This is a genomic window from Bacillus inaquosorum KCTC 13429 (assembly GCF_000332645.1).
Taxonomy (GTDB): domain Bacteria; phylum Bacillota; class Bacilli; order Bacillales; family Bacillaceae; genus Bacillus; species Bacillus inaquosorum.
On record NZ_AMXN01000001.1, the window covers coordinates 692,056 to 749,726 of the forward strand.

The following is a 57,671-nucleotide window of genomic DNA, read 5'->3' on the forward strand; positions in this document are numbered from 1 at the left end:
CATCCTCGGCCCGTGGAACTATCCGTTTATGCTGACGATGGCGCCGCTTGCCGCTTCTCTCGCAGCCGGAAACAGCGCGATTGTGAAGCTGTCCGATTTTACGATGAATACGAGCAACATTGCCGCAAAAGTCATTCGAGATGCTTTTGATGAAAAAGAAGTCGCGATTTTTGAAGGAGAGGTTGAGGTGGCAACCGAGCTTCTAGATCAGCCGTTCGACCACATTTTCTTCACTGGAAGCACAAATGTCGGAAAAATCGTTATGACAGCCGCTGCCAAACACTTGGCATCTGTCACACTTGAGCTAGGCGGCAAGAGCCCAACGATCATCGACAGTGAATACGATCTCATGGATGCAGCGAAAAAGATCGCCGTCGGCAAATTCGTAAACGCCGGCCAAACCTGCATCGCCCCTGATTATCTGTTCATTAATAAAGACGTGCAAGACAGGTTCGCGGGCATTTTACAAACAATCGTCAACGCAGGATTTATGGAGGATGATCACAACCCAGACCGCAGCAAATTTACGCAGATCGTCAATGACCGCAACTTTAACCGCGTCAAAGACCTGTTCGACGACGCCATCGAAAAAGGGGCGGAAGTCGTATTCGGAGGCGTTTTTGATGCCAGCGACCGCACGATCTCGCCAACCGTTTTGAAAAACGTCACGCCCGACATGAAAATCATGCAGGAGGAAATCTTCGCACCGATCCTGCCGATGATGAACTATGAAGACATCGATGAGGTCATCGATTACGTCAATGACCGCGATAAACCGCTTGCGCTTTATGTATTCAGCCACAACCAAGAACTGATCGACAACGTCCTTCAGCATACGACATCAGGCAACGCAGCCATCAACGATGTTGTCGTTCACTTCAGTGACGTCAATCTGCCATTCGGCGGCGTCAACACAAGCGGAATCGGCTCCTATCATGGAGTATATGGATTTAAAGAGTTTTCTCATGAGAAAGGTGTATTTATTCAAGCCTCTAAATAATCATAGTGAAGAGAATCTGCATCATCTTGCAGGTTCTCTTTTGCTTTTCACCCAACCTTTCTATCATTCTATAAACCTGAAAACTAAAAGGGAAAATAAAGAAATGACTAGTTATAAAATATGTTTCAAGACAATACTCCTCTAGTAAATGAAACCGTACAGCCTCTAACGTATAATATTCCAGAAAAATTTATACATAGAAAAGCAAAAAAGGCTGCCGAGATCTTCTCGCCAGCCTTTTCTCACATTCAATCATTTCCCAAAATCCACTAGTTTCTGATAGATGCTGATATAAATCGTTACGTCCTCAGCAAATCAAAGCTTTCATATGAAATGATTTGACCATAAATGAGATCGCAATAAGTACAGCATATTATCCATTTTATAATTGTATGAGCAGTAAAATTACAAGTCTAGGAAACTATGTAATACTTCTTGTAACGGGCTTTTTTGATGCAGAACGAAAAGCGGCAAAAAACCAAATGACGTTTACAGCTGCTGAAGCGAGACAGAGTCCGATCACAAAGATCACCTCAGAAAGCAGATGGTCACTGAACAAACTAAACATCAAGATAAACCCGGCAGAAGACAAGTTAATCAGCAGCCCAAAGCCGCAAAGCACGGCCATTACATACCTCATCGCACCTACTCCAAGCATGTAAATGAGAAAAGGAATGAAATACAACACTAGGATCATACCGATAGCTGACCACATGCCGACTGAGTTAAATTGATTGGCCGCCCCTCCCGTTCCGGCCAGTGGCGAAAGTGAAGCAGCGGCAATCATGGCACAAAAAAGGAACGCAGAAATGATTGTTACGATCGCCACGCTGTTTTTTCTAGACATAAATAGACACCTCTCAAAATAGAAAATTTATCCTTTATATCATAAAACAAAAACAGCGGAAAAAGCGATCCAAACTAAAAGATATACCCTTTCTTCAATCTGGGGTATATCTTTGCGAAATGTTATGAGCCAAACATCTGATCCATTTGTTTCAGGTCATCTTCTGATAAATGAATATCTGCTGTTTTTAGATTAGCCCTCAGCTGCTCAGGCAGAGTGGCTCCCGGAATAATCATATCAATCCCCGGCTGGTGTAACAGCCACGCCAATGCAATTTGCGCCGGTTCCGCTTGTTTTTGTTCAGCAAACTGCTTTAATTTCTCCACTTTCTCAAGGTTCTCCAGAAATGCCTGACGCTGAAAAAGCGGGTGATTCGATCTTGATACATCAGTGAAAACATCATCGTGTTTGTACCGCCCGGCAAGCAATCCGGAAGCGAGAGGATAAAACGGGATAACAGAGATGCTTTTTTCTCTGCAGTATGGCAGAATGTCCTCCTCAGCATGCCGTACAAGTAAAGAGTACTCAGTTTGAAACACGTCCAAATGGCCTTCAGCATTAAACTCCTGCAGCTGATGAAAGTCCAGATTAGATGCGCCAACAGCTCTAATTTTGCCTTCCTTTTTTAACTGAGCCAGCGCGTCCGCCGCTTCCCCTAATGGTGTTCGGCTGTAAGGAAAATGCAAAAAAAGGATATCAATATAATCGGTTTGCAATCGAATAAGCGCTTCATCAGCAGCCTTGCGCAGCGCTGACGGTCGAATGTCTGTCTTCACAGCTCCATTCACAAACTCGGGAGAAGGGGAAACCTTTGTTGAAATCACGATCTTTTCCCGATTGCCGCGCTGCTTAACGGCCTCTCCAATCAGCTCCTCAGACCTGCCCAAGCCATATAAATATGCTGTATCAATAAAATCAATGCCTTCATCGAATGCAGCATGAATCAGATCTTTTCCCATCTCTTCCGTCACATTGGGATACATCATCGCATTACCGACAACACCTGCACCTAAACCAATGTTGAAGGCGTTCAGCCCGGTCTTTCCAATATTTACGTTTTTCATGTATAAAACACTTCCCTATTCGCGTGATTCCCTGCTGCCAGGGTTGTGTTTTATGCTAAAACCTGGTGTAAACACCAGGTCAATACCTATTTTTTTGCTGCGGGGGCCCAAATCCTTCTCCGCTCTCCAGCTTTTCTTCAATCAGCTCCCAAATTGTTTGTAATTCTTTCTGTTTCTGTTTCAACTTATCCTGATAGTTTTTCAGCAGCGCGCGCTGATGATCATCTAACCTGTCAGTCTGCTCTTGCAGGCTGAGGAAGGGCTTCATTTCCTCCAAAGACATACCCGTTTTCTTCAGACATCTGATAAATAGGAGCCGTTTTTTATCGTCCTCACTGAACGCTCGATGCCCATTTGCCTTTCGTTTGACTGGCGGAAGCAGTCCGATCTTCTCATAATAACGGATGGCATCTTCGGTCATTTGGCAATGTTCCATCATTTCTTTTAATGTATAAGACATTTTTTATCACCTGCTAGTAGATTTATATAGTAAAAACAGAAGGATAAAAGACTCATTTTTCAGGCATATCAGGATTTTATCACCATATCATATTGCATGTGCTTTTTTTTCAAAGTATACTATTCCAGATTAATTCAAAGGAGAGAGAAAAATACATGGAAAAACCGGCAGGATTTTGGATTCGTTTTTTAGCTTATTTTATCGATGGCATTATTGTATCTGTTCCTAGTTATATTATTCTATTTATTATCAATGGTGTTTTTGTAGCTGGATCTGTGGCAGCAGACCCTTACATGACGGAAGAAGAGTATTTAGTGAAATACATGACGCTTGCATTTTTGCCTACCATGCTGATCACGATCGTCATCAGTGTATTATATTACGGTCTGCTCACATCTTCTAAAATGCAGGGCACACTCGGCAAAAAAATTCTTGGCCTGAAAGTGGTCAATGAACAAGGCGAACGGGTTTCTGTCGGACAAGGAATTGGCCGTTACTTTGCATATATCTTATCAGGAATCATCTTTTATATCGGTTTTATCATGATCGCCTTTGGAGAGAAAAAAGGCCTGCATGACATCATTTGCAAAACACGTGTCGTGTATAAATAATAGAAAAAAGTCTAGACGCCAATGGGCATCTAGACTTTTGTTTTCTTTACAATAGGCTGCCACGCCATATACGTAGCGCTTCTCCACAGCCACTCAAACGGCCCCATCCGAAAGACACGAAGCCAAAGGTGGCTGAAGACCATTTGAATGGCGCAAACTGCAATCGTGATGAGCACACCAGCAGCAGGGTACACTTTCCCATACAGCCCCAAGCCGTAATGATAGAAAATCCACGTACACACGATAGACTGCATCAGATAATTGGTAAATGCCATCCGTCCAACAGCGGAGAAGGATTGGAGCACTGTTCTCACTCTTGTTTTATGATAAAGATAGACAACCGTTGTGACATAGAAAAACATCAAGAAAGGCGCGCCAATCAGCAAGAATATTTCCTTATCTGTTACAGTGTACAGCACTTGGGCGCTCATGCCGATGACAAGCCCGGCCATCCACACTCGTTTCAATCCTTTGCGATACTTTCCCGGATCGTGCAAGTACCGTGATTTCGCCGCCGCAGCTCCTAGCAAAAACATGCTGAAATAAGGAATCGATGCAAAGAAGAAGTTGAGCGGGTTATACGTAAGCATGCCATTCGAAGACATGTAAACAAGACGATCGTGGATCCGCTGTTCCGCAATGTCCTTCAAGCTGCCGCTTCCGTAAACATGAAGTGCTTGCTTTGCTTGCTGAGTTGCCGCTTGTGCCCATTCCTGTCCGTTTGATTGATAAAAGCTGGTCAAAATAAACGGAATGGAAAACAAAAGATACAAAGAGACAGCCCATATCAGCAGTGTTTTCGGCTTTGCTTTTCGGAATAAGAGCAGGACAAAGCCGAGCAGGGCGTATTCCGTTAAAATATCCCCGTCCCAAATCAAAAAGGCATGAACCGTTCCAAACAAGAGAAGCGCCGCTAACCTTCTCGCATACAGCGGGACAAACCGCTTCCCTTTGCTTACGGCTCTCTCCATCATGACAACCATGCCAAATCCAAATAAAAAGGAAAATAACAAAATACATTTTGTTTGGATGAAGAATGTCAGTATGTCTGCTGCTGCAAAGTCTGCTGCAGACCACTTTTCTGTAAAAAAGTTCTCTTTTCCAAGCATAGACAAGTACATATCCGGATAACTGAAATGTGCCAGATTGACAAATAAGATGCCGAAAATCGCCAATCCTCTTAGCACATCAAGCACGCCGATCCGCTCATTTGCCAAAGTCGGCTGTAATGAAACCACATCCATCACGCTCCTTTTTTCTGTACCTTAAGGGTATGAAAAAAAGGAGCGAGCAAACATCGATTTAGGTGTCAGGCAGGCATGGGAACCTTACAATCTTGTCATTTTTATGGTTTCATTACCTTTAAATCTAATGCTTCGATATTCTGCAGGACGCGATCAAAGCGCAGAGCCTGAGGCTCACTTGGGAAGATGTGGCCTTCATACGGCTCACCTAACGTCCGGAAAAACGGTTCAAATAAGCCTGGAACCAGTACGCCCACCATCTTTGTATAATGAGAATCCAGACGATAGGAGTGAACGGTGTGTGCAGGGACATGCAGAAAATCTCCCGGGTTCAGCTGAATTTCCTGGCCATCCGCCCACATCGTCATCTGCCCTTCAAGGCAATAAAATGTTTCTGTATGGTGTTCATGGTAGTGATCAACGATCCGATCACCTTTAGGGCCTTCCGATGATACGACGATAAATTGGCCGTCTGTATTTTTTTGTGCAGCCACAATGCGGTGAAGCTGATCCCCCGTCAACAGACGGTCGCCTTCCCCAGACTCAAGCACGTATGGAACGGCTCTATCCGGAAGCTCTGTAAGTTCCGCTAATGTTGCCGCACCTGCTGGCTTTTCATCATCCAGAAAGGCAATGTCCGCCACAGCGGCCGCTTCTGCAAATCGCTCGTTTGACACTTCTTCGATTGCGTGCGGCGGATGTTCAGCGTGATCATATGGATTCCCAATAACGGAATACATGTGCGCCACATTTCCCTTCATCGTATACGACACCAGTCGTGTTCTGTGGCTCTGCATCCGGTAGCTGTGCGGTGTTCCGGCCGGAATGTTCGCATAATCGCCTGATACTAATAAATAATGTTCTCCATCAAGTGTCAGCTCAAGCTTACCGTCCAAAACGAGAATCCCTTCATGTGTGTCCTTGTGGACGTGAAACGGAAAGGCATCTCCTTTTCCCCCGGAAAGCAGCACGATCTCAAACAGATCGCCTGTGCTCTTCGCATTCGCCATTACCGTGGCGACCTGTCTGCCGAACAAATAGCGCTCACCTTCTCCGCTGCGGAGCAAATAAGGCATTTTTTCTTTAGGTAATGAGTTTTCACATAATGTTTTCATATATCGTTTCCTCCAATTTAGACCAGTCTATATAATATAGTTTATCTGACTAGACCGTTCTATATAATTGTAGGAGAAAGGATAACAAAATGCTACCCTTTTTTTCTCACCAGCACTGGAATTTGCTCGGCAATGAGAAGAAGGGGCGTTTTGTCTTTATTCGTTAACGAAAGCATGATACCGCCCTCAATCATCGAATTGATCAGCATTCCAAGCTGATTTGCTTCTTCTTCTGCAAATCCGTTTTCCATTAATTTTTTCGCAAAAACCGCTTCCCAGCTTTTAAACACCTTCATGCAAACCGTCCGCAGCGGTTCACTGATTAACGCTGTCTCACTCGCCAGCAAACCGACTGGAATGCCTTGAATGCTTTCTGTATTGTCAAACTGGCTGGCTGTTTTTTTGATAAAATGCTGAATCGCTTCTGTTGGATCAGAGGATTCATCCATGCTTTGCTGTATCAGATGTTCAATCAATTTTCCGGTATATGTAACCGCTTCAATTGCTAATTCTTCTTTGCCATTCGGAAAAAAGTGATAAAGCGATCCCTTAGGAGCACCGCTTTCTTTCACAATCTGGTTCAAACCTGTCGCGTGATATCCTTGCAGCTGGAACAGACGTGACGCCGTGTGAAGGATTTTTTCACGTGAATCTCCTCTGCTAGTCATTAAAACATTCCCTCCTAGGTATGGTAGAGCGACTTATATAATATAAAAAAGAACCCTGTGATTGTCAAAAGGGCTAAGAACCTCCTGGATGGGGTAAAGGTACAAAAACGCGTTCAGGAGGGATTCTTAATGGCAAACGATGATGCAGTCACAAATACAGAACAGCTTGAACAACAGAACCCCGGCATGAAAACGAAGCTCAAACTGAAACAACTTAAGGATCAAGTGATTGTCATTACCGGCGCTTCAAGCGGAATCGGGCTTGTCACTGCGAGAATGGCAGCTAAAAAAGGGGCAAAGGTCGTGGCAGCAGCCCGAAATGAAGACGCGCTGAAGGAGCTCGCTGATGAACTAAAGGAAAAAGGGCACGACGCCATATGGGTGAAAGCGGATACCGGAAAAGAAGAAGACGTCAACCGCATCGCAGAAACCGCGATCAGCACATTCGGCCGCTTTGACACATGGGTCAACAATGCCGCCGTCTCGATTTTCGGACACGCCATGGACGTCACCGTCGACGACATGAAGCGAATGTTCGACACAAACTTCTGGGGACCTGTCTACGGAACAAGAGCAGCCGTCAAACACTACACCAGCAGAGGTGTGCCAGGTGCCCTCATCAATGTAGGAAGCCTGTTCGGCGACAGGGGCACGGTCATTCAATCCGCATATGCGTCAGCCAAATTTGCGCTTCACGGATGGACGGAAAGCATCCGAATGGAGCTCGAAAAAGAACAGGCACCCGTCTCGGTTACGCTCATTCATCCGGGCAGAATTGACACGCCTTACAACGAACACGCGCGCAGCTACCTCGACAAACAGCCGGCTCATTACCGCTCTATGATCTACCCGACGGAAGCGGCCGCCGAAGCCATCCTGTTTGCCGCCGAACACCCGAAGCGTGACATGTACATCGGCTCACAGGCAAAAGCCATCGCCATGCTGGGTGCTCTTTTCCCCCGGCTGACCGACAGACTGATGGAAAAAATTATGTACTGCAGCCAGCATGCCGAAAGACCGTCGAACCCCCGAGAAAAAAGTGCGCTTTATGAAGCGGGCTACGGCCTGCATGACAGAGGCACAAATAAAGGATGGATGCGGTCAAGAAGCTACTACACGAAAGCCACGAAGCGCCCGATTGTATCGGCGGCTGTTCTTGCCGGGCTTGCTTGTGCATGGGCTGCCGTCAAACGAAGCAGATAAACCTGAATGGCATAAAAAACCCATGCGAACACATGGGTTTTTTGGCTATTAATCGATAAAGGCCTTGTTCATACGCTGCAGAAGTTCGCCAAACATTTCTTTTTCATTTGTTGACCACTCTTTCAGCATCTGTTCATAACGTTCAAGGCGCTTTTGCTTATCGGCTTTTAATGCTTGTTTGCCAAGCTTTGTAATGGTAAACAGACTGACTCTGCCATCGGAAGGGTCTGAGAAACGATAGATAAGCTCCTTCGCCTCTAATGCAGCTGCTTGTCTTGAAAGAGTAGAGATATCTAATTTAAACGAATCGGCCAGCTCCTTTACGCGGGCAGGCCCAAATTCATCCAATTGTCTTAACAATAAGTAGGATGATCTCTCCAAATTCCCTGTTCTTTTCTCTGATTGATCCAGATAAACAGCTCTCCTGATAAAAGTCGTCAGCTCATATTCAATTAATTCAACTGGATTTTGTTTTTGCAATCGCTCTCGCTCCCTATTCCAATCTCCGACATTGACAACACCGCATATACTTGTATAATACAAATGTATATCAACTCCATTAATACAAGTTATATGACTAAATCATTTTTTATACTTGTATAGTACAATCATACAAAAAGAAAGTAAAGTGATTCCTCAGAACATTCGTCAAAGCAAGTCACCAGAAAGGAGGAGGCTGTTCTAATTGGAGAGCAGCACTTGATGTGAAAGTCATACGAATTATTTTGCAAGTGTTGATTTTATATGTATTTTTTATGATTGGGGAAGCCCTTCAGCATCTGTTTCATTTACCAGTGTCAGGAAGCATAGTCGGACTGGTATTGCTGCTGATCTGTTTAGGTCTCCGTATTGTTCCGGTCTCCATTATTGAAGACGGAGCAGGTTTTTTATTGTCCTTTCTTCCATTGTTGTTCATCCCGGCTATGACAGGAGTGATGAAATACCCGTCTCTCATTTCATTAAATGGTTTGATGCTGCTGATTACAGTCGTTCTGAGCACCATCGTCACGATCATTGCGGCTGGATTCGTCAGCCAGCTATTAGAGAAAAAAGCAAAAAAGCGTGAGGAGAAAGAGAAATGCAGCAAGCATGTATCGCAATCATTATAATTCTTTTAACAGTTGCCGCTTATTTAGCGATGGTCAAACTCTATAAGCGATTCCCGTTACCATTTCTTATCCCTGTTCTGACAACGACAATATTGATTGTCGCAGTTTTGGTGTTGTTCCATGTTTCGTATGAAGGCTATATGATCGGGGGAAAATGGATCAATTCTTTGCTTGGGCCGGCTGTTGTGGCACTGGCCTATCCGCTTTATAAACAATGGCATATCATTGTAAAACATTGTGTTCCCATTATAGGCGGCGTGCTGGTCGGATTATGCATGGGAATGATCAGCGGGCTGATCTTCGCAGAAGCATTCGGGATTCATCATGATCTCTTATTATCCATTCTGCCAAAGTCGATCACAACCCCTGTCGCTATTCAGATCGCCGCCGGTCTTGGCGGTGTTCCTTCCATGACAGTCGTCTTTGTGATGATTGCGGGCTTTTCAGGCGTCATCCTCGGGCCGATGGTCTTAAAATGGCTCCGCATACGCAGCTCACTTGGCCAGGGCATCGCATTAGGCAGCGCCTCCCATGCACTGGGCACCTCAAAAGCATTCGAATACGGGGAACTGGCCGTATCCATGAGTTCCGTCTCTATGACGCTTTGTGCGGTGCTTGGCTCATTCTTTGGGCCGCTCGTCGTCTGGCTGTTCCATATTTAACAAAGAAAGACTGCCTACAGGAGGGCAGTCTTTCTTTATCTTCACGATGCAAAAAAATCAACCAACGGCTGAAAATCCTTAGACAAATCAACTTCATTCGGCTCTACTTGAAGCAGGCGGTCGATCATGCGCTCCAGTTCCTCAACATCATTCTTATCCGTATATTCAATGAAGTTTAAGCTTTCAAGCCAATCCCGGTACGAATGTTTGGCTTTGCCGTAGCTGTTTCCAAAGACGAGGCAAGGTGTTTTGGTGATAATCGAGAAAATCATCGCGTGAAGGCGGTCGGTAATCACCAATTTACTGGAACCGATGCGGTCCAGCATCTCCATAAAATGCTTTTCACGCTCGGCGTAATCAATGGTGTCGACCGTATCCAGCACCGTATCGGTACGCTCCGCATAGGTTGTTTTTTCTGCCCATTTCATCATCTGTGAAATAAAGTCTTCGTCTGTCACTTTCTCCTTATCCGCTCTTAAAATAAAGAGAACGCCGTCCCGCTCGAGCTCTTTCGGCACAATATCCAAGGAGAGCACCATATCCGGTGTAAAGATCACATTGGAATCGAATGTCTCTTTTACAACATCCAACGTCTGCGTCTCACGCGCTGCAATCGTTAAGTTAGGATTTTGATGGTACGCATCCTGTGTTTTTTTCTTTTCTTTATTTCCTTCCTCTGTATCTTCAAAATACACAGATTGCGGCAGAGAAATCGATTTGTAGTCCTTAAACGCCGAAAAGACCTTTCTTCTGTCTTCCTCAATATCGAGATAAAGGTTGCCTAAATTCCCTCCGCCGGTAAAGCAGACAATATCGTCTTCACGGATGATCTCCTTCACCAGTTCAATGCCCTCATCCGTCGCATAATCCATAATCTCAATGTATTCATAATACGGAAAACGGTTTTTTATAAATTTCTCTTCCGCATACGCAATCGCTTGGTCTCCAATGTTTGTGTAACTCGGAGAACCAAACAAAAATACTTTTCGTTTATCATTTAGCAGGGCTTCTGGTTCAACGTTTGGCGCAATGCCTTTTACGAGTTTTTTGCCTTTGATTTCTTGTACAGTCATGTCTTCGTCCTCCTTCTGGGATGAATATCTCATTGTGTGGTTAACTGTCTCTACCCAAAAAGGAGGATGGATATGCATTGGCGTGTGCGCCGGCTATATCAGAAATATCGTTTTCGCCAATTTGATGGATGCTGCAATGTCTCGAGCCGTTCTTTCCATATATTCTGCGGCATGTTCAAACGCGTCTTCAAGAGGCACGGCTCCGGGAACGATGCTGAAAAGCGCGTCGATTCCGTGTTGATAGGCGGCATCACTGTCTCGTGACACTGAACCCGCAATGCCAATGACGGGCACATCATATGATTTAGCCGCTTTGGCCACACCAATCGGCGTTTTTCCATAGATGGTTTGGCTGTCAATCCGTCCCTCACCGGTAATCACAAGATCTGCATCCTGAACTTCATTTTCAAAATCAACCGCTTCAAGGACAATATCAATACCTCTTTTCAGATCAGCATGAAAAAAAGCCAGCAGACTCCACCCCAGACCGCCTGCTGCGCCGGCGCCCTCTGTTTCTCTGTAGGTTGTTCCGAGCGCTTTTTCTGCCACATCCGCAAAATGGGTCAGGTGCTGATCCAGTGCATCCACCATGTCGTCTGTCGCGCCTTTTTGCGGCCCGAAAACAGCTGAAGCTCCTCTTGGCCCTGTTAACGGATTGTCCACGTCGCAGGCGACTTCAATTTTGACATTATGCAATCTTGGATCAAGCCTGCTTACATCTATGGATGCGAGCTGAGATAACGCGCCGCCCCCGGGCCCGATCTCACGGCCTGAGTCATCAAGAAGCCTTCCGCCCAATGCTTGAATCATCCCGGCTCCTCCGTCATTCGTGGCGCTTCCGCCGATCCCAATGATCAAACGCTCTGCGCCCGCATCAATTGCCGCTGCGATTAATTCTCCCGTTCCCCTTGTTGTAGTGATGAGCGGATTGCGCTTCTCAACAGGTACGAGATGAAGGCCTGAGGCGGCAGCCATTTCAATCACAGCTGTTTTCCCATCTCCCATCATGCCAAAAAACGCTTTCACAGGCTCCCCCAGCGGCCCCGTGACAACCTGCTCTTTGATCCATCCGTTTGTAGCATCAACCAGAGACTGAACGGTACCCTCACCGCCATCCGCCATCGGCAGTTTTCTGTAATCGGCACCAGGAAAAACCGATTTGAAACCTCTTTCTATCGCGTCAGCGGCCTCCAGAGCTGATAAACTTTCCTTAAAAGAATCAGGTGCAATGATGATTTTCATCCAAATCGCCTCTTTCAAAACATGATTCACTTACGCTATCTATCTCCAATGTACCATATCCTGTTTAGAAATAAATACCATTCTATCTGGGAAAAATTTTATTAAAAATTAGAAATGAAAGTGTTTGCATAAATGAAATATTCACGTTATCATACTTGTATACAAGTATACTCCTTTAGTGAGGAAGGTGAGTTGTATGCTAGACTCCAAGGACCTGTTGTATCCCGCAAAATGGCTCTCAAAAGCGTCAACTGGTGTTCGTGTCGCATGCGAGCTGAGAATGCGGATCATTTCAGGCATGATTGAAAGCGGTACCATTCTATCAGAAAATACGATCGCCGCTGAGTTTTCAGTAAGCCGCTCGCCGGTTCGCGAAGCGTTAAAAATACTCGCATCCGAAAAAATCATCCGCTTAGAACGAATGGGAGCGGTTGTGATTGGGTTAACTGAAAAGGAAGTCGCGGAAATTTATGATGTGCGATTACTATTAGAAACATTTGTCTTTGAACGGCTTGTCAAAATAGACATTGAGCCTTTAGTTAAAGATCTCAGCAAAATACTTGAAATGATGAAAGTCTCCATCAAATACGAGGATGCTGACGAATTTTCATTTCAAGACGTGCTGTTCCATGAAACGATTGTCCGCGCCATTGATCATTCATACATTCAGATGATCTGGCACAATCTAAAACCCGTCATGGAAAGCTTTATTCTGTTGTCCATGCGGGTACGGTTAAAGGAAAAATATGAAGATTTCGCAAGGATTTTAGATAACCATGAGCTTTATATTCAGGCCATTAAAGCAAAGGACAGGGCGCTGATGATTCAGTCTCTTCACCAAAACTTTGATGATGTGCAAGAAAAGGTAGAAGACCTGTGGCTCTCACAACAAATGCTGGCAAAAGGAGCTGAATACAACAATGACTAGTTATATGTTAGGAATCGATATCGGCACGACAAGCACAAAAGCTGTATTGTTCAGTGAAAACGGAGACGTGGTACAAAAAGAAAGCATCGGCTACCCGCTCTATACACCGGACATCTCAACAGCTGAACAAAACCCGGAGGAGATTTTTCAGGCAGTCATCCACACAACAGCGAGAATTACAAAACAGCATCCGGACAAACAGATCTCATTCATTTCATTCAGCAGCGCCATGCACAGCGTCATCGCAATCGATGAACATGATCAGCCGCTGACGCCATGCATCACGTGGGCCGACAACCGGAGTGAAGGCTGGGCGCATAAGATTAAAGAGGAATTGAACGGGCATGAGGTGTACAAACGGACAGGGACACCGATCCATCCGATGTCACCGTTAAGCAAAATTGCTTGGCTCACAAATGAACGAAAAGAAATCGCTTCCAAAGCCAAAAAATATATCGGTATCAAAGAGTACATTTTTAAACAGCTGTTCAATGAGTATGTCATCGATTACTCCTTGGCCTCAGCGACAGGCATGATGAATCTGAAAAGCTTGGATTGGGACGAAGAAGCACTGCGCATCGCAGGCATCACGCCTGATCACTTATCAAAACTTGTGCCAACGACTCAAATCTTTCAGCACTGCAGCCCGGAGTTAGCGATCCAGATGGGCATCGATCCGGAAACACCTTTTGTCATCGGCGCCAGCGACGGCGTGCTGTCCAATCTCGGCGTCAACGCCATTAAAAAGGGCGAAATCGCCGTCACCATCGGAACAAGCGGTGCTATCCGGACAATTATTGACCAGCCGCAAACCGATGAAAAGGGACGGATTTTCTGCTACGCCTTAACGGACAAGCATTGGGTCATCGGCGGGCCCGTGAACAATGGAGGCATCGTCCTTCGCTGGATCAGAGACGAGTTTGCCTCTTCCGAAATCGAGACAGCGTCACGATTGGGCATTGATCCATATGATGTGCTGACGAAGATTGCCCAACGCGTCAGACCAGGTTCTGACGGTCTGCTGTTCCACCCGTACCTCGCCGGAGAACGCGCTCCGTTGTGGAATCCGGATGTGCGCGGCTCATTTTTCGGCCTGACCATGTCGCATAAGAAAGAGCATATGATACGCGCGGCATTGGAAGGTGTCATTTACAACCTGTATACGGTGTTCCTGGCGTTAACGGAATGCATGGACAGCCCGGTAACCCGCATCCAGGCAACAGGAGGATTTGCAAGGTCGGAGGTTTGGCGCCAAATGATGTCGGATATCTTCGAATCAGAGGTTGTCGTACCGGAAAGCTACGAAAGCTCATGTCTCGGCGCCTGCATTTTAGGCCTGTATGCAACAGGAAAAATCAATTCATTCGATGCCGTATCCGACATGGTCGGCAGCACATACAGACATACGCCGATCGAAGACTCAGCCAAAGAATACAGAACATTAATGCCGATTTTCATCAATCTATCAAGATCATTAGAAAATCAATATACACAAATTGCAAATTATCAGAGGGGCTTAATCACACACAACTAGTACATGACATGAAGGGGAGGGTATTACCATGCCGTTAATCATCGTTGCACTTGGGATCTTAGCATTACTGCTATTGATTATGGGCTTAAAATTAAACACATTTATTTCATTACTGGTCGTATCGTTCGGCGTGGCATTGGCACTCGGGATGCCGTTCGATAAAGTTGTCAGCTCCATTGAGGAAGGAATAGGGGGAACTCTTGGCCACATCGCACTCATCTTCGGACTCGGTGCGATGCTGGGCAAGCTGATCGCCGATTCAGGAGGCGCACAGCGCATTGCGATGACACTCGTCAACAAATTCGGCGAAAAAAACATTCAATGGGCTGTTGTCATTGCCTCATTCATTATCGGTATTGCGTTATTTTTTGAAGTAGGTTTGGTTCTATTAATTCCAATTGTATTTGCGATTTCAAGAGAATTGAAGATTTCTATTTTATATCTCGGAATTCCGATGGTCGCAGCGCTATCCGTCACGCACGGTTTCCTGCCTCCACATCCAGGGCCTACCGCGATTGCCGGTGAGTACGGCGCCAACATTGGGGAAGTGCTGCTGTACGGCTTTATCGTCGCTGTTCCGACAGTGCTCATCGCAGGGCCTTTGTTTACAAAGCTCGCGAAAAAAATCGTTCCTGCATCATTTTCGAAAAACGGCAATATTGCATCACTCGGCACGCAAAAAACGTTCAAGCTTGAGGAAACACCCGGCTTCGGGATCAGCGTCTTCACTGCAATGCTTCCGATTATCATAATGTCGGTCGCAACCATTATCGACCTGCTTCAAGAAACAATCGGATTTGCGGATAACGGAGTTTTAGCTCTTATCCGATTGATTGGAAACGCATCGACTGCTATGATTATTTCGTTATTAGTCGCAGTCTATACAATGGGCATCAAACGCAACATTCCAGTCAAAACCGTGATGGACTCTTGTTCAACAGCCATTTCACAAATCGGCATGATGCTTCTGATCATCGGGGGAGGCGGCGCCTTCAAACAAGTGCTGATCAACGGCGGTGTCGGCGATTATGTGGCAGACTTATTCAAAGGTACGGCATTATCGCCAATCATCCTGGCATGGCTCATCGCGGCGATCCTGCGCATTTCTCTAGGGTCAGCCACTGTTGCCGCGCTAAGCACAACAGGGCTGGTCATTCCATTGCTGGGACATTCTGATGTCAACCTGGCATTAGTCGTGCTCGCAACAGGCGCCGGAAGCGTCATCGCTTCGCACGTCAATGACGCCGGCTTCTGGATGTTCAAGGAATACTTCGGATTAAGCATGAAAGAAACATTTGCCACATGGACCTTGCTGGAAACAATTATCTCCGTTGCTGGACTGGGATTCATATTATTGTTAAGTTTAGTTGTATGAAATTGATGAAGGAGCTGTAACACATGTTCAATACGATTGGTGTCATAGGCTTAGGCGTAATGGGAAGCAATATCGCCTTAAACATGGCAAACAAAGGTGAAAACGTCGCAGTCTATAATTACACCAGAGATTTAACGGACCATCTTGTCCAAAAGCTGGATGGACAATCTCTCAGCCCGTACTACGAGCTTCAGGATTTTGTTCAATCGTTAGAGAAACCAAGAAAAATCTTTCTGATGGTCACAGCGGGTAAACCCGTAGATTCCGTCATCCAATCATTAATGCCTTTGCTTGAAGAAGGCGACGTCATCATGGACGGGGGCAACTCCCACTATGAAGACACAGAAAGAAGATATGACGAGCTGAAGGAAAAGGGCATCGGCTACCTGGGAGTCGGCATTTCCGGCGGCGAAGTCGGCGCATTAACAGGGCCTTCCATCATGCCGGGCGGAGATCGCGAAGTCTATGAGAAAGCCGCTCCTATCCTGACGAAAATCGCAGCTCAAGTCGGAGATGACCCGTGCTGTGTCTATATCGGACCAAAAGGGGCAGGGCACTTTACAAAAATGGTGCACAACGGCATTGAGTATGCCGACATGCAGCTGATTGCAGAAGCGTATACGTTTCTGAGAGAAACGCTGCGTCTGCCGCTCGATGAAATTGCATCTATTTTTGAAACATGGAACCAAGGTGAGCTGAAAAGCTATTTAATAGAGATTACAGCTGAGATTTTACGCAAAAAAGACGAGAAAACAGGACAGCCTCTGATCGATGTCATCCTTGATAAAACCGGACAAAAAGGCACCGGAAAATGGACGAGCATGCAGGCGATTGATAACGGCATCCCGTCCACCATCATCACAGAGTCCTTATTCGCCCGCTACTTGTCATCCTTAAAAGAAGAACGGATGGCAGCTCAAGACGTGTTAGCAGGCCCAGAAGCCGAAGAAAAACACTTTGATAAAGACACTTGGATTGAATACGTCAGACAGGCTCTTTACATGGGGAAAGTATGCGCCTACGCACAAGGCTTTGCCCAATACAAAATGTCATCTGAGCTTTACGGATGGAACCTGCCGCTCAAAGACATCGCCTTGATTTTCCGAGGCGGCTGCATCATCCGCGCAGATTTCCTAAACGTGATCAGCGAAGCATTCAGCGAGCAGCCAAACCTGTCAAACCTGCTGATCGCGCCTTATTTCTCAGATAAGCTCCAAGCCTATCAAACAGGCCTGCGCAAAGTCGTTTGCGAGGGTATCAGCACTGGAATCTCGTTCCCATGCTTAACAACAGCCCTCTCTTATTATGACGGCTACCGCACGGGACGTTCCAATGCGAACCTCTTGCAGGCGCAGCGCGATTACTTCGGCGCCCATACGTACGAACGGACAGATATGGACGGCGTTTTTCACACGAATTGGTCTGAATAACAGTCATAAAAAAACACGGTCAGTTTCAACTGAACCGTGTTTTTTTCATCTATGATTTCTTCTATCTCAAATTACAGGAGACAAGTTATGTTTTAAATATCATAAACAGTGATACAATAATAGCTAGAAACAATCCCCAAGATCATCATGTGACAGCATGCTTGCTGTTCCGTTCTATTCTGCTTTTGGTAATTGTCCTTTGCCGCTTGCCCATGGTGTCATTAAATGTTCAAATGCCTAAAACGGCTTGCATTCTGATTTACAAAAGTCCCTGAAAACCTTGTCTAATTGAGAATCAATCCATATCAATAATCTCATCTGTTATAAAAGAAATACCTAAATCATACCTATCACACCTTAAATAAGATGAAAAAAAGTAGGTTATGGCTTGACAAAAAATATATATTAATTAATAATTCATATATAATTAGAATTATTATTGAAAGCACATATGCTTTCTAATACATTTTAGGAGGAATATACATTATGTCTTTAATCGGTAAAGAAGTACTTCCATTCGAAGCAAAAGCATTCAAAAACGGTGAATTCATCGATGTAACAAACGAATCTCTGAAAGGCCAATGGAGCGTATTCTGCTTCTACCCAGCGGATTTCTCTTTCGTATGCCCAACTGAGCTTGAAGATCTTCAAAACCAATACGCTGCACTTAAAGAATTAGGTGTTGAAGTATACTCTATCTCTACAGATACTCACTTCGTACACAAAGGCTGGCATGACAGCTCTGAAAAAATCGGCAAAATCACTTACGCAATGATCGGTGACCCATCTCAAACGATCTCTCGCAACTTCGATGTTCTTGACGAAGAAACTGGTCTTGCTGACCGCGGAACATTCATCATCGATCCAGATGGCGTCATCCAAACTGTAGAAATCAATGCAGGTGGTATCGGCCGTGACGCAAGCAACCTGATCAGCAAAGTAAAAGCAGCACAATACGTTCGTCAAAACCCAGGTGAAGTTTGCCCGGCTAAATGGGAAGAAGGCGGCGAAACTCTTACACCTAGCCTTGATCTAGTAGGTAAAATCTAAGGAGTGCATTCCATTGGTACTTGATGCAAATATCAAAGCACAATTAAATCAATACATGCAGCTAATTGAGAATGACATTGTTCTCAAAGTTAGCGCAGGCGAAGATGACACTTCAAAGGACATGCTGGCTCTTGTTGATGAGCTGGCTTCCATGTCATCTAAAATTTCAGTTGAAAAAGCTGAGTTAAACAGAACGCCAAGCTTCAGTGTCAATCGTGTCGGAGAAGACACTGGCGTTACATTCGCCGGTATCCCTCTGGGCCATGAATTTACATCCTTAGTTTTGGCGCTGCTCCAAGTGAGCGGCAGACCGCCTAAGGTAGACCAAAAAGTCATTGATCAGGTGAAGAAGATCAGCGGTGAATACCACTTTGAATCTTATATCAGCCTGACATGCCACAACTGCCCTGACGTTGTACAAGCTTTAAACATGATGAGCGTGCTGAACCCGAACATTACGCACACAATGATCGACGGTGCGGCATACAAATCAGAAGTTGAAAGCAAAAACATCATGGCAGTGCCAACCGTTTACCTGAATGGTGAATCCTTCGGAAGCGGCCGTATGACGCTTGAAGAAATTCTTGCGAAAATGGGCAGCGGCGCAGATGCATCTGAGTTTGCTGACAAAGAGCCGTTTGACGTTCTTGTTGTCGGAGGCGGACCTGCTGGTGCAAGTGCAGCGATCTACACTGCGCGTAAAGGCATCCGCACTGGTGTTGTCGCTGAACGCTTCGGCGGACAGGTTCTCGACACAATGAGCATCGAAAACTTCATCAGCGTCAAAGCGACTGAAGGTCCGAAACTTGCTGCAAGTCTTGAAGAGCACGTGAAGGAATATGATATTGATATCATGAACCTTCAGCGCGCAAAACGCCTCGAGAAGAAAGAGCTGTTCGAACTTGAACTTGAAAACGGCGCTGTCCTGAAAAGTAAAACAGTGATCCTTTCAACAGGTGCCCGCTGGCGCAATGTCAACGTACCTGGTGAACAAGAGTTCAAAAACAAAGGTGTCGCATACTGCCCGCACTGTGATGGGCCATTGTTTGAAGGCAAAGACGTAGCGGTTATCGGCGGCGGAAACTCTGGTATCGAAGCAGCGATTGATCTCGCAGGCATCGTTAAACACGTTACTGTGCTTGAGTTCGCGCCGGATCTGAAAGCAGACGAAGTGCTGCAAAAACGGCTTTACAGCCTGCCTAACGTCACTGTCGTGAAAAACGCACAAACGAAAGAAATCACAGGCGATCAGAGCGTAAACGGCATCACATACGTAGACCGCGAAACAGGCGAAGAAAAACACGTTGAACTCCAAGGTGTATTCGTCCAAATCGGTCTCGTGCCAAACACAGAATGGTTAGACGGAACGGTTGAACGCAACCGCATCGGCGAAATCATCGTCGACAAACACGGCGCGACAAGCGTCCCAGGCTTATTCGCTGCGGGTGACTGTACAGACAGTGCATACAACCAAATCATTATTTCGATGGGATCAGGTGCAACTGCCGCTCTCGGCGCGTTTGATTACCTTATCCGTAACTAATACAAGAAAGCCGCAATATTGCCAGATTGGCAGCATCGCGGCTTTCTTTTTTATTCCAAAAATATTGCATGTTTTATACAATTGTAATATAGTTGTAATGTTAGTGAATGGTCACTTCACACTCAGCATATTTGCTGTTTTTAAAGCGATACGCACTGATTTCCTATTTAAAGTGCCCTGATACTTTTTGACCTTGTTTTTCAGATCTTTAATGGTTTTTTCCTTTTTGGCATTTTCTAACGCCATAAGCGCTTCCCAGCGTTTCGCTGTTTCTGTGGAACTGCAGCCGCTAACTGTAGTCACAGGCGGAAGAAGCTTTGTGTTAGATAGCTTTTCGTCAAAAGGAACGGTATCAGGAATCGCTTTTTCTTTATAAATATGGTCCAATTCATTTTGATTCAGGAAGCTGATGAAATGGTCAAAGTTTTGCGCTTGCCGTTTTTCAGGCTGATGAAAATCAAGTGTTTCAATTAATTCTGACAGTTTTGTTTGCTCCGTTATCTCATTTGCCATGACATGCGTTAACTGATGGTACTCAGCTAATTCCCGCATTCTCGCATCTTTCGGAAGCAAAAGGCTCGGTGTTCCGGCAATCGTCGCTGCGATATTTCCATGCAGCCTTGCGCCAAAGCTTAAATCAGCTTGTCTCAGGAAATCCAGCCATGTCGGCACATTTAAAAAGAACCGGACTCTATCATTCTGATAAGCTGGATCGTCCATGCTGACCGGGTAATTATCGGCAGGCTTCGCTATCGCAGGCGCACCAGCATACGTTAGAATCATCTCTTTTCGCCATTGCGGGATAAAGTAATGATTCAGGAACTCTTTCATGCTTCTCGTAATGAAGTCCAGCACATGCTTAGGAGACAGCCTTGATGAGTTAACCGTCACCATTGATTCTGGTGTGATATGGGTTTCTCTTATCTTCAGTTCTCTTCCAAACGCATACATAGACGGACAGCCAATTACAGTATGGTCAATACCTTCACGGAATCCTAATCTGGAAAGGTATTTCGCTGTAATCTCACCGCGGACACCGATCATATTTGATCTCTCCAGCACGGCACTCACAAACGCCTTTACATCCTCATCAAAAGGAAAACCTTCATTTAATTTTGGTTCAAACGGAGCCCGTAAACCAACACCAATCACAACAACCGGAATGGTTAGTTTCTTAATTAATTGGGTATATTTCCGTAAAGAAGGCACGAAATCCTCGCGGAATGCATCTGCCAGCGGAATAATATACATATCATATGTTTTATTAATTTTTTCAGCGTCTGCTGGATGAATCCGATAATAATCAGGAGTAATCGTCGTTCCTTCTGTCATCAGCGTACGAAACACACTGTAGGCATATACTAAGTTTCCTACGTTGCCGCCAATGGAGTTGCGAACAATCATTTCAGCTGCATCGAATGTATCAAATGGTGATATGCCAGCTCTTATTAATATGTTTTTCAATGTGATGTTGCCCCTTCCTATCCAAATTTTAATTAGGAGATTTGCTCAGGGAATTCTATCATGATCTTAAAATTTTCTGTCAGACACCCGCTTTCATCTCTTTTTTACTCACAAACTCTCTCCCTTTCTTCCGTTCTAATATTAAATTATACAAAAAAGCATCTCACAGGTGAAATCATAACATAGCAATCAACACTGGTAATCTATTCCCATTACTGGATATCGGGTCGGATCACACTAAAAAAACCCGAACCAGGCACTCCGGTAAAAGTGCTCGATTCGGGCCAGCTGCTTATAATTCCTCACCATTCGTTTGAATGACGTTTTTATACCACTCAAATGAATCTTTCTTATACCGCTTCATGGATCCGTTTCCTTCATTGTCACGATCAACATAGATCATGCCGTAGCGTTTTTTCATTTCGCCTGTTGTAAAGGAGACGATATCAATAATCCCCCACGGCGTGTAGCCGATTAAATCAACACCGTCGTAAGTGACCGCTTTTTCCAATGCTTCAATATGTGATCTCAAATATTGAATGCGTTCTGGATCATGGATCTTGCCGTCTTCCTCCAGCGTATCCACTGCGCCAAAGCCGTTTTCCACGATGAATAACGGGATTTGGTACCGGTCATAAAACCGGTTTAACGTATATCTCAGCCCAGTTGGATCAATCGCCCATCCCCAGTCACTAGAGGTGATATACGGATTTTCGACACTATTCGGCAATCCGCCGTTGACGATATCGCCCGTATTATCATTTTCCACATCACTTTTCACGGTTGTTGACATGTAATAGCTGAAGCCTAAGTAATCGACGGTACCCTTTCTTAAAATCTCATCATCACCGTCTTCGAATGTGATGTTGTAGCCTTCTCGTTCAAATTCCTTCAACGTGTAACTTGGATAGTAACCGCGAACCTGTACATCAGGAAAGAAATAGCGCTGTCTCATTTCTTCCTCAGCCAGCATCACATCTTCAGGATTGGAGGAGTAAGGATAAATCGGCACGTGTGACACCATGGCCCCAATTTGAAAGTCTGGATTGATGTCTTTTCCTTTTGCCACCGCTAATGCGCTCGCCACTAATTCATGGTGCGCCGTTTGGTACATCACTTCCTTGGCATTTTCGTTTTCGTCGACCGTAACACCTGAATTCGTCCATAGGAACAGCGGATTGTTCACATCCATTTGGTTGTTGATCTCGTTAAATGTCATCCAGTACTTCACTTTATCTTTGTAACGGTTGAAGCAAGCTTCTGCGAAATTGACGAAGAAATCCACGACTTTCCGGTTTCTGAAGCCGCCATATTCCCTTGCCAAATGCAGCGGCATTTCAAAGTGAGACAGGGTAATGACCGGCTCGATTCCATGCTTCAGCAATTCATCAAACACATCATCATAGAATTTCAAGCCCGCCTCGTTTGGTTCAGCCTCATCGCCTTTCGGAAAAATCCGGCTCCAGCCGATGGACGTCCGCAAGCATTTTAAGCCCATTTCCGCAAACAAAGCGATATCTTCCTTGTATCTGTGATAGAAATCAATGGCTTCATGGTTCGGATAAAATTCGTTCTCTTCAATGGTATTCGTAATTTTTCTCGGAACGCCGTGTGCACCCGCTGTCATCACATCGACAACACTCGGCCCTTTACCGCCTTGATTCCATCCGCCTTCAAATTGGTGGGCAGCTAATGCGCCGCCCCATAAAAAATCCTTCGGCATGTTTCCCATGTGTTATTCCTCCTCAGCTTACGACTGTAAATAATTTTTGGTCTAACGTACTTTCTTCAAGATCCTCGATGAGAATTTCCTGATATGCATGTGAATTCGTGATGATGACCGGGGTAATCGTTGTTAACCCTTTCTCTTCAATGAAAGCTTTATCAAACTCAGCAAGCACTTCGCCTTTTTTGACGGTATCGCCCTCTTTGACCTTCAAGGAAAAAGGAGTGCCGTCTAATGTCACCGTATCCAGTCCGATGTGCACAAGCAATTCAACACCAGATGCTGAACGCAGGCCGATCGCATGCTTCGTAGGCGCCACCATGACAACGGTTCCGTCAAACGGGGCATAGAGCTTGTTATCGGACGGCTCAATCGCCAACCCTTGTCCCATCGCACCTGAGCTAAATACCTCGTCAGGCACGTTAGATAGCGGGATGACCTTGCCGCTAAACGGAGCATATACGGTTTCCTCATTCGCCTGTGTCGTTTGAAGATGTTCCTTTTCCGGCTGTGCAGCAGTATCCTCACCGTAGCCAAAGATCTGAATCAGCACAACAGGGAGAATCACCGCAATCGCAGCACCGATTAAAATGCCCCAGAATGATGTCGGGAATTGTTCATTGATGCCATTGACGACTGTCAGCGGCCCTGGAAGTCCCGCATAGGCAAAGTAATACGGATTGAAAAAGCTTGCCACGACTGCGCCAACCGCGCCGGACATACAGCCAAAGATAAACGGCTTCTTAAATCTCAAGGTCACACCGTAGATCGCCGGCTCTGTAATACCAAATAGCCCCGTGATCCCAGCTGAAACGCTGACTTTTCTCGTTTCCTTGTTTCTCGCTTTCAGGATGACACCGAGTACGGCCCCAACCTGGGCGATGACCGCAATCGTTTGATATGCTTGGAACGAATCCCGACCGTATAAATCAAAGTTTGCCAATACCATCGGCGTGATGCCCCAATGTACACCAAAGATGACGATGACCTGCCAGAATGCACCGATGATTGCTCCAGCCAAAGCCGGCACGTTTTCCGCCAAAAAGTTGTAACCGTTTGCAATCCCATTTGCGCCTAATGTTGTCACAGGGCCAATCAGAAGTATCGTTAACGGCACCATAATGACCATGCATACAAACGGAACAAACAACGGTCTGACCACTTCGTTCATTCTCTTATTCAAGAATCGTTCTACATAAGACAAAATCCACACTAAAAATAATGGCGGCAGCACGGAAGACGTGTATGTCGTTTCCGATAAGGCAATCCCTAAGAAAGAAATACTCTTTCCATCTGCGATTTGAGCTGCCATCTCCGCCCATGTCGGACTGACTAACGCGGCACAGCACGCTACAGCGATATACGTGTTTGTTTTAAAATGCTTTGATGCCGTAATCGCGATAAAAATAGGCAAAAACGTAAACGGCGCCCAAGATATGAAACTGAAAACCTGATAAACTCCTGTTTTCTCAAAGCCATTAAACAATAAGTTAATTATAATGAGTGCACCTTGCAAAATACCGGCAGCGGCCAGAATGTATACAAACGGCGCAAACACTGCTGACATCGTCGTAATGATCCGATTCAATATCGTTCCTTTATTCTCACCCTGTTCGCCAGACAGATCAATATGGACCAGCTTTGAAAATTCCTCGTACACTTCCCCTACGTGTTGTCCAATGACAACCTGGAATTGGCCGCTGTTCTCCACAACCGTAATGACGCCGGGCATCGACTTTACGATATCCTTCGCTTTGGGGTTAGACCGCTTCAGCACCAACCGAAGCCTCGTCGCGCAGCGAGAAGCTCCAATCACATTCTCTTCCCCGCCAACGGCCTCCAAAATGTCTTTCGCTAGTCTCGTATAATCTCTCACTTTACCCGACATTTTCACCCACCCCTTAGTTTTGGTTGCGCTTTCATTATAATTGTACCGGTATAATTTATCAATACCCAAACAAAACATTTTGACACCGACTATCATTGTAAGCGGTTTATGCTATAATTTTGGCAAGTGAAACTAAACGAATAAATGAGGAATGCGTATGTTAAAGTACCAGCAAATCGCAGCGGAAATTGAAACATATATAGAAGAACACCAGCTCAAACAGGGAGACAAACTGCCAGTGCTAGAAACCCTCATGGCCCAGTTTGAAGTCAGCAAAAGTACAATCACAAAGTCCCTGGATCTATTAGAGCAAAAAGGCGCGATCTTTCAGCTCAGAGGGAGCGGCATCTTCGTCAGAAAGCATAAACGAAAAGGCTACCTCAGCCTCCTGTCGAATCAGGGCTTTAAAAAAGACCTCGAGGATTTCAACGTCACCTCAAAGGTCATCGAACTGGACGTGAGAAAGCCAACACCGGAAGCTGCAGAAAACCTGAACATCGGAATTGACGAGGACATCTACTATGTCAAAAGGGTCCGCTACATCAACGGCCAAACTCTTTGCTACGAAGAATCCTACTACAACAAATCTATCGTGACGTATTTAAACAACGAAATCGTCTCTCACTCGATCTTCCACTACATCCGGGAAGGACTGGGATTGAAGATTGGTTTTTCTGATTTGTTTCTTCACGTGGGTCAGCTGACTGAGGAGGAAGCGGAGTATTTGGAGTTGGAGGCTGGACTGCCGAAGCTGTATATAGAAAGTATTTTTCATCTGACGAATGGACAGCCGTTTGATTACTCGAAGATTTCCTATAATTATGAGCAGTCGCAGTTTGTGGTGCAGGCTAATAGTTTTTTGTTGTGAAATAACGCTCAACCTGCAGAAAGTGAAAGAGACCAAGAACAATTTATTCTTGGTCTTTTTTCTGAATGACTTACCCGACATTCTTGCAGCCTTAGCTTTCTCTTCTGTTTTCTGCTTTATCTATATCCTCGCTCATCCCAGCACCTCTTTCCTCGTTTTAATTGTCTCTAAAAGCAGTTATGCGTTACTATCATATAAAGGTCCAATGTTTAAAAATAATGTCATACTTTTAAATTCACCTTATCATGCAAATGCTCATAAATAGGGGTTTATTCTAAAAAGGGGATGGACGATTTTGGAAAGCAAGTACTTAGATCTACTCGCACAAAAATATGATTGTGAAGAAAAAGTGGTAACGGAAATCATTAATTTAAAAGCGATACTGAACCTGCCAAAGGGCACTGAGCATTTTGTCAGTGATTTGCACGGGGAGTATCAGGCATTCCAGCACGTGCTGCGTAATGGTTCAGGACGAGTCAAAGAGAAGATACGCGACATCTTCAGCGGTGTCATTTACGATAGAGAAATTGATGAATTAGCGGCATTGGTCTATTATCCGGAAGACAAACTGAAGTTAATCAAACATGACTTTGATGCGAAAGAAGCATTAAACGAGTGGTATAAAGAAACGATTAACCGAATGATTAAGCTCGTTTCTTATTGCTCCTCCAAGTATACCCGCTCCAAACTGCGCAAAGCACTGCCTGCCCAGTTTGCTTATATTACGGAGGAGCTGTTATACAAAACAGAACAAGCTGGCAACAAGGAGCAATATTACTCCGAAATCATTGAACAGATCATTGAACTTGGCCAAGCCGATAAGCTGATCACCGGCCTTGCTTACAGCGTTCAGCGATTGGTGGTCGACCATCTGCATGTGGTCGGCGATATTTACGACCGCGGCCCGCAGCCGGATAGAATTATGGAAGAACTGATCAACTATCATTCTGTCGATATTCAGTGGGGAAATCACGATGTCCTTTGGATCGGCGCCTATTCCGGTTCCAAAGTATGTCTGGCCAATATTATCCGTATCTGTGCCCGCTATGACAATCTGGACATTATTGAAGACGTGTACGGCATCAACCTGAGACCGCTGCTGAACCTGGCCGAAAAATATTACGATGATAATCCAGCGTTCCGTCCAAAAGCAGACGACAACAGGCCAGAGGATGAGATTAAGCAAATCACCAAAATCCATCAAGCGATTGCGATGATCCAATTCAAACTCGAGAGCCCGATTATCAAGAGACGGCCGAACTTTAATATGGAAGAGCGGCTGTTATTAGAGAAAATAGATTATGACAAAAATGAAATCACGCTAAACGGAAAAACATATCAACTGGAAAACACCTGCTTTGCGACGGTTAATCCGGAACAGCCAGATCAGCTATTAGAAGAAGAAGCAGAAGTCATAGACAAGCTGCTATTCTCTGTCCAGCATTCCGAAAAGCTGGGCCGCCATATGAATTTTATGATGAAAAAAGGCAGCCTTTATTTAAAATATAACGGCAACCTGTTGATTCACGGCTGTATTCCTGTCGATGAAAACGGCAATATGGAGACGATGATGATTGAGGATAAATCGTATGCGGGCCGTGAGCTGCTCGATGTATTTGAACGATTCTTACGGGAAGCGTTTGCCCACCCGGAAGAAACCGATGATCTGGCGACAGATATGGCTTGGTATTTATGGACAGGCGAGTATTCCTCCCTCTTCGGAAAACGCGCCATGACGACATTTGAGCGCTATTTCATCAAAGAGAAGGAAACGCATAAAGAGAAGAAAAACCCGTATTATTATTTACGCGAAGACGAGGCAACCTGCCGAAACATCCTGGCAGAATTCGGCCTCAATCCAGATCACGGCCATATCATCAACGGCCATACACCCGTAAAAGAAATCGAAGGAGAAGACCCAATCAAAGCAAACGGAAAAATGATCGTCATCGACGGCGGCTTCTCCAAAGCCTACCAGTCCACAACAGGCATCGCCGGCTACACACTGCTATACAACTCCTACGGCATGCAGCTCGTCGCCCATAAACACTTCAACTCCAAGGCAGAAGTCCTAAGCACCGGAACCGACGTCTTAACGGTGAAACGATTAGTGGACAAAGAGCTTGAGCGAAAGAAAGTGAAGGAAACGAATGTGGGTGAGGAATTGCTACAGGAAGTTGCGATTTTGGAGAGTTTGCGGGAGTATCGGTATATGAAGTGAGGGGTGTGGGTTCAGGGATTATATTCTTTGGGCCCTTTTTTACAATCGAATATAAATCAACAAAAAGCCTCTCAAAATAAGGTTTTGAGAGGCTCACTATCAAAGATGAAAAGTACTTCTATTAGTGTTAGGTCTTATGACTTGGTCTACATTCTCAGCAATCGATTTATAATTTTGTTTTTTTGATAAACGATCATAATCCCCAACAATATAAAACTCTTTTTTTGCCCTTGTAACTGCAACATTAATTAAATTAGGCTTTGAGCACGACCAATTTGCCGCTCCATCACTATTTTGATCTGTCCCCACTACAAAGTAAACAGTGTCGGTTTCTTTTCCTTGAAAGGTATGGGTAGTTCCTATTGAGCTTCGAGTCCAATCATTTACTATTTTCTTTGGTACATTTAATTCTGCCAATCGCTTTTTAATTGTTTTTTTGAGACCATCTTTCACTGCTGTAAAGGGAGTAATAACATATAAATCAGGAGCATTTAATGTATTTTCCCATTTTTGATAAATCTCTTCAGCAACTAAATCTGCCTGCTCTTTTACAAACTGCTTATTAACCGCTACTCCCTTACAGTCAAACCATTCGCTTTTCCCTTGTTTTTTTATCGCTAAAACCATTTTATTATCATAAGCAATTTGATTAGCGATTGTAAACATTGGATTTAAGCATCTCCTATGAACCCATAAAGGTGTCCCTATCCACTGTCCTTTATTGTTATACATTCCAAATGGATTCGCCACATCCGCCAGTGATTGTACAGAACTCCCTATTTCAATAAACCGATCTTCAATACCATAAAATTTTTTTATATCTCCTAATATTGTTCGATCAATGGTGACAACTGGTTCAATCTGGATTGGATCACCAACAACGACAACTTTTTGAGACCTCCATAATGCACCTGCCGCTTGTTGCGGAGTAGCTTGTCCCGCTTCATCTATAAATAAGTAACGAATAAAATCACGTCCAACTCCTTTATACATTGTTCGAACACTGGCAAAGGTTGTACTTATTACGGGTGTGATTAAATGGATTACACCCCACATATGTTGTAACCACATTCTGTGCTCAGTCTGATTTAAATCTAACTTACTTCGATAATTTAACAAACGCAAACTTGATTTTATTGCTTTATAATTAAATATTAAAAACAATTTGTGGACTTTCATTCCCTTTAAAAAAAGAAGCCCTCTTTCAAAATTCAATTCATCAGTTAGCCAAGGTGTATGTAATTGCCTATATTCGTATGCACTTTGAGAATTGGTCCAATAATTATCATCGGGTATTACTAACCCCTGATTTTTGCATTTATTGTTGATAGAATCCCTATATTTCTTTAACTCCATCCTTATTTGATTCGATCTCATCTGCAAAAGATCCCATTCCTTTTCTTCATTTTTTATTTTCATAGTTATTTTTTGCAGTTGATCTTCCATCTGTAATAATTTGTTTCTTTTTGTATGAAATAATCTTTGAAAAAAAGTTGGTTTAGAAAGCGTCTGAAACTCTCTCTCTAACAACCGTTTCTGTTGTTTATAATGAGCTGTCTTTAATACTAACTTTTCTTGTTCTGCCTCTAGTAACAATAACTGATTATTTATATCCCTATATTTTTTAAAAATTTCGCATAACGATTGTAGTTCTGCTTTCTTTTGTTTAACTGATTTCAATGTTTGTTGGAAATCTGTTACTGCATTCTTCCAATCTGTTAAGCTTATTTTTTTATTTTCTCGTTCTAATTGCTCAATGAATGATAGTTCAGATTCGTTATTATTTCTATAATAAAGTTTTTTGTAATAGTGAGATATATTTTCCGACTTTCCTAAAGATGCTGAGAATAGTCCCCAAGCATCTGTCTCTTCACCGAGAAGAGCCTTTGCCGCAAAAGGAAACATCGATAATTCCTCTGCTTCTAATGCATATGCTTTTTCATAAGAAGAAAATACATTTTCATCTGTAACTTTACGTATAATTTCCTTCTTTTTAGGAAGGTCTTTTGAGATATTTTCAACTGCTCCATTATTGCTTGAAGCCACTACCATAGAATACTGATTAATAGATTTATCAATTTCATAAATAGTATAATGATAGCCATCTAAAACTAATTTCTTTATTTTTTTCAGAGCTTTTTCTGGGTTTTCAAAACAAGCCATTTTTTCTGCTTTTTCAACCATGAGATTTGCAAAAATATCTTTTAACAGTGTCGTTTTCCCTGTTCCTGGCGGGCCATTCACAGAGCTTATCTTTTGATTGTTATTTATAATTTGATTTACAGCTACTTGCTGCATTAAGGATAATCTATGTTCAACAGGTGACGGCCACCTGCCGTTAGGTACATTTTTAGGCTGCAACACATCTTCAATTAAAACTCTATTTTCATCAATGTTCGTTCTATTATCTACCCCTTCAATAAATTGCCGTAGTGTTTCATTTTCTCCTTGTGAGATAATATCTCCTAAGTCCTCTAAGAAAAAGCTATGAAAATTATTTACCCGTCCATCTTGTCCAACCTTCAAAATTTCTTTCTCAAAATAATGAAGCGCCATATTATCTATTCGTAAAAAATACCGTTCATATACTTCAAGTACTTTCTTAAGGGCTTTTTCTGTTACTCCATTTACAAAGATGGCATCAACCTGTTCCTCAAATAATCTCAACTGATCTCGAAATGTAGTCATCAAATCATCATATGCCACTTCAAGATGTTCGTTTATTAATTTCATCACATACATAAGTACAGGTACAAATGCAGAATCCTTTACATACTTGCCTGTATGGTCAACTAAAAAAGACATGCTAAATAACATTTTCTGATCTCTATTAATCATTTCTTCATTATTTTGGAATAGATCACGTAGATAGCTAACAAGTTTATGTTGCTCAAAGCAACCTAAATAGTAACGAAATTGAATAAAATTTTTTTCAGAGTCCTTCAACTGATGCCTCTCCCAAGGCCTTTCAGAAAAAAGAACTTGTTCTGTTTTCTTTCGTTGTTGACCATCTAAAAAATGGCTTCTACCCAATTCATCTCCTATACCATTGACTCCGCTTGGTGATAAAGCCTCAACTAAGTGCCATGCCCTTAATACAGAATTTACATTTATCTTCCCCATAATTTCCTCCTATTTTTAACAACATCATTCGGTTATTGTCCTCAATTGATCCAACTGGTATCTGTACAAAATCCCTAAACTGATTGATCAGTCTCTTTTCTTTTTTTCGACACATTTGTTTAAATATTGAATAATTAACTAGATCACACATTAAAATTATTAGATTTTAGAACATTTCATTTTAGTGAAAATTCATGATTGATTCATAAACTCTGAGATCATCTGTTAAATTTATGATACGATGACAGTAAAAAAGACATAACAGGGGCTAGTCATATGAGTGAACTTGTGTTTGAAAAAAGAGATTTTAATACAGAACAAATTCTTGCGTTGAAGGCATCTCAATTAGATAACAATCCGATTGTATACATTCTTTATAACGAAAAAAAGAAGCCGACTGCATATATTGGGCAGACTGTGCAGGCTGCACGACGATTGAAAAATCATTTGAGAGACAAGAAGCGAATAAGTTTAACGCGAACCATTTTCATTGGTCATGAAAGATTTCATCAGTCAGCTTCCTACAATATTGAGACAAATCTTATTAATTACTTTATTGCCGAAAATCACTACCAATTGCAAAATGTCAGTCAGACACGATCGAGAGAAATGCATCATTATTATCAAAAAGAATTTTATAACGAACATCTTTTTGAGGAAATTTGGAATCAGCTTCGGAAAGAGAATGTTGTCAGCGACACCCTTGAAAACCTCAGAAATAAAGATATTTACAAACTATCTCCGTATAAAGAGCTCTCTCCCCAGCAGGTGGAGATCAAAAATGAAATTCTTGATTTTTGCAAGGCGCATATTGAAAAACCAGGTAACCATGTCATTTCTATAGAAGGAGATGCCGGAACAGGGAAAAGTGTCTTACTGAGCTCTCTATTTAACACGATTCAGGATTTATCTAAAGATGAAAATTCACATTTAAAAAACAAGAACAATTACTTACTTGTGAACCATGGTGAAATGCTGAAGACTTATAAAAGCATCGCAAACAGCTTACCAAATTTAAAGAAAAAAAACTTAATGAAGCCTACCTCCTTTATAAATCAAATGTCAAAAACAGGGGAAACAGCTGATATTGTATTAGTAGATGAGGCTCATCTGCTTTTAACCAAAGAGGATAGATACAATAATTTCCACCATCAAAATCAGCTAGAGGAAATCATTAAACGCAGTAGAATCACTATTGTCATCTTCGATCCTAAACAAGTGTTAAAAATTAAAAGCTATTGGAATGAAAGGTTGCTTGAGGAGATCACCAATCAATATCATGCGAAAACAGTAAAGCTCACGGAGCAAATGAGAATGAATGCAAATCCAGACACACTAAAGTGGATTAACCATTTTGTCTCAAAACAATTGCTCCCTCTGCCGCAAGAAAATAATGATACCTTCCAGCTCAAAATCTTTGAGGACCATGCCGACTTTAAAGCTGCAATTGAGAAAAAGAATAATGAAGTTGGTCTATCACGTATTGTCTCGACCTTTGATTATATCCATAAAAAAGATGGTGCTACTTATATTGTCGATGAGGAAGGCATTAACATGCCATGGAATTCTACAAATGACAAATGGACTTGGGCAGAACATGCAGATTCGATTAAAGAGGTCGGTTCCATCTATACTGTTCAAGGCTTTGACCTAAATTATGTTGGCGTCATTCTAGGACCTTCTGTCAGCTATGATAGTGAAAAGGATGAGCTTTTCATCGACACTGCAAAATATAAAGATACAGGCGCATTCACCACACGAGATGACATGTCTGCCGAGAAAATTAAGAAAATAAAGGAAGAGATTATTCTAAACTCTATCAATGTCCTCATGAAACGGGGCATCAACGGTCTTTACATATACGCAACGGATGTTAAATTAAGAAATAGATTGCTAGAGTTAAAAAGGAGCAGGAAAAAATGAGCGAAATCAAAGATTTAATTAACACGATTAATGAATTTAGAGACGCACGCAACTGGAGACAATACCACAACCCAAAGGATCTCGCCATCTCCATTTCAATTGAAGCAGCCGAGCTGTTAGAAGACTTCCAATGGAAAAGCAGCGAAGAAGCACTCAAAGCAAACGAAGAAAACATTCGTGAGGAAATCGCTGATATTCTTATCTATTCGCTGATGCTCTGTTCAGATCTTGATATGGATGTGAAGGAGATTATTGAGGAGAAGATTGTGAAGAATGGTCGGAAGTATCCGGTCAAAGAGTAGAGTAATTATATTTCCTTTACATTTAATTAAAGCAATCGTCATGCATCAGAAAATAAAATAAGTGCATGACGATCTTTTAATTATGTGCTTGGGAATGGTTAACAAATGATTGGACTCTACCTCTTCCTTAAACAAAAGAAATAATTTTGAAGTTGATGAGAAAACCTTAAATTATACTTATATTTATATCTAAATGTCCGCGCTAAATTTAGCTCAGGATTTTCCCCAACTTTTACCCTTCTATAAATTAGTAAGACTCAAGATAGTCAATAAATTTAACAACAAGAGTATTCTCATTTAGGAACACTTTGGTTCCTTCTTCTTTTTTCTTGAATTAAATTTTGTTAAGTATTTTGTCTATATTAACTTTTTATTGATTTTCCAATTACTTATGATAAGGCTCTCCGTAGTGTATCTAAATGAGGTTTTTTCATCTCTTTTGTTCTAGTTCTTTTAAAACCTTTAAGTCTTCATAATACCTTAACACCGTACTTTGCATTACTAACTTTCTATTAGCAGAATCTCTAGTGTTACGAAATTTCTCATTATAAAACAGAGTAAAATCATGTATTGTGCTAAATAAGGTTATGTTAGCTTGTACCCATTCTGATAATGTCTCATCAGAAAAAGGTAAGTCATTTGATTCAAAAAATAAACTATCCAACACTGACGAATAAGGTGTTACACTTGCAAATAACTCATCTTCAAAAATAGTCTCATTTTGATACTCATTAAATAATGAAATTATAGATTCAGCATATGTTATCATTTGATACCTAATTTCTTTAACTTTATATAGTACTTCATCGTTAGACTTGGTATTATCAAAAATAAAATTACTAATTATCTTATATTGGGGATAAAACTCAAAATGAACACCTTTTATTAAACGTTTATTAGAGCCTTTCAAACTATACCAATAAGTCTTATCTTGATTATCGCTTACCCAAGTAGTTTTACAATAATAATTTCCTCGTAAAATATCACTATCATAAAAAGTGAAATAAATCCATATTATATCTGATGGAAAGCCTTTATATCTATCTTCTTGTATTTTGTTATTATATACATCACAAAACAGTAATCTTTTTTTAATTTTTGTTGAGACGTCCGCTATTTCTGCATCCGAGAATGGTTTCTTAAGAAGTATTTTTGCCGCGTACCTTTTTTTAGAACCATGATGGACAGGTTCCACACTCTTAATAATGTAATCTTCGTTTTCAAAGTAAATATTACCTTTTTCATAAGGAGTATACTCTGAAATTTTAAAATAAATTGTACCTCCTATATTAGCTCTATATATAGCATGCTGAGGTGTATCCGGATTATTTAAAGTATGAATCTCAAGTAACCTCTTTACCCACAACTGCAAATCATAAAGTGAAAGTTCTCCCTTTTTTATTAAAAATTTATTCGTCAGTCCATCGCATAAAATATTTGTAAATATACTTCCATTGCTCCCTCCATAAGAAGGTTCAATAGCGTTACTACCACTTAATATCGCATAACCGCTACCTTGAAAAGATTCTATAGATTCTTCTAAATTAGTGCTTTTTGTACCTTCAACTCTAAAATTACCTGAATAGCAGCAGTCTATAAGCAATACTTTGCTTTTAGCTAATGACTCGCCTATTTTATTAATTATGTCCTGAGTACATAATAATCCATCGCTAAAAACAATATTATGAATTTCACTAGAAGTCCCATGACCTGAGAAATAAAAAATAAATATATCATCTTTTTGTAAATTGCCAATAAAAAGCTCAAGGGCATGTAAAAAATCGACGGTTGCTACATGACCGTTATTTGTCATACCCATTTGAAAAATATCCATATCATCCAGCTGTAATCCTTCTCTTAACGCTTTATTAACATTAATTATGTCTGTTTTACAAAATGGTAAGTCAGGTGCACCGATACCTGAATACTCACTAACTCCTACTAAAAATGCCTTTATCCTTCCCATATAAATCACCCCAGCTTCACTTGTTTATCTGATTAAGATTGTAATAACCATATAAATAGACAAGCCCAATTTTAATTAAAGAAAATTGGGCTTGTCTATATTATTCTGGTTGTTCTAATCGTGATTGAATGTTTTTCCAGTGTTTCTTCACTTGTGTTTCCATAAGATTTATAGTTTTTGAATCTTCATCAAATATCTTCTGTGCTCTTTCAACGTAACTAATAAAATTCCCATGCCCTTTCTTACTTTTTCCCAAGTGAGAGTAGTTCTTATATAATTCTCTCCTATACGATTTACGACCGAATTTTTTTGATTTACGATTGCATATCCTTACTTTACGATATGTTCTCGTATAATACTTAAAAAGACTTTTTTCTCTAATTCGAACTTCTTTACCATTAAAACTGAACCCTAAGTAGTCTAATTTTGTCTCATTAAAGTCTAAATCAGTAATCTGATTATCAGTATAAAAATAATTCCCTGTCTTTTCAGGTTGTATTTCTAAATTTGGAATCTGTTCTTTTATATCATCCATAATTTTTTGATGAATTTTATAGTTATAGTCTTGGACGTCTCCTTCAATTGGAATAACTATAATTAAATCATCACAATATCTTCGATATAGGCCCTTTTGCCCTTTTACATATTTTTGTAATTTTTCATCGAAATCTAGCAAATAAATATTAGAACAGACTGAACTGATACCTGCACCTTGAGGTATTCCATAGCTCTTAGAATTCTTGTATATATTTTTATGCTTAAAGGATCTAAATTCCTCTTCTGTGAAATACTTATAACTATTTTTAATTTCACTTTCAGTGTACTTATTTTTTAATTCTGATTCTATTGTATCTTTAATAAAGTAACTAAATCTTGTTATATTCTTGAAGACATTATAATAATCGTCAGGTAATGTATCCTTTTTTAGAACATAGCGGATTTTCTCTTTAAGATACCTATGATCCAATGTATCAAAGAAATTAGTAAAGTCAGCAACAAAAATATATGCACTTTGCTGCACTTTTATAAAATCAATAACTTCTTTAGCAAAGTTAATATTACTTTTTCCAGATAAGTTGTTCCGATATGCAGTTGCAACTTCATTAATACCTAGTTTATCTACAACAGAATTATAGTGGTTATTTAGCTTGTCCCCATAGTACTTATAGATATAGCTATCCATATGAGAGGCATAGAAAATTTTACGGACTTTTTCTTTTGGTTTTTTTTCTTTTCTGCTATATTTTTGAAATTTAATTTCAAAATGCATAAACGGGTAAAACCCATGTTTAGCAACCCATCGAGGGTTCTGGATTTTACCCTTAACTTTTTCAATTGATTTTTTATTATCAAGGTGCTTATAACCCTTTACACGATACTTTTTTTCATTCATATTTGGCAGAGCTAGCAGGGGTATGTAATCGTAGCCTATTACTCTATCAAAAACCCTGCTAGCATACTCTCCTTTCGAATTATAGACCATTGCTAGCCTATAAAGAGGCTACTGAATGCACTAATAGCTTATACTATAATCAGTATATTAAATTGGTTGACGATTGGAGGTATCCAAATGCCAAGTTATTCAGAAGCGTTATCGATTGTAATTGACTGGATAAGTATTATGATTACAATTGAGATAAAGCTTGACAGAAATTCACCAATTTCCCTCATAACTACTTTTATGAGGCGTTAACCATATTAATATTACCATCTGATATTGAAATAGTCAAAAAAGTCAATCAAAAGTCATTATGTTTTGACCAATGATCTGGAATAAAGTTTCTTGAAAAATATAAAATTAAATTTTGCGGTTTAGGCGTCATATTAACTACGGAGAATCTGTTCCCTAATAATTGAGAGGAGTAAATATATGAGTTTTTTATTTTTAGAGGATGATGATCTTCAAATGATTTGGGATTCAATTAATAATACTCAACTAGTATTCCACCCAGTATATGCACCAATTGGATCGATTGATTACTCTGAATTTCTAACATTAAACGAAGAAAAAGAAGTTTCTTTAATTCTAGATAGGAACCTTTTTAGTAGTTTATTGTCTCTTGCTAAAAATGGTGATCTAAAAGACACTAAAGAAAAAAGAATGATTGCTCTTTTAATGTTATGGACTCAAATGAAACAGGTTCCAATTAGTGCTGGATTAGCAATAATGGAAAATGCATCAAGATACAACGATTCTTATAATGCTAAAATAGAGCTAAATAACTTTAATGATATTTTCGATTTTTATCCACCTCAGATTTGGTTAAATTTAGCTAATGGCACAATAGACCAGATTCCTAAGTGTAACCTTTTCAATATTCCATATGAAAATTCAATCACTTATCATGAAACTAATGATCACTTTCTAATGAATTATGCCAGCATGTTGCATTTAGTTAATATATATCGAGACTCTGATATGAATCCTTTAGAAAAATTATTAGAATTCCTAAGTTGGAACTTTGAAAATTTGCTCATCTCTCAATATATAAATACATATCTTGTTATGTTATTTTCCAATCAAAATGGTATCAAAGCACCCAAACACGCTAATAGCGATATATTAGAAAGAATTGAAAAAGGTTGTATGAATCAAGCCTGGGATTTAACCTATCTATCATATTGGAGTACACTTTATTGGAATGAATCAAAAATGCATGAGGTTTTTTTATTTGCTACCGCTGATACTTTGTTAAAAAAAATTTTTATCAACACACATAATGGAGGAGGTTTATTTAATTTAATAAATGTTGTTTTTCCTAGAAGAAGTGCTGAGAGAATAATTCAATTCTATATTGAAAAAACAAGAAACAGAACAAAACCTGATTTTGGGGATAATCCAACTCAATATTTCAAATCTTTAATTGAGAAAGAAAAAAAGCATTTGAAACAATCTGTAGGTTTATAATCTTTCAACTGTATTAACTAATGTCATTCCCTTTGTTGTAAATTCAAATATAAAGTACAAACTTTAATATAACCAAAACAGGCCCCCCAATTAATAGGGAAGGGACTGTTTTTGTATACAGATAAAACCTCATTTACTTATGATAAGGCTCCCCACGATTAATCCGAAAAGCCCGATAAATCTGCTCAACTAGTATGAGACGCATCAACTGATGAGGAAACGTCATTTTTGAGAATGACAGCTTCTCATCCGCTCGCTTCATTACCGCGTCACTCAATCCGAGTGATCCGCCGATGACGAAGGTGACTTTGCTTTTTCCATAAGTAGCCAGCTTATCTATTGTATCGGCTAGTTCTTCGGATGTTTTCATTTTTCCTTCGATGGCGAGGGCGATGACGTGGGCGTCGGGGCTGATTTTGGATAGGATACGGTCGCCTTCTTTGTCTTTTATGATTTTCATATCCTGGTCGCTTAGGTTTTCCGGCGCTTTTTCGTCCGGGAGTTCAATGATGTCGATTTTTGCGTAGGCCGAAAGTCGTTTGGTGTATTCTTCGATGCCTTGCTTGAGGTATTTTTCTTTTAGTTTTCCGATTGTCACAATATTGATATTCACAGGTCATCCCCACTTTAAAAACAAGTTATTCATATATGTTGTCCACAATTGTGGATATCTTTTCTGTATTTTGTGTAAGATCATTCGTTCCCCACTATATATACTGCGGGGTCTCCACATAATTCACAGGCTGTGGATAAACTGTTAGTATGTTCGATTTTTCTGATTTCGGGCGGCAGCTCGTGGTCGTCTATGTACATATCCAGCACGGTTTCGATGTGTTCTTCACAGGAATAATACGTTTGTTTCATGTTCAAATCCTCCGATGGTTTCTTGCGTTTTTGCAAATATTCTCTTCCCAATATAACCTATTTATTCACATGTTAGTAGTGCTTCGGGCTGAGTTTTATCCACAATTCGACAAACAAGCTGTTGATGACTCTATCTCGCTCGTATGTTAGGTTGGATGTAAACGATGTTTGGGGAGGTCTGCGTTTGCGCTTCAAATGGGTTTGGCTTTTTGTGATCATGCTGTTGCTTGCTGGGTGTCAGTCGTCTTATTGGGTGTTAGAGAAGGACCGGATTGATGAGGTTCCAGACATTAAAAGTTACGTGAAAGATCTCCAAATGCATGATGACGTAAAAGGATATCAAGTCTTTACCATTTCAGAAGGCAAAAAAATGGTTGTGGTGTCTCTCGGAATCAGCGATAAGGCTAAAAAGCTTGAGGTGTCAGACGTTAAATTCTCGCCTAAAGAAACGATTGTAACTGTGACGCGAAAACCCGCTCCCAAGGCAAATGAGAAAAACCCTTATATTCTGATTGGACTGGACAAAATCGAAGGGGATTTAATCGTACAAGACGAATCAGGAGATCGCTTTGAAGAAACAGATTACCAGCAATAAAGCCGGCGTTCCGAGAACGTCCGGCTTTTTCTCTTATTTCAGCGTTCCATGCGGGTCGATGACGAATTTTTTGGCTGCGCCTTTGTCGAAGTCACTGTAGCCTTTTGGCGCGTCGTCCAGAGAGATAACGGTGGCGTTGACAGCTTTTGCGATTTGCGCTCTGCCGCTCAGGATCGCTTTCATCAAATTGCGGTTGTATGTCATGGCAGGCGTTTGTCCGGTGACGAAGGTGTGCGCTTTGACCCAGCCGAGTCCGAAGCGGATTTTTAGTGAGCCTGTTTTGGCGTCCGCATCCTTTGCACCGGGATCTTCGGTCACGTATAAGCCCGGAATGCCTAGGCTTCCGCCGACCTGGGTGACGTCCATGATCGAGTTCAGCACGGCAGCAGGCGCTTCTCCTTGATTGCCGTGTCCAGATGCTTCAAATCCGACACAGTCCACTGCGGCATCCACGGTCGGTTCACCTAGTATTTGTTCAATTTGCTCGCCGAGGCGGTCGTGTTTTTGCACGTTGACCGTTTCACAGCCGAAGCTTCTCGCCTGTGCCAGTCTGTCTTCGTTCAAATCCCCGACAATGACTGTAGAAGCGCCAAGCAGCTGGGCGGAGTGTGCAGCGGCTAAGCCGACAGGTCCCGCTCCAGCGATATAGACGGTTGAACCTGTTTGCACGCCCGCTGTGTACGCCCCGTGAAAGCCAGTCGGAAAAATGTCGGATAACATGGTCAAATCGAGAATCTTTTCTAACGCCTGTTCTTTATCAGGGAATACCAAAAGCTGAAAATCAGCATACGGCACCATGACGTATTCCGACTGGCCGCCGACCCAGCCGCCCATATCGACGTAGCCGTAAGCCGATCCCGGCCGGTCAGGATTGACATTCAGGCACACATGTGTTTTCTGCGTTTTGCACATCACACAGCGTCCGCAGGCAATATTGAAAGGAACGGATACAATGTCGCCTTTTTTGATAAATTCAACATCACGCCCCGTTTCAATGACTTCTCCGGTGATTTCATGCCCGAGCACCAAGCCTTCAGGTGCCGTTGTGCGGCCTCGCACCATGTGCTGGTCGCTTCCGCAGATGTTTGTTGTAATGACCTTCAAAATAACCCCATGCTCACATTTTCGGTTCACATTCGCCTTTGGAACGCCGGGCCCGTCCTTCAAGATTAACTCCGGATAACCGATATCCTCCACCGCTACAGTCCCTTTGCCTTTGTACACAACCGCTTTGTTTCCTGTCAACGCCATTCCTCCCATTCATGTGTTTGGACTCTGCGTCCTTGAACATGACTTCGGTTCGGCATGACCCTTTCCCTTTTTCATGCCTGCTTTTTCTGTATTCTTACAACAACAAATATGCCAAGAAAACAGCCGATAATGGTTCCGAGGATATCCAGCCAATCTGCTTTACCTCCGTTTAACAGGAACATCGTAGCCGCCGAAATCAGACTGATGATAACCGCCAGAAGAATGACCCGTTTGGTGTGCATATGATTCCTCCTTTATCTGCATCCATTTTATATATTTATTTTACAACAATTAACACTTTGTTTGTTTTAAAAGGCCATTCGAGATTTATCGTTTTGAACCACGTTTAGATGGAGGCTGGACAACGTTCTATCATTGATATGTATCAAATTGCGTAACAGAAAAAAGAGACTTCACAAGTCTCTTCATAAACAGCGATCAGTTGAAGAATCATTTCCTGAGAAATAATGTGACAACACTGGTTACTAACGCAATTGCAGTATAGAGCACAACCCAAAACAAAAATGAACTGTTACCAGATGCCAATGTAAACAACAAAATGATGCTCGCCATTAGGACAATGAGCGGCGCCACCCAAAATCTCTTAAATAAAAAATGACCCGCTATACCAAATACACCTGCGATGATCGGAAAACCAAAAACGATTAATAACACAGCGATGGCTCCCATACTAACCTCCTTGCCCTTAAAACCCCTTCATCACCTCAAAATCATACAGCTTCAAATGACTCTTCGGCGTCACGATCTCCTTTACCTTCCCAATCTCTTTTTCCTTCACTTTCTTTCCGGTTTTCAGACTGTACTGTTCAATGTATGCAGGCTTGTTATAACTGTATGTGAAGAAATAAAGGCTGCTGCCTTTTTGGGTGATTTCTCTGAAATCGGCTTTCATTTTGTCTCGGGAAAGGGTGAAGGCGGTGCTTGTTTTTCCTGTCTTTGCATCGATTTTGTATCCCTTTCCGAAGCCGTCAATGAAGTACAAGTGCCCGTCATAAGGGAAAAAGCTTCTTTTAAAGCTGAAGGGCATGGAGCTGTATATCGTTTGTTCGTCGTTTTTGTATTCGGCGATGTCGTGCAGCTCGACTTCGCCGCTTTTCTTGTTGATCTTGACCATTTGATAGAGATTGCGGGCTTTTTGGCCGCGAACCATAAAATAAACAGCCTGATCGTCCACAGCAAGCTGGGATTCGACTGAGGCTCCTTCCCGGTACTGCCATTCCGTTATGATGTGGTAGGTGAGCTTCTTCTGATCTGCTTGAATCTGGAGGAGCTGATAGCCTTTTTCGTCAGCTGTCGGGATGAGTGCGTAAATGGCGCCGTTATGAAAACCCGAGGCTCGGATGTAGTAGGGGATGACGTCTTTTTTCCACTCTCCGTCCATTTGGCGGTACAGCTCTGAGCGGTACCCGTCTCCCTTTTTGTCGTAGCCTGAGTTGTATAAGGTGTAAAAGCCGTCCGTGTTTTGCAGAAAGCCCGCGCTGTCTCCGGTGTGCTGATAGCCTCTTTTATGGGAGCGCAAGCCGTTTTTGATCGTGTAAATCGTGTTTTTATCCTCCAGCATCACACTGTCGCCGTGTACCTTGGCTGAGCCCAGCTCAAGCCCCTTCATCTTAAAAGAAGACAGCGACCCGTTCTGGCTGATAAACAGGGCGTAGCTTTTCCCACCGCCAAATGCATCTTGATCCGCAGAGGATGAGAAATACAACAGGGCTTCTTTGTCATCCAGAAAATCGGCGTCTCTAAGATCCTGCTGACTCACGGCTTTATGGCTTTTGAGAGGAGAAACAAAGACAAATAGTGCAATTCCTGCGAGAATCAGCAAGGCGATAGCGATCATCCTCTTTTTCATATCCTTCTCCTTAGTAAATGGTCATGATGGTTGTCGTATAGGAAGAGCTGGTGATGTCGCGCGGATACACGCCTAAGCCTCCGTTGCTGTCGATATCAATGCCTGCTTTCAGCAAAAAGGCAGACCATAGGAGCTTTGAACAGTTTTTGGCGCCGTCATGGCCGGTATTTCTATTATTGACGAAGTTAAATGAGTATGGGTCGCCGACCTTTGATACCGCCCAGTCGGCAGCAGATGTTTTTTGAGATGAGGTGACGCTGACTGTTTGTATGATGGAGTTGTCTTCCACGTCTCTGGCATTGTAAGCGATCTGCCTGACACCGTCGCTCGGGACAGATTCCACAATTTTGTCAGCGGCGGAGTACATGCCGACGTGGCCGTGATTGTAGTAGGCTGTGTAGGAGTTGGTGTAATAGATATTGCCTTTCGCACTTGTCGGGAGTTTTTTCGTGCCGGACGACCCGCCCATGACGGACATGCCACTTTCCTTGGCGAGTCTATCACCTTCTGCTTTATCAGCTGTGATTTCCTTATAGAACTGTTTCAGAATGACGTCTTGCTTTACGTGCTGCTGTTTGGCAATCTGACTGGCGGACTTCATGATTTCCTCCGGTGTCGTGCCTGGCTGCAGTGCGGCGATTTCTTCAGCATAGTTTGTGGTCTTTACGGCTTTCGCGGGAGAAACAAACAGGCCGCCGCACATTGTAAGCGCTACCAAAAACATTGACACCCGTTTCTTCAACTTCATTACAACTCCTCTTTTCTTGTGAATGTAGGAAAGGTGATTTCCTCACCCACATTATATTAGGAAAATAAGGAAAGTAACTAGGTCATTTACAGAATTTTTAGAAATCATTTACAGAAAAAAGGCCTTTATCAGGCCCTTTTCGTTACAGCTTCTTGCTCATCACCACGTCCGTTTCTTGAAATCCGATTCGCTCATATAGCTTCCGCGCCGTCTGATTATGGGCAAAGACGTGTAGGGAAAGCTTCCGAATTCCCATGCTGCGAGCCGTCTGATCTAGTGCCGCCAATGCTTGCTTTGCGTAGCCCTTGCCGCGGTACGGTTCATATAACCCAAAGTCATAAATAAACGCTTCCTGCTGCGGATGCTCCGGCTCAGCATGGATCCAGAGCCAGCCAACGCTTTCCTTTTCATTCAGCGTAAGGCTCCATACATGGTGATGGAGTGTTTCCAGACCTTTCGGAAGCAGATTAGAAAAGGTCTGCTTAGACAGGCGCAGTGCGTCTTCAGGCTGCCAAGTTCCCGCTTTTACCTTTTCTTCGGCGTAATGCTTTGTTGTGTACGTGAGATAAGACCGAAATTCTTCTGTCTGCATAGGGGTCAGTATGATTGTCATATCATCTCTCCTTCATATATTGACTAGAGGATTTTACATAAAATAGAAAGAGGTGTTACTATCAGAATAAGCAACTGAGATTGATAAGACACTAGAGAAAGGAGTTTCACATGAATAAAATTGCACCCGCAGAAATCGCTAACATGCTCAATGATTGGTATCTTGCCATCAAGAAACATGAAGTTGAAGAGTCCGCCCGTTGTTTTGAAGAAGTGAAGCCTTTATTGGATGACATGGAAGAGGATCAGGAGGTGCTTGCCTACTTCTCCTTATTGGAACTGCGCCATAAGGTTTTGCTTCACGAGGCGAGAGGACAGGGCTTTCAGCATGAGGAGCCTTCTCATATGAATGCTACGTCTGACCTGCTGAAATATTACTTTTTTCTATTTGAAGGCATGTATGAGGCCTATAAAAATAATTATGACATTGCCATTGGGCTGTATAAAGATGCAGAGCAGTATCTCAACAACATCCCCGATCCGATTGAGAAAGCCGAATTTCACCTGAAAGTCGGTAAGCTCTATTATAAGCTTGGGCAAAATATTGTGTCCCTCAACCATACACGGCAAGCGGTCAAAACGTTCAGGGAAGAGACCGATTATAAAAAGAAACTGGCCTCAGCACTGATCACCATGTCAGGCAATTTTACCGAGATGAGCCAATTTGAAGAAGCCGAAACGTATTTGGACGAAGCGATTCGGATCACGACAGAATTAGAGGATCATTTTTTCGAAGCCCAGCTTTTGCATAACTTCGGACTTCTACATGCGCAAAGCGGTAAATCAGAAGAAGCGGTCTCGAAATTAGAAGAGGCCTTACAGAACGAAGAATACGCCCGCTCTGCCTATTACTATCATTCTGTCTACTTGCTGATACGAGAGCTGTTTAAAATCAAAAAATACGAACAGGCTGTATCTTATTACCAAGAAGCGAAGGAAAAATTGACTGTCGAGCCGAATAGAATATGTGAGGCAAAAATAGACATTTTATATGCCATTTATGCAAAAGGAGGTCATGCGGAAACGTTTCACTTATGCAAACAACAGATGGATGATTTGGTGTCCGAGAAAGAGTATGACAGTGTAAGAGAACTTTCCATTTTGGCTGGCGAACGGTATAGGGAGCATGAGCTTTACAAAGAAGCTGCCCACTTTTTTTATGAAGCATTACAAATTGAAGAACTGATCAAACGAACGGAGGTTATATAAATGAAAAAATTTCTGATTGGTGCAGGCGTCGCAGCGGTGATTTTATCAGGATGGTTTATTGCGGACCATCAAACCCATACACAGGAGATGAAAGTCACTGAGAAGATGATTGGATAATAAAGAAAACCCCCGCGGCGCGGGGGTTTTTTGTTACAGCAATTTCTTCCCTAGCAAGGATTCAACGAGCTCTACTGCTGTTTGGCCAGTCTTGTTTTCATGATCAAGAATCGGGTTGACCTCAACGAATTCAGCTGAGGTGATGATGCCTGCGTCATACAGCATTTCCATAGCCAGATGGCTCTCCCGGTAGCTGATGCCGCCGACGACAGGAGTTCCGACACCCGGTGCGTCGTTCGGATCAAGTCCGTCCAGATCAAGGCTGAGATGGACGCCGTCACACGCTGATAAGTAATCAAGGGTTTCTTCGATCACCTTTGTCATGCCGAGACGGTCGATTTCGTGCATCGTGTACACCTTCATGCCGCTTTCCTTAATATACTTGCGCTCTCCTTCATCAAGTGACCGGGCGCCGATGATGACGACGTTTTCCGGTTTGATTTTAGGCCCGTAGCCTTCAAGGTTAACCAATGACTCGTGGCCGATGCCAAGGCTGACGGCAAGCGGCATGCCGTGAATATTTCCGGATGGTGATGTTTCCAGTGTATTCAGGTCGCCGTGCGCGTCATACCAGATGACGCCGAGATTATCGTAATGCTTCGCTGTGCCTGCCAGCGTGCCGATCGCAATACTGTGGTCGCCGCCCAGGACAAGCGGGAATTTTTTCTCTTCGATGACTTGGTTGACCTTCTGAGCCAGTTTTTCATTTCCCGCCAAAACAGAATTCAGGTTTTTCAGTTCCTCGTCATTTTTGATCTTTTCGCGGTTGATCGGAATGTCACCGAGATCTTCAACCGTATACCCCATGTCTGACAGCCTCTCGATCAAATGGGCGTACCGGATGGCACTCGGGCCCATGTCCACTCCGCGTCGTGCTTGTCCTAAATCCATTGGCATTCCAATAACCGAAATCGTTTTATCCATCTGTGATTCCACCTCAACATATAAGATAATGTCCTATGCGGGTTATAACAAAGATGACTTGCGGACAACGTTTTTAAAGCTCTAGCTGACGATTTGCCTGCTGGCGTTTTTTAATGACGACATGATAAATGATGTAGCAAATGACCATAAACGGTACGCCGCAATACAGCGCGATACGCTGCTCCGGATCAAATGCAAGACTGATGAGAACGACCGTATTTAACGTCAGGCCGATCAGCGGAAGCGCCGGATACAGCGGTGTTTTGAATTTCAAATCTTCCGTCTTGCCGCCTTCGCGGATATATTTGCGTCTGAACATGATTTGGGAAAGCGAAATCGTAATCCAGCCTACCTGTGCGCTCATGCCCGCCAATGATAATAGCACCATATATACGGTTTCAGCCTGCGCAAATTTTGTCAGAAGTGACAGGCAGGCCACAGCCATCGTTACGATTAACGAGTACATCGGCACACCGCGCTGATTTGTTTTGCCCAGCGCTTTGAAGGCCTGTCCTTCATTCGCCATCGCGTACAGGATACGTGTCGATGCGTATAAACCTGAGTTCGCAACAGATAACAGCGCAATCAATATAACAAAGTTCATAATATCAGCGGCATATGGAATTCCGATTTGCTCAAATACGGCAACAAATGGACTTTCCACGACTCCCGCCTGTTTCCACGGAATCATGCCGGCAATGACAATGATTGAAAGCACAAAGAAGACAAGCGTTCTCCATACTGTCTGTTTAATGGACCGCGGAATCGTTTTTTCAGGGTCTTCACTTTCTCCGGCTGCAACTCCGATCAGCTCAGTTCCCTGGAACGCGAAGTTCACGGTAATCATCGTAATCAGCATTGCCTTTATGCCGTTCGGGAATAACCCGTCTTCATAAAAATGCGTCAGAAACGGCGCTTGTTCTCCGCCTTTCAGATCAATCAGGCCAAACATGGCGGCTCCGCCAAGAATAATAAATAAAAGGATAATCAAAATTTTAATGCCTGAAAACCAAAATTCAGATTCTGCAAAGGCTTTTGTGGTGATCGCATTTAATACAAACATCAATGCCGCAAATACCAGACACCAGATCCACACGTCTATGTGCGGAAACCAACGTTGCATCAGCTGCCCCGCTGATAAGAATTCAATGGCGCATGTAACCGCCCAGCCGAGCCAGTACAGCCAGCCGAACGAAAACCCGAAGGCCGGACTGATAAATTTTGTCGCATAGGTCTGGAAGGACCCCGACACAGGAAAGGCGACCGCAAGCTCCCCTAAGCAGAGCATGGTCAAAAACATGATAAAGCCGCCCACTAAATAGGACAGAACCGCGCCGAGCGGTCCCGCCTGGTTTATGGTAAACCCGGTTCCAAGGAAGAAACCGGTTCCGATCACTCCACCCAATGAAATCATGAACAAGTGGCGTGATTTCATCGTCCGCTGGAGCTGATTTCCGTTATCTTGGTTAGTATTCACATTCTGCACCCCTTCAGCAACTTGTATTGGATCTAAGCTGGAACATCTACATGGTGCGTATCCCAGTTTGCTGTCCAAAGAGTCTCTATCTATTTAATATAAAATTCACTTCTTCTCATAAAGATACATTATACTAAAATACTGTAGCTGAGCAAATAGGGAGTGCTGATTTTTCTGTTGTAAATTTATACAAACGAAGTGAATATCCCGCCATGGTGCGGATTTATGCGTTTTGCAGCACGTGCTTAATTTTCTCTATCGCCCAATCCAAATCCTCTTTGGAAATGATTAATGGCGGTGCAAAACGAATGACTGTATCATGCGTTTCCTTGCATAAAAGCCCTTCTTCCTTCAAACGCTCACAATACGGACGTGCGGCTTCCGTCAATTCCACACCGATAAACAGCCCTCTGCCGCGGACTTCTTTAATGACAGGGTTATCAATGCTCTCAAGCTCGCTTTTAAAGTATTCGCCAAGCTCAAGAGAACGATCCGCCAGCTTTTCATCCTCCAGCACTTCCAATGAGGCGATAGACACTGCACATGCCAGCGGGTTCCCGCCAAATGTAGAGCCGTGTGAGCCCGGGTTAAACACGCCTAATATCTCGCGGTCCGCCGCAATGCATGAGATCGGGAACACACCGCCGCCAAGCGCTTTGCCCAAGATATACATATCCGGAACAATGTCGTCCCAATCACAGGCAAACGTCTTGCCTGTACGTCCAAGACCGGTCTGAATTTCATCCGCAATAAACAGGACATTCTCTTCCTTACAAATCGCCGCTGCTTCCTGCAAAAACCCTTCAGGCGGAATGACAATTCCCGCTTCGCCTTGAATTGGTTCGAATAAGAACGCAGCTGTATTCGGCGTAATGGCCTGACGAAGCGCTTCCGCATCACCGTACGGGATTAATTTGATTCCCGGAAGCATCGGGCCGAATCCTCTTTTATATTCCTCTTCAGAAGAAAGAGATACCGCCAGCATTGTGCGGCCGTGGAAGTTCCCGACACATGCGATGATTTCCGCTTGGTTGTCTGCTACGCCTTTTACTTCATAAGCCCAGCGTCTCGCCGCTTTCACCGCGGATTCAACCGCTTCAGCTCCTGTATTCATCGGCAGAATCATCTCTTTGCCTGTCAGTTTAGCTGTTTTTTCGTAAAACGGTCCAAGCTGATCGTTGTGAAACGCGCGTGACGTGAGGGTGATTTTATCAGCCTGATCCTTCAATGCCTGAATGATTTTTGGATGTCTGTGACCCTGGTTTACTGCAGAATAAGCACTCAGCATATCCATATATTCATTGCCTTCCGGGTCCTTTACCCAAGCACCCAGCGCTTCAGAAATAACAATCGGGAGCGGATGATAATTGTTAGCTCCGTAATGAGACGTCTGATCAATAATTTCCTTGGATTTAGATAAAGCTGGCATATTTGAATTCCCCCTTGTTTTCTGTTTCCACATGTTATCCTGCTTTCCCTTTTTATAAATGCAAGTTCTGTGCCAAATCAAGATTTCGTGTGTTTTCTACAATTTTCGAGGACAAGGTGCAAAAAGATTCTGATATTTCGAGCAAAAAGACTTCAGTAAGGGCAAAATTATTTTGCAGTTCAAATGAATATATCAACAAAGAAGGTATTCACAAGTCGGATAAAAAGATCCTTTTAATTAAAAAATTAAAATAAGAATGACATTTATAAGAAATATTTCCACTATAAAAAGGCGTAATCTAAATTATGATTACGCCTTTTACCTATAGTTCTTAGTTCAGTTTATCTGCAACATCCTTAACAAACATCTCTGTCGCAAGTTTAGACTCTTTATCATTAGAAGTTATTCCCCAAAATTTAGTTGCATTGTAAACGTACAGATAGTCTACAGCGCCACCTGCTGCTAGTACCAAAACAAAAATAGCAGCACCCAGAGTTTCAACACATTTCCCTGAGACTAAATCCGCATGTTCAGAACTGCCCATGTTAACCTTCTCAGCAGCTTCTTTTAAAAGATCTCCACCCTTGCTGAATTCCTCATCAATTAATTTAAGATCCTTTTCATAAACCGATTTTTTCAAATCGTTAAAATATTGAGAATCGATTTTTTTCATTTCACTTATTAACAATTGAGTAAGTTCTTTAGATTTATCTGAATTTCTAACATTATAATCGTTGGTGTTCCAAATTTCAGGAAATTTTTTCGAGATTTCACCTTGACCAAAAACAATTCCAGCAAAAATTTCTTCACCTGAGTATTTATGTAGATTCTTTGCTTGAGTAATAGGTGTTGCACCAGAAAATATAGATACAACCAACACAATGAGCATTAAATAGACCAATTTAAGTTTTAAATCTTGAGCCGCTAAACGCATATCCATTTCTCCTCCCGATTTTTATTCCTATGGCTACGACTAGTGACAACAAAAACAATATCTATAATGACTTTCCTGCATCACCCCTTTTCATAAATAAATGGCTAATGTAAAACCGTTTTCCTAATGAAAAATGAAATTGTTTTTCTAAGGGCCTTAAATAGAGAATTAAAATACCTAGCATAATCATTGAAAAACTTATAAGACCAAACATTACTGCAAAAATTTCATGCATAAGTATTGCAATAATAAACATATATTTTCGATATAATTTAGGTGAAAATAAAAATGCAAATAATAACAATTGAATAATTAAAGTTCCCCAAGTTGGAATTACAACTAAAGGTGATGACAAAAAGTCATTAAATAAGGTATGTAATAAAGGCGGAAAACCTAACATTGGATCTTGAGCATAATAATAAACAGCCGTTCCATTTAACCAATCTTGATCAGCTAATTTTGCCGTAGCTGAATTAAAATATAAAATTGCAATTTGGATTCTAATAAATACAAAAGTTGTAAGTGCTATGACTCGAAAATATAAATCTTTCTTGTTGATTAGATCTGTACCAGTCTTTATATTTTCCCAATGCCATTTTCTTGAATCGGTCAAAGTTATAGGCAGGAGTAGTAACGTAAAAACTGCACTCACTTGCTCTCCCCCATCAATAGTCATAGCGGATACTTGTAAACTATAAGATATCCACCAATGTATAATTCCAGTCAATCTGGGCCTCCAGCCTGACACAACAACCAGTAATAAGATGACACAAATCCATCGTATTAAATTAAGGTATATATGGTTATTAGGCACTGTACAAAAAATGCTATATGTTCCATTACAATACGGTGTTTCTTGTCCTGCACCCGGTCTAAAGAAAATGCTAGAATCATTTAAAGCAAGTGTTAAAGCTGTAGATAACGCCATAATACTTCTTGCCAAACCATAGACATTGGTCCAAGGTACGTTATCATTTGCCCACTTATAAATTTTAGTGTTTAACGTTTCGAACATTTTACATTCACCCTCATAACCTTAGAAGTTGGAACGACCTTATATTGGCTCCATGCCCATGGAACAAGACTTCCGCTTACGATTCCCAGATCACCACAAAGTGAAGCATTAGGCGTAGGGTTTGCAATGTCCGCTTGTACCTTCATCTCATCAAGACAATTCTTTGCATCCTTATCGCATGTTTTCCACTTTAATGAACTTGGTAGTTTAGAAATAAGTAACCCAAGTTCTATGCCCTGTGCTCTGCCATATCTATTAAGTCCAAATACATTTCTTATTTTGTTATTTGGCCATGAAAGCATATCTGTATCTCCACTCATACTGTATGCATAAAGATGATCAGATCTTGGATCCCTACTGTAAAACCCCCATCCCTGTGGAATAAATTGTTTCACCAAAAACTCTGCTCTAACAGTTGTCGAGAGAGGATTTTTCGGTAATGCAACTATGATACTTGAGAAAAGCAAGATCGTTAGACATGCACAAATTGTTAAAAAAAAGAGGCCTATTCTACTTTTATCACTACTAAAATCGTTCAATTATGAACACTCTCCCGATTACAATTTATCCTATTTATTTCTAAATAAACCCATAAAATACAGAAAAATATTATCATAGGCTATATGAAAAATGAAGAGTTTTTTAATATTTAGTTATTTTTTCCCAGTTAAAAAGAGGTTAGAATAAGACTCTAACCTCTTTAAATAGGAAACATAACCCGGCTATTTATTTAGCTCTTTTTGATATATGAAATAAGATGCGAATACGGATAAGAGTATACTACCTATTGCCGCTATAAAAATAATCGGCTCGGTAAAAGACTCAGGAATAAATGCAGTTAAAACAATAATGATTCCGGCTAGAACAAATATTCTTGAACTCAATCTATGTGTAAGCCTCCATACATTTTCACTGCTTAATGTCCAAGGAGTTCTAATTCCCAAGAAAAAATTCGGTCTAACCTGCTGAATAAAATTACCAAAAACCATAAATATAGCTCCAAGAATAAATGAACCTAAATATGGAATAGGAAGTTTAACACCCAGCCCCGTCAATATTGTAATCAAATTAATGAGAAATAAGACGAGAAACATGGTATTAAAAATAGATAAGTATGCACGAGTAAAGGTCGGATAGTTTCGTCGGGGATCAATTTTAGGAATAAGCACCATAAGAATATATTGTACTATCATTATACCTACCAACGTTGCTATGGCCGTAGGTTTCTTTGAAAAGTCATCTGCTTCACCACTTATACCCCAGTGTGTTGCCAATTCATTAGGTAAGTGTGAATATGTTATAACCCAAGCTAAAATTGTTAAGGCTATCATAATTAGTGCAAAGAAATATTTTTTCATCATTCTCCACCTTCCTTCTTGTCATGGTCTGTATCTGTAAGGGAAAAAAACCAGCCAATAAGATCTTGAAGTACAGTAGTATTTAAAGAATAAATAATAAATTGGCCCTTTTTTTGGTCTCGTACTAAATCAGTGTTCTTTAAAATATTTAAGTGATGAGAAATACTAGGTTTTGACATATCAAATTGGTCAGCAATTTGCCCGGCTGTTAAATCTTGTTGTTTTAACAAATCCAAAATCCTTCTCCTTGTAGGATCGGCCAGAGCTTTAAAAGCCTTATTCAAATAATCCTCCCCCCTTTTGGTAAACATTAGGATTTAGATATTTACCTAAATAATAAAACATTTTATTTTTCCAGTCAATATACAACACCAGTATTTCCTTCCTTTACGATAAAACGATATTAGGATTAACTGTAATACAAATCCTAAGTGCAAAATTCTTTTGCATATCCACTCCATTCTTTTATAAAATAGAAGCAATATTAAGAAAATAATTGAGGGAGGTTTATACAGTGGTCAAAGACAGCGAATTCCTCACATTGGTTTTTCAAAGCATTTTGGATGAAATCGATGTTGGCCTGCACGTAGTAGACGAGCATGGAAACACGATCGTTTATAACAACAAAATGATGCAGATTGAAGATATGGAGAAGCATGACGTCCTGAATAAAAACCTGATGGATGTGTTTATGTTTTCGAAACAGCAGGACAGCACCCTGGTACAGGCTCTTCAGGAAGGCAAAACAATTAAAAATGTGAAGCAGAGCTACTTCAATAATAAAGGTCAGGAAATCACGACGATCAATCATACATATCCCATCGTCCAAGACGGCAAAATCAGGGGCGCAGTCGAAATTGCCAAGGATGTGACAAAGCTTGAACGGCTGATCAGGGAGAATATGAACAAAAAAGGCAGCACAACCTATACATTTGACAGCATTCTCGGCACCAGCCCGGCCATTCAAGACGTCATCGAAAACGCCAAGCGGGCAACGCGCACATCATCATCTGTCCTTCTCGCAGGCGAAACCGGCACGGGAAAAGAGCTGTTCGCGCAAAGTATCCATAATGGCAGCGACCGCTCAGGGGGCCCGTTTATTTCACAAAACTGCGCGGCGCTGCCAGACAGCCTTGTGGAAAGCATTTTGTTTGGAACGAAAAAAGGCGCATTTACCGGCGCTGTAGACCAGCCCGGCCTGTTTGAACAAGCCCATGGCGGCACGCTGCTGTTAGATGAAATCAACTCGCTGAACCTGAGTCTTCAGGCAAAACTGCTCCGCGCTCTTCAAGAACGGAAAATCAGGCGCATCGGTTCGACAAAGGATACACCGATTGACGTGCGTATTATTGCCACGATGAATGAAGACCCGATTGATGCGATTGCGGGTGAACGGATGCGGAAGGACTTGTATTACAGGCTGAGCGTCGTAACACTGATCATCCCGCCGCTTCGGGAACGGAAAGAAGACATTTTGCTTCTCGCGTCAGAGTTTATCCAAAAAAACAACCACCTGTTCCAAATGAATGTCGAACACATCAGCGAAGACGTGAAGCAATTTTTCATGTCTTATGACTGGCCGGGAAATATTCGGGAGCTTGAGCATATGATCGAAGGCGCAATGAATTTCATGACGGATGAGCAAACGATTACGGCTTCCCACCTGCCCTATCAATACCGCATGAAAATCAAACCGGCTGATACCCCAGAGCCTGAAGCACCAAGACACCAGCCGGCCGCGGACTTAAAAGAAAAAATGGAGAGCTTCGAAAAATATGTGATTGAGAACGTGTTAAGAAAACACGGCCATAACATCTCGAAAGCTGCTCAGGAGCTTGGCATCAGCAGACAAAGCCTTCAATACCGGCTGAAGAAATTTTCCCACTCGCCTGCCGAGTAACAGCCCTATTCTGTCGCAGGAAGTCTGATCAGAAAAACAGTGCCTCTGCCGATTTCACTTTTGACGTCAATCGTCCCATTATGGCTGTCGATAATCGACTTTGTAATGGCAAGCCCCAATCCCGAACCTCCATATTTTCGGGAACGGGATGGGTCTGCCCTGTAAAATCGGTTAAATAAATGCGGCAAGTGCTCCGGTGCGATGCCTGTGCCGTTGTCCGCTATCATCAGCATGACGCCGTCATCGTTTTTTTGCAGCGAGATGGTGATGGCACCGGTTTTCTCATCCGTATACTGCATCGCGTTGTAAACCAAATTCAAAATGACTTGTTTCATTTTATCCCCGTCAAACACCGCTTCAGCATGAGCTTCAAGCAGCAGCTGCAGTTTTCTTTCTTTCGCAAGCAGACTGAGCTGCGGCTCCATTTCCCTTATGAGCGAATCGAGATCGCCTCTCTTCATTTCAAAGCTCGGCACCCGATCGATTTTTGCCAAAAACAGCAGGTCCTCTATCAGCCGAGTAGCTCTCTTCGATTCTTCATACATACTATTCAGCGCTCTTTCTCGCTGCTCCGGCTGAAGCGCTGCGCCCCGCAGCAGCACTTCTATAAAGCCGTGTATGGACGTTAAAGGCGTTCTCAGCTCATGCGAAGCGTCTGATACAAATTGCCGGATACGCTCCTTCGCTTCTTTTTCTGCTTTGAATGACGTTTCAATCCGCTCCAGCATGTGATTAAACGAAATGGCAAGCGTATCGATTTCCATTTGTTTTCGATAAACAGGAAGTCTTTTATTCAAATTTCCCGCATTGATATGCCCCATCATATGTACCATTTGTGATAACGGTTTGAGCGTATGTCTGACCACGGGCAGGAATGTAAAAAGCCCGAGCAGGAGCGCGACGAGCGAGAGCGTGGAGTAAATGCTGATTTGCCGGAGCAGCACATCCTTCAGCGGTGCTGTTAAAGCACTCATTTGGATCACGCCTGCTTCTTTTCCATCAATATTAATAGCCTGAAACACAACCAGCGCTTCCTCGCCTGCTTCATTTTTCGTGATTCTGTAATGCAGGGCCATCGTGTCTTTCAATGCCTCATCATATATACTTTTTTTAAATGTTGGCGGTGCTCCCGCATATGGGTCCGTCGACAATACCGTGCTGGCTTTTGTTTTTTTATCGATAAAAACAATTGTCACACCCGGATAAATAAAGGCGGGACGGACAGCACCATCTGACTTGTGCGAGCCGTCGGGATTGCTTTTGTATCTTTCAATGTTTTTCCATATGGTCGGCTCCGTCGAGTTGATATAACTTTGAATGCTGACAGCGCGGTTTTCATATAAAAGGCGTTTTCCAAACACATATTGCATGGCGCCGACAAACACCAATAGAAGAACAAGAATGCACAACGAGCGGAATAAAAGCTGAAAGCGAAGCGTTTTGAATCGTTTTTTCATTCAATATCCACTCGATAGCCCGCGCCCCGTACCGTCCGGATCACTTCATGTGTTTTGTCATTCAATTTTTCCCGCAAGGAACGGATGTACACTTCGACAATATTTTCTTCGCCATAAAAGTCATAGCCCCATACTTTATCCAGAATCCTTGCTTTACTGAGCACAAGGCCATGATTCAGCACCAATAATTTCAGCAGTTCGTATTCTGTTGCCGAAAGCTTCAGCACCTCTTCCTGATAACGGATTTCTCTGCGCCGATCGTCAATCCGGAACGGGCCGAGCGTCACTTCTTCGAACAGGTTAGGGAAGTGATCCCGAATTCTTGCATAGATACGCGCCAGCAGCTCTTCAAAGCTGAAGGGTTTGATCATATAATCATCAGCGCCCTCTGTCAGCGCTTTTACCCGAACCCCCACCTCATCCTTTGCCGTAAGCATAATAACGGCGGTATGGCCGGTTTTTTTCATCATTCTCGATACTTCCAGTCCATCCATTCCGGGCATCATCACATCCAGGATGGCCACATGCGGCTGAAATGTTTTTGCGATGTTCATTGCTGTCATTCCGTCAGCCGCGGTCTTGACTTCAAAGCCTTCATTTTCAAGTCCCATTGTCAAAAAATCTAATATCGCCGGTTCATCGTCCACGAGCAAAATCTTGATGCCTTTCATCCTATTCATGCTGTGCTCTCTCCTTAGTTGGCATAAACCTCTGATTAGTTTTTTCCCTTCCCCTCCTATTATTCGTTTTTATCTGAAAACCAACTGAATCTTCCCTAAAAATCAGCTGAATTCAGCAAGTTTTCAGCCAGCCCTCATTTGATTTTCAGCTTCGGCCTATACAATAGCCTTAGTTGGTTCAGCCAACAGTGAAATCAAAGGAGGAACAACACATGAATATCACTAAAGTTTTATCAGGAGCCGCGCTGGGAACGATTCTTTCAATCAGTTCTTTAACTTCCGCTCATGCCGCTGTCATTCAAAAGGATGATACATCAGCGAAGGTCGAGACGAAGCAGCAGGCTTCCATCACAATAGCAAAAGCAAAACAAGTTGCTTTGAACAAATGCAAAGGTACTGTTCAATCTGCCCAAATGAAGAAAGTGAACGGCACTTACGTATATGTTGTCAAAGTTCTCGGTGAGGACGGCAAACAGCATACGATGAACGTCAACTGCGACAGCGGTAAAGTTGTGAAGCATGACATTCAAAAGAAACAAAGCTACATCAGCAAATCAAAAGCTCATTCTATTGCTTTGAAAAACTGCAAAGGTGCGGTTCAATCTTCTGAACTGAAGAAAGAAAATGGCGTTTACGTTTATGTCGTGAAAGTAATGGGTGAAGACGGCAGCCTTCACACGTTCC

General features: G+C 42.4%; 54 protein-coding genes (2 of these 54 only partly in view). 21 read left to right on the forward strand and 33 right to left on the reverse strand.

Annotated features, from left to right (window positions below; translation table 11 throughout):
• Positions 1-1,000, forward strand: the 3' portion of a protein-coding gene (locus tag BSI_RS17330; protein ID WP_003236421.1) for an aldehyde dehydrogenase family protein. 338 nt of this gene lie to the left of the window's left edge; the window shows 1,000 of its 1,338 coding nt (coding positions 339-1,338); its start codon lies beyond the left edge, outside the window; its stop codon occupies positions 998-1,000.
• A gap of 421 nt (positions 1,001-1,421) precedes the next feature.
• On the opposite strand, the gene BSI_RS17325 is transcribed toward BSI_RS17330, so the two are convergent.
• The 3 genes from BSI_RS17325 to BSI_RS17315 form a co-directional block, all read right to left on the reverse strand.
• Complete coding sequence (locus BSI_RS17325) at positions 1,422-1,847, reverse strand: DUF5391 family protein (protein WP_003236422.1); 426 nt, start codon at positions 1,845-1,847, stop codon at positions 1,422-1,424.
• A gap of 122 nt (positions 1,848-1,969) precedes the next feature.
• On the reverse strand, positions 1,970-2,911 hold the full coding sequence (locus tag BSI_RS17320) for an aldo/keto reductase (protein ID WP_003236423.1): 942 nt from the start codon (positions 2,909-2,911) through the stop codon (positions 1,970-1,972).
• Positions 2,912-2,990: 79 nt separating this feature from the next.
• Complete coding sequence (locus tag BSI_RS17315) at positions 2,991-3,371, reverse strand: MerR family transcriptional regulator (RefSeq protein WP_003236424.1); 381 nt, start codon at positions 3,369-3,371, stop codon at positions 2,991-2,993.
• 155 nt (positions 3,372-3,526) lie between these two features.
• On the opposite strand from BSI_RS17315, the gene BSI_RS17310 reads away from it, so the two are divergent.
• On the forward strand, positions 3,527-3,982 hold the full coding sequence (locus BSI_RS17310) for an RDD family protein (RefSeq protein WP_003236425.1): 456 nt from the start codon (positions 3,527-3,529) through the stop codon (positions 3,980-3,982).
• Positions 3,983-4,011: 29 nt separating this feature from the next.
• Here BSI_RS17310 and BSI_RS17305 read toward each other — a convergent pair whose 3' ends face one another.
• From BSI_RS17305 to yxaF, 3 genes are all read right to left on the reverse strand, one after another.
• Complete coding sequence (locus BSI_RS17305) at positions 4,012-5,220, reverse strand: DUF418 domain-containing protein (protein ID WP_032731841.1); 1,209 nt, start codon at positions 5,218-5,220, stop codon at positions 4,012-4,014.
• 107 nt (positions 5,221-5,327) lie between these two features.
• Positions 5,328-6,341, reverse strand: a complete 1,014-nt coding sequence (qdoI, locus tag BSI_RS17300; RefSeq protein ID WP_003236427.1) for a quercetin 2,3-dioxygenase — start codon at positions 6,339-6,341, stop codon at positions 5,328-5,330.
• Positions 6,342-6,433: 92 nt separating this feature from the next.
• Positions 6,434-7,009: a transcriptional regulator YxaF gene (gene yxaF / locus BSI_RS17295; protein ID WP_003236428.1), complete on the reverse strand. Its 576-nt coding sequence runs from the start codon at positions 7,007-7,009 to the stop codon at positions 6,434-6,436.
• A 129-nt stretch (positions 7,010-7,138) separates the two neighbouring features.
• Here yxaF and BSI_RS17290 point away from each other — a divergent pair, with 129 nt between their 5' ends.
• The gene (locus tag BSI_RS17290) at positions 7,139-8,212 is read left to right on the forward strand and encodes an SDR family oxidoreductase (protein ID WP_003236429.1); all 1,074 of its coding nucleotides are present in this window, start codon (positions 7,139-7,141) and stop codon (positions 8,210-8,212) included.
• A gap of 48 nt (positions 8,213-8,260) precedes the next feature.
• Here BSI_RS17290 and BSI_RS17285 read toward each other — a convergent pair whose 3' ends face one another.
• Positions 8,261-8,692 carry a MarR family transcriptional regulator gene (locus tag BSI_RS17285; RefSeq protein WP_003236430.1) on the reverse strand — a complete coding sequence of 144 codons (432 nt, stop codon included), beginning with the start codon at positions 8,690-8,692 and terminating at the stop codon, positions 8,261-8,263.
• Positions 8,693-8,916: 224 nt separating this feature from the next.
• Between BSI_RS17285 and BSI_RS17280 the strand changes: the two genes are divergently transcribed.
• Both BSI_RS17280 and BSI_RS17275 read left to right on the forward strand, forming a co-directional pair.
• A complete protein-coding gene (locus BSI_RS17280) occupies positions 8,917-9,321 on the forward strand; it encodes a CidA/LrgA family holin-like protein (RefSeq protein WP_003236431.1) in 405 nt (134 codons plus the stop codon).
• On the forward strand, positions 9,291-9,983 hold the full coding sequence (locus BSI_RS17275) for an LrgB family protein (protein WP_003236432.1): 693 nt from the start codon (positions 9,291-9,293) through the stop codon (positions 9,981-9,983). Before BSI_RS17280 ends, BSI_RS17275 begins: the two co-directional genes overlap by 31 nt.
• 41 nt (positions 9,984-10,024) lie before the next feature.
• Here the strand turns inward: BSI_RS17275 and BSI_RS17270 are convergent, their stop codons facing one another.
• Both BSI_RS17270 and BSI_RS17265 read right to left on the reverse strand, forming a co-directional pair.
• The gene (locus BSI_RS17270; RefSeq protein WP_003236435.1) at positions 10,025-11,056 is read right to left on the reverse strand and encodes a polysaccharide pyruvyl transferase family protein; all 1,032 of its coding nucleotides are present in this window, start codon (positions 11,054-11,056) and stop codon (positions 10,025-10,027) included.
• A 93-nt stretch (positions 11,057-11,149) separates the two neighbouring features.
• The gene (locus BSI_RS17265; RefSeq protein ID WP_003236437.1) at positions 11,150-12,298 is read right to left on the reverse strand and encodes a glycerate kinase; all 1,149 of its coding nucleotides are present in this window, start codon (positions 12,296-12,298) and stop codon (positions 11,150-11,152) included.
• 196 nt (positions 12,299-12,494) lie between these two features.
• Between BSI_RS17265 and gntR the strand changes: the two genes are divergently transcribed.
• From gntR to ahpF, 6 genes are all read left to right on the forward strand, one after another.
• Positions 12,495-13,226 carry a gluconate operon transcriptional repressor GntR gene (gene gntR, locus BSI_RS17260; protein WP_003236438.1) on the forward strand — a complete coding sequence of 244 codons (732 nt, stop codon included), beginning with the start codon at positions 12,495-12,497 and terminating at the stop codon, positions 13,224-13,226.
• On the forward strand, positions 13,219-14,760 hold the full coding sequence (gntK, locus tag BSI_RS17255) for a gluconokinase (protein ID WP_032731753.1): 1,542 nt from the start codon (positions 13,219-13,221) through the stop codon (positions 14,758-14,760). The genes gntR and gntK overlap by 8 nt, the downstream gene beginning before the upstream one ends.
• 28 nt (positions 14,761-14,788) lie before the next feature.
• Positions 14,789-16,135: a gluconate permease GntP gene (gntP, locus tag BSI_RS17250; protein ID WP_003236443.1), complete on the forward strand. Its 1,347-nt coding sequence runs from the start codon at positions 14,789-14,791 to the stop codon at positions 16,133-16,135.
• Between the two features lie 23 nt (positions 16,136-16,158).
• Positions 16,159-17,565 carry a decarboxylating NADP(+)-dependent phosphogluconate dehydrogenase gene (gnd, locus tag BSI_RS17245; protein ID WP_003236445.1) on the forward strand — a complete coding sequence of 469 codons (1,407 nt, stop codon included), beginning with the start codon at positions 16,159-16,161 and terminating at the stop codon, positions 17,563-17,565.
• A 486-nt stretch (positions 17,566-18,051) separates the two neighbouring features.
• Positions 18,052-18,615, forward strand: coding sequence for an alkyl hydroperoxide reductase subunit C (gene ahpC, locus BSI_RS17240; protein WP_003236447.1), 564 nt, complete (start codon positions 18,052-18,054; stop codon positions 18,613-18,615).
• A gap of 13 nt (positions 18,616-18,628) precedes the next feature.
• Positions 18,629-20,158, forward strand: coding sequence for an alkyl hydroperoxide reductase subunit F (gene ahpF / locus BSI_RS17235; protein WP_003236449.1), 1,530 nt, complete (start codon positions 18,629-18,631; stop codon positions 20,156-20,158).
• Positions 20,159-20,269: 111 nt separating this feature from the next.
• Here ahpF and BSI_RS17230 read toward each other — a convergent pair whose 3' ends face one another.
• The 3 genes from BSI_RS17230 to BSI_RS17220 form a co-directional block, all read right to left on the reverse strand.
• Entirely contained in the window at positions 20,270-21,622 is a 1,353-nt protein-coding gene (locus BSI_RS17230; protein ID WP_003236451.1) for a polysaccharide pyruvyl transferase family protein, read from the reverse strand.
• 292 nt (positions 21,623-21,914) lie between these two features.
• Positions 21,915-23,354: a 6-phospho-beta-glucosidase BglA gene (bglA, locus tag BSI_RS17225; protein ID WP_003236455.1), complete on the reverse strand. Its 1,440-nt coding sequence runs from the start codon at positions 23,352-23,354 to the stop codon at positions 21,915-21,917.
• Positions 23,355-23,367: 13 nt separating this feature from the next.
• On the reverse strand, positions 23,368-25,236 hold the full coding sequence (locus BSI_RS17220; protein WP_003236458.1) for a beta-glucoside-specific PTS transporter subunit IIABC: 1,869 nt from the start codon (positions 25,234-25,236) through the stop codon (positions 23,368-23,370).
• Positions 25,237-25,393: 157 nt separating this feature from the next.
• Here BSI_RS17220 and BSI_RS17215 point away from each other — a divergent pair, with 157 nt between their 5' ends.
• Entirely contained in the window at positions 25,394-26,104 is a 711-nt protein-coding gene (locus tag BSI_RS17215; protein WP_003236461.1) for a GntR family transcriptional regulator, read from the forward strand.
• 295 nt (positions 26,105-26,399) lie between these two features.
• The gene (fbp, locus tag BSI_RS17210; RefSeq protein WP_003236463.1) at positions 26,400-28,325 is read left to right on the forward strand and encodes a fructose-1,6-bisphosphatase; all 1,926 of its coding nucleotides are present in this window, start codon (positions 26,400-26,402) and stop codon (positions 28,323-28,325) included.
• A gap of 99 nt (positions 28,326-28,424) precedes the next feature.
• Here fbp and BSI_RS17205 read toward each other — a convergent pair whose 3' ends face one another.
• Positions 28,425-31,448 (reverse strand): DEAD/DEAH box helicase, encoded by a 3,024-nt coding sequence (locus tag BSI_RS17205; protein ID WP_003236465.1) that lies wholly within the window; start codon positions 31,446-31,448, stop codon positions 28,425-28,427.
• Positions 31,449-31,724: 276 nt separating this feature from the next.
• Here BSI_RS17205 and BSI_RS17200 point away from each other — a divergent pair, with 276 nt between their 5' ends.
• Positions 31,725-33,371, forward strand: a complete 1,647-nt coding sequence (locus tag BSI_RS17200) for a DUF2075 domain-containing protein (protein ID WP_003236467.1) — start codon at positions 31,725-31,727, stop codon at positions 33,369-33,371.
• Positions 33,368-33,673, forward strand: a complete 306-nt coding sequence (locus BSI_RS17195; protein WP_003236469.1) for a nucleotide pyrophosphohydrolase — start codon at positions 33,368-33,370, stop codon at positions 33,671-33,673. Before BSI_RS17200 ends, BSI_RS17195 begins: the two co-directional genes overlap by 4 nt.
• Before the next feature lie 430 nt (positions 33,674-34,103).
• Here BSI_RS17195 and BSI_RS17190 read toward each other — a convergent pair whose 3' ends face one another.
• Positions 34,104-35,639: a caspase family protein gene (locus tag BSI_RS17190; protein ID WP_003236471.1), complete on the reverse strand. Its 1,536-nt coding sequence runs from the start codon at positions 35,637-35,639 to the stop codon at positions 34,104-34,106.
• Between the two features lie 100 nt (positions 35,640-35,739).
• Positions 35,740-37,122 carry a reverse transcriptase/maturase family protein gene (locus tag BSI_RS17185; RefSeq protein ID WP_003236473.1) on the reverse strand — a complete coding sequence of 461 codons (1,383 nt, stop codon included), beginning with the start codon at positions 37,120-37,122 and terminating at the stop codon, positions 35,740-35,742.
• Between the two features lie 387 nt (positions 37,123-37,509).
• Here BSI_RS17185 and BSI_RS17180 point away from each other — a divergent pair, with 387 nt between their 5' ends.
• Positions 37,510-38,547 carry a hypothetical protein gene (locus BSI_RS17180; RefSeq protein WP_003236476.1) on the forward strand — a complete coding sequence of 346 codons (1,038 nt, stop codon included), beginning with the start codon at positions 37,510-37,512 and terminating at the stop codon, positions 38,545-38,547.
• Between the two features lie 133 nt (positions 38,548-38,680).
• Here BSI_RS17180 and rlmH read toward each other — a convergent pair whose 3' ends face one another.
• Together rlmH and BSI_RS21960 are read right to left on the reverse strand one after the other, a co-directional pair.
• Positions 38,681-39,160, reverse strand: coding sequence for a 23S rRNA (pseudouridine(1915)-N(3))-methyltransferase RlmH (rlmH, locus tag BSI_RS17175; RefSeq protein ID WP_003226975.1), 480 nt, complete (start codon positions 39,158-39,160; stop codon positions 38,681-38,683).
• An 80-nt stretch (positions 39,161-39,240) separates the two neighbouring features.
• Positions 39,241-39,411, reverse strand: a complete 171-nt coding sequence (locus tag BSI_RS21960) for a CxxH/CxxC protein (protein ID WP_003236479.1) — start codon at positions 39,409-39,411, stop codon at positions 39,241-39,243.
• A gap of 184 nt (positions 39,412-39,595) precedes the next feature.
• Between BSI_RS21960 and BSI_RS17170 the strand changes: the two genes are divergently transcribed.
• Entirely contained in the window at positions 39,596-40,006 is a 411-nt protein-coding gene (locus BSI_RS17170) for a hypothetical protein (RefSeq protein ID WP_003236481.1), read from the forward strand.
• Between the two features lie 33 nt (positions 40,007-40,039).
• Here the strand turns inward: BSI_RS17170 and fdhA are convergent, their stop codons facing one another.
• The 6 genes from fdhA to BSI_RS17140 all read right to left on the reverse strand — a co-directional run bounded on the left by fdhA (position 40,040) and on the right by BSI_RS17140 (position 44,488).
• A complete protein-coding gene (gene fdhA / locus BSI_RS17165; protein ID WP_080030779.1) occupies positions 40,040-41,266 on the reverse strand; it encodes a formaldehyde dehydrogenase, glutathione-independent in 1,227 nt (408 codons plus the stop codon).
• A gap of 62 nt (positions 41,267-41,328) precedes the next feature.
• Positions 41,329-41,499, reverse strand: a complete 171-nt coding sequence (locus BSI_RS17160; protein WP_003236484.1) for a hypothetical protein — start codon at positions 41,497-41,499, stop codon at positions 41,329-41,331.
• Positions 41,500-41,707: 208 nt separating this feature from the next.
• Complete coding sequence (locus tag BSI_RS17155) at positions 41,708-41,947, reverse strand: DUF2651 family protein (RefSeq protein WP_003236486.1); 240 nt, start codon at positions 41,945-41,947, stop codon at positions 41,708-41,710.
• Between the two features lie 16 nt (positions 41,948-41,963).
• The gene (locus tag BSI_RS17150; protein WP_003236488.1) at positions 41,964-43,127 is read right to left on the reverse strand and encodes a YycP family beta-propeller protein; all 1,164 of its coding nucleotides are present in this window, start codon (positions 43,125-43,127) and stop codon (positions 41,964-41,966) included.
• Positions 43,128-43,137: 10 nt separating this feature from the next.
• On the reverse strand, positions 43,138-43,875 hold the full coding sequence (locus tag BSI_RS17145; protein WP_003236490.1) for a YiiX/YebB-like N1pC/P60 family cysteine hydrolase: 738 nt from the start codon (positions 43,873-43,875) through the stop codon (positions 43,138-43,140).
• A 142-nt stretch (positions 43,876-44,017) separates the two neighbouring features.
• Complete coding sequence (locus BSI_RS17140; RefSeq protein WP_003236492.1) at positions 44,018-44,488, reverse strand: GNAT family N-acetyltransferase; 471 nt, start codon at positions 44,486-44,488, stop codon at positions 44,018-44,020.
• Between the two features lie 110 nt (positions 44,489-44,598).
• Between BSI_RS17140 and rapG the strand changes: the two genes are divergently transcribed.
• Positions 44,599-45,696: a response regulator aspartate phosphatase RapG gene (gene rapG / locus BSI_RS17135; protein WP_003236494.1), complete on the forward strand. Its 1,098-nt coding sequence runs from the start codon at positions 44,599-44,601 to the stop codon at positions 45,694-45,696.
• A complete protein-coding gene (locus tag BSI_RS17130) occupies positions 45,697-45,813 on the forward strand; it encodes a Phr family secreted Rap phosphatase inhibitor (protein ID WP_003236496.1) in 117 nt (38 codons plus the stop codon).
• 33 nt (positions 45,814-45,846) lie between these two features.
• Here BSI_RS17130 and rocF read toward each other — a convergent pair whose 3' ends face one another.
• From rocF to BSI_RS17095, 8 genes are all read right to left on the reverse strand, one after another.
• Positions 45,847-46,737 carry an arginase gene (gene rocF / locus BSI_RS17125; RefSeq protein WP_003236498.1) on the reverse strand — a complete coding sequence of 297 codons (891 nt, stop codon included), beginning with the start codon at positions 46,735-46,737 and terminating at the stop codon, positions 45,847-45,849.
• Positions 46,738-46,810: 73 nt separating this feature from the next.
• Positions 46,811-48,214, reverse strand: a complete 1,404-nt coding sequence (locus tag BSI_RS17120; RefSeq protein ID WP_003236500.1) for an amino acid permease — start codon at positions 48,212-48,214, stop codon at positions 46,811-46,813.
• A 223-nt stretch (positions 48,215-48,437) separates the two neighbouring features.
• Positions 48,438-49,643 (reverse strand): ornithine aminotransferase, encoded by a 1,206-nt coding sequence (gene rocD, locus BSI_RS17115; RefSeq protein WP_003236501.1) that lies wholly within the window; start codon positions 49,641-49,643, stop codon positions 48,438-48,440.
• Positions 49,644-49,974: 331 nt separating this feature from the next.
• Positions 49,975-50,583 carry a sporulation delaying protein family toxin gene (locus BSI_RS17110; protein ID WP_249033915.1) on the reverse strand — a complete coding sequence of 203 codons (609 nt, stop codon included), beginning with the start codon at positions 50,581-50,583 and terminating at the stop codon, positions 49,975-49,977.
• A gap of 55 nt (positions 50,584-50,638) precedes the next feature.
• A complete protein-coding gene (locus BSI_RS17105) occupies positions 50,639-51,592 on the reverse strand; it encodes a sporulation-delaying protein SdpB family protein (protein ID WP_003236504.1) in 954 nt (317 codons plus the stop codon).
• A complete protein-coding gene (locus BSI_RS0120780) occupies positions 51,577-52,131 on the reverse strand; it encodes an SdpA family antimicrobial peptide system protein (protein WP_032731765.1) in 555 nt (184 codons plus the stop codon). The genes BSI_RS17105 and BSI_RS0120780 overlap by 16 nt, the downstream gene beginning before the upstream one ends.
• A 183-nt stretch (positions 52,132-52,314) precedes the next feature.
• Complete coding sequence (locus BSI_RS17100; RefSeq protein WP_003236506.1) at positions 52,315-52,950, reverse strand: SdpI family protein; 636 nt, start codon at positions 52,948-52,950, stop codon at positions 52,315-52,317.
• Entirely contained in the window at positions 52,950-53,234 is a 285-nt protein-coding gene (locus BSI_RS17095; protein WP_015715052.1) for an autorepressor SdpR family transcription factor, read from the reverse strand. Before BSI_RS17095 ends, BSI_RS17100 begins: the two co-directional genes overlap by 1 nt.
• A gap of 230 nt (positions 53,235-53,464) precedes the next feature.
• On the opposite strand from BSI_RS17095, the gene rocR reads away from it, so the two are divergent.
• Entirely contained in the window at positions 53,465-54,850 is a 1,386-nt protein-coding gene (gene rocR, locus BSI_RS17090; protein WP_003236508.1) for an arginine utilization regulatory protein RocR, read from the forward strand.
• Positions 54,851-54,855: 5 nt separating this feature from the next.
• Here rocR and BSI_RS17085 read toward each other — a convergent pair whose 3' ends face one another.
• Complete coding sequence (locus tag BSI_RS17085) at positions 54,856-56,307, reverse strand: sensor histidine kinase (protein ID WP_003236509.1); 1,452 nt, start codon at positions 56,305-56,307, stop codon at positions 54,856-54,858.
• Positions 56,304-56,987 (reverse strand): response regulator transcription factor, encoded by a 684-nt coding sequence (locus BSI_RS17080; protein WP_003236510.1) that lies wholly within the window; start codon positions 56,985-56,987, stop codon positions 56,304-56,306. The genes BSI_RS17085 and BSI_RS17080 overlap by 4 nt, the downstream gene beginning before the upstream one ends.
• Positions 56,988-57,199: 212 nt before the next feature.
• On the opposite strand from BSI_RS17080, the gene BSI_RS17075 reads away from it, so the two are divergent.
• Positions 57,200-57,671: the 5' portion of a PepSY domain-containing protein gene (locus tag BSI_RS17075; RefSeq protein ID WP_003236512.1), read on the forward strand. The gene runs 428 nt beyond the window's last position; the window shows 472 of its 900 coding nt (coding positions 1-472); its start codon is at positions 57,200-57,202; its stop codon lies beyond the right edge, outside the window.

Bases quoted from the DNA above. Each gene is read 5' to 3' on its own strand.
- BSI_RS17325 (WP_003236422.1), bottom strand. From the start codon at position 1,847: ATGTCTAGAAAAAACAGCGTGGCGATCGTAACAATCATTTCTGCGTTC.
- BSI_RS17180 (WP_003236476.1), top strand. From the start codon at position 37,510: ATGAGTTTTTTATTTTTAGAGGATGATGATCTTCAAATGATTTGGGAT.
- BSI_RS17150 (WP_003236488.1), bottom strand. From the start codon at position 43,127: ATGAAAAAGAGGATGATCGCTATCGCCTTGCTGATTCTCGCAGGAATT.
- BSI_RS17105 (WP_003236504.1), bottom strand. From the start codon at position 51,592: ATGTTCGAAACGTTAAACACTAAAATTTATAAGTGGGCAAATGATAAC.
- BSI_RS17185 (WP_003236473.1), bottom strand. From the start codon at position 37,122: ATGGTCTATAATTCGAAAGGAGAGTATGCTAGCAGGGTTTTTGATAGA.
- BSI_RS17190 (WP_003236471.1), bottom strand. From the start codon at position 35,639: ATGGGAAGGATAAAGGCATTTTTAGTAGGAGTTAGTGAGTATTCAGGT.
- fdhA (WP_080030779.1), bottom strand. From the start codon at position 41,266: ATGGGAGGAATGGCGTTGACAGGAAACAAAGCGGTTGTGTACAAAGGC.
- rocD (WP_003236501.1), bottom strand. From the start codon at position 49,643: ATGCCAGCTTTATCTAAATCCAAGGAAATTATTGATCAGACGTCTCAT.
- BSI_RS17265 (WP_003236437.1), bottom strand. From the start codon at position 12,298: ATGAAAATCATCATTGCACCTGATTCTTTTAAGGAAAGTTTATCAGCT.
- gntK (WP_032731753.1), top strand. From the start codon at position 13,219: ATGACTAGTTATATGTTAGGAATCGATATCGGCACGACAAGCACAAAA.
- rapG (WP_003236494.1), top strand. From the start codon at position 44,599: ATGAATAAAATTGCACCCGCAGAAATCGCTAACATGCTCAATGATTGG.
- BSI_RS17310 (WP_003236425.1), top strand. From the start codon at position 3,527: ATGGAAAAACCGGCAGGATTTTGGATTCGTTTTTTAGCTTATTTTATC.
- BSI_RS17200 (WP_003236467.1), top strand. From the start codon at position 31,725: ATGAGTGAACTTGTGTTTGAAAAAAGAGATTTTAATACAGAACAAATT.
- yxaF (WP_003236428.1), bottom strand. From the start codon at position 7,009: ATGACTAGCAGAGGAGATTCACGTGAAAAAATCCTTCACACGGCGTCA.
- BSI_RS17110 (WP_249033915.1), bottom strand. From the start codon at position 50,583: ATGGATATGCGTTTAGCGGCTCAAGATTTAAAACTTAAATTGGTCTAT.
- BSI_RS17215 (WP_003236461.1), top strand. From the start codon at position 25,394: ATGTTAAAGTACCAGCAAATCGCAGCGGAAATTGAAACATATATAGAA.
- BSI_RS21960 (WP_003236479.1), bottom strand. From the start codon at position 39,411: ATGAAACAAACGTATTATTCCTGTGAAGAACACATCGAAACCGTGCTG.
- BSI_RS17080 (WP_003236510.1), bottom strand. From the start codon at position 56,987: ATGAATAGGATGAAAGGCATCAAGATTTTGCTCGTGGACGATGAACCG.
- BSI_RS17160 (WP_003236484.1), bottom strand. From the start codon at position 41,499: ATGCACACCAAACGGGTCATTCTTCTGGCGGTTATCATCAGTCTGATT.
- BSI_RS17195 (WP_003236469.1), top strand. From the start codon at position 33,368: ATGAGCGAAATCAAAGATTTAATTAACACGATTAATGAATTTAGAGAC.
- BSI_RS17145 (WP_003236490.1), bottom strand. From the start codon at position 43,875: ATGAAGTTGAAGAAACGGGTGTCAATGTTTTTGGTAGCGCTTACAATG.
- ahpC (WP_003236447.1), top strand. From the start codon at position 18,052: ATGTCTTTAATCGGTAAAGAAGTACTTCCATTCGAAGCAAAAGCATTC.
- gnd (WP_003236445.1), top strand. From the start codon at position 16,159: ATGTTCAATACGATTGGTGTCATAGGCTTAGGCGTAATGGGAAGCAAT.
- BSI_RS17130 (WP_003236496.1), top strand. From the start codon at position 45,697: ATGAAAAAATTTCTGATTGGTGCAGGCGTCGCAGCGGTGATTTTATCA.
- gntP (WP_003236443.1), top strand. From the start codon at position 14,789: ATGCCGTTAATCATCGTTGCACTTGGGATCTTAGCATTACTGCTATTG.
- BSI_RS17220 (WP_003236458.1), bottom strand. From the start codon at position 25,236: ATGTCGGGTAAAGTGAGAGATTATACGAGACTAGCGAAAGACATTTTG.
- BSI_RS17140 (WP_003236492.1), bottom strand. From the start codon at position 44,488: ATGACAATCATACTGACCCCTATGCAGACAGAAGAATTTCGGTCTTAT.
- BSI_RS17290 (WP_003236429.1), top strand. From the start codon at position 7,139: ATGGCAAACGATGATGCAGTCACAAATACAGAACAGCTTGAACAACAG.
- BSI_RS17320 (WP_003236423.1), bottom strand. From the start codon at position 2,911: ATGAAAAACGTAAATATTGGAAAGACCGGGCTGAACGCCTTCAACATT.
- BSI_RS17100 (WP_003236506.1), bottom strand. From the start codon at position 52,950: ATGAAAAAATATTTCTTTGCACTAATTATGATAGCCTTAACAATTTTA.
- BSI_RS17205 (WP_003236465.1), bottom strand. From the start codon at position 31,448: ATGGGGAAGATAAATGTAAATTCTGTATTAAGGGCATGGCACTTAGTT.
- qdoI (WP_003236427.1), bottom strand. From the start codon at position 6,341: ATGAAAACATTATGTGAAAACTCATTACCTAAAGAAAAAATGCCTTAT.
- BSI_RS17275 (WP_003236432.1), top strand. From the start codon at position 9,291: ATGCAGCAAGCATGTATCGCAATCATTATAATTCTTTTAACAGTTGCC.
- bglA (WP_003236455.1), bottom strand. From the start codon at position 23,354: ATGGGAAACATGCCGAAGGATTTTTTATGGGGCGGCGCATTAGCTGCC.
- BSI_RS17270 (WP_003236435.1), bottom strand. From the start codon at position 11,056: ATGACTGTACAAGAAATCAAAGGCAAAAAACTCGTAAAAGGCATTGCG.
- BSI_RS17155 (WP_003236486.1), bottom strand. From the start codon at position 41,947: ATGGGAGCCATCGCTGTGTTATTAATCGTTTTTGGTTTTCCGATCATC.
- gntR (WP_003236438.1), top strand. From the start codon at position 12,495: ATGCTAGACTCCAAGGACCTGTTGTATCCCGCAAAATGGCTCTCAAAA.
- rocF (WP_003236498.1), bottom strand. From the start codon at position 46,737: ATGGATAAAACGATTTCGGTTATTGGAATGCCAATGGATTTAGGACAA.
- BSI_RS17315 (WP_003236424.1), bottom strand. From the start codon at position 3,371: ATGTCTTATACATTAAAAGAAATGATGGAACATTGCCAAATGACCGAA.
- BSI_RS17085 (WP_003236509.1), bottom strand. From the start codon at position 56,307: ATGAAAAAACGATTCAAAACGCTTCGCTTTCAGCTTTTATTCCGCTCG.